The organism is Citrobacter sp. R4, assembly GCF_026719175.1.
Lineage (GTDB): Bacteria > Pseudomonadota > Gammaproteobacteria > Enterobacterales > Enterobacteriaceae > Citrobacter_A > Citrobacter_A sedlakii.
Genome location: NZ_JAPPSU010000020.1, coordinates 1 through 40475 on the forward strand (window position 1 = coordinate 1; position 40475 = coordinate 40475).

Here is a 40475-nt window from a genome sequence, read left to right on the forward strand (position 1 = left end):
AAATGGCGAAGAAACGGTCTAAATAGGCTGATTCAAGGCATTTACGGGAGAAAAAATCGGCTCAAACATGAAGAAATGAAATGACTGAGTCAGCCGAGAAGAATTTCCCCGCTTATTCGCACCTTCCCTAGCGAAGGTGTTATCAGAAGCATATCGAGCTTGATAAACGTCATTGATGCTATTTCTTTTAAGCTCACGATAGATCGTACTAGGATGTCTTTTAATGAGTTCAGCAAATTTTCTGGCTGAAAAGCCTTCTTTTCTTGACTCAAGCATTAATGCAGTACGATCTTCAAAGTTAAGATGATGGTATGACAATTTTATATACTCCATAAACCCTTTAAATTAATTAGGTGGTTTATGTCGCACTTCAAGTTTTACTCTGCCAACTTTAAATCAGTGGCTCCACTAACACTCTTCACTTATTTATTTAAAATTTAGCGACGTTAAAAGACAATTAAGTATTTTTAGATAATGGGGTTCTAGGGATTTTCCGTCCAAAAACGACAAAGTGCTCTGGAGGCCGCGCCGTCCGTGGCCTCCAGAGGGGTATTACTTTTCGCTGACGGGTAAATATCCCTCGATTGAGCGCATAAGCTCCTCCAGATCTGGCAATTTTTCGCTCAATTCGAAGTGGTAAGTCCCCTTGAGGTTAATGTTGTGCCAGGCCACAGGGGATGCCTGTTTGACGATATCTATTCTCTTGGTATCTCCTTGGTATTCGAAGCTGGTCAACAGCTGGCTGAGTATCCTGGAGTTGAAGTAAACGATGGCATTGGTGACCAGGCGAGCGCACTCATTCCATAGCTGGATTTCTTCGTCTGAACTGCCCCGGAACTGATCCCCATTGACGCTGCTCACGGCCCGACGCAGTTGGTGATAGGCCTCTCCCCGGTTCAGCGCGCGCTGAACATAGTTTCTTAAACTGGCATCATCGATGTAGCACAGTAGATAATTCGCTTTCACCAGGCGATTGTATTCCGTCAGGGCTTCCAGCAGCGGGTGATTGCGCTTGTACTCCGAGAGCTTTCTCACCAAGGTGGCTTGCGTTGTTTTCCGCTGCTTAAGTGATACTGCAATCCGTTGGATGGTATCCCAGTGCTGCGCAATACGATGGGTATTGATTGGCTTTTTTAAGCACAGCTGAATTCGGTGTTCTTTGTCTTCCTTGACATCAAACATGTCATTGATCACTTTGCCAACCTGGGCATAGCGTGGGGCAAACTGGTATCCGAACAGATCCAGTAACGCGAAGTTCACATGGTTCACCCCATGGGTATCGGTTGAGAGCACATCCGGAATGATGTCTGACGTATTGCTCATCAACAAATCAAAGATGTAGTGCGATTCATGTTCGTTGGCGCCGATCACTCTGGCGTTGATCGCAGCGTGATTGGCGATCAAGGTCATGGCAGAAACACCTTTTTGAGTGCCAAAGTACTTCGACGAATAACGGGTTTTGAAGGTCTCGCGCCGGGCTTCGAACTTTTGACCATCGGCACTGGCGTGGATCACATCTTCCTGGATGTTGTAGTACCGGAAGATGGGTAGCTTGGCTGTCGCGTTATTGATGTTGTCGTTAGCAGCATTCAATGTTTCCAGGCGAAGATAGTTCGCCTGGATAGTGCTGAGCTGATCATAGGTACGATCAGAGATCTGTGCCATGCCGTAAATGCCTTGATTGGTTGCATTGCCGACCAGAATTGCCAACAGGTCATATTCATGGGAACGGCTTCTGGATTGGGAACCCAGCACATGAGCGAAGCAGTCAATGAAACCGGTGTCACGATCAACCATGCGCAGTACATCCGCAATCCCCGTTGTGGGAATTTGCTGGAAGAAGGGATTGTTGACCAGATGATGTTTGCTGGCCGAAGGCAGGCGCCAGAAGCGTTTACCCTGCGGATTACGCAAGATGATATTCCGGTTGTCTTCCTGTTCAAGATATTCGCCGACTTCGTACAAACGGGTATCCAATTCCATGGCCATCTGTTTGATCAGCTTTTCAGGCTCCTCCGCTAATTTTGTAAAATGGCTCTGTTGAAGCAGCGTATATTTGTTTTTTCGCCAATGTTCCCCGTCGATCAGGTCGGCGTCGAGTGCCCGGTATTTAGTGATATCAGGCAGCGTCAGCTGGCCATTCAGGCGATCAGGAATCTGTTGATAGAGGAACCACTCATAACGATCGATCAGGATATTCCCTTCACCATCCAGCAGGAATTCACGTGATTTTTTGGAAAGGAGTCTGGTGTCGGCAGTTTGCAACTGAGCGTCCTGGCCGTTGAGTTCGTTTTGTGTTTTCGCCAAGGCGGCCGCTAAGTGCTGGGTGCCGTCGCAGCCTTCGAAGCGCAGACATAGGAACAACTCTCGCAGCAAACCTTTCCGCAGACTTTCTTTCTCGTCGCAGTACTGCCACATGGCTTCATCGACCGATCGTCGCTGCTCGTTCAGGAAGAGACATACAGATTCCAGATCCCTTTTGGTCAGCAGGCTCAGTGCTTGCTGTCTTACTGTTGCAAACGGTAGTTGCAGATCAATGCTGTCATCAATGAACAGGTGCAGTACTTCAGCTGCCTTGCTGACATTTTTAGCTGCTTTTTGCCAATCCTTAAACACCGCTTCCTGCGCATAATCCTTTGCCTTCTGTTTGGTCTGTCTGACATGATGCACAAAGCCATCGGCAATACGTTCCAGCGCTTGCTGCCATCGCGTTTGAAGATAGCACAATAAATACAGCCATTGGCTGCCTACGGTTTGACGTTTCAGTTTGGCACCGTAGTAGTCGACTTTCTCTGCCAGGTGTTGCAGATTTTTCTGCGACAGTGATAGCGTGCTCAACAGCAGATCCACTTCCGGCATCCAATGCTGGATATGGCGATAGACAATCAGTTCTTTCTCCAACTCGGTTCCGGTGAAGTTACGAGCCGATTGTCGCAACTGTCGGAACGGCAGTGGACCTGTGCCGTTCACGAGCTCCGCCAGTGCTTGCTTAAGACCGCGTGACATTGCACGCTCAAGGTGCGCGGCCATGTGTTCCTGTTCGTCTCCCACCACCTGACTGATGATCTTTTGCAGCGTGCTGTAGGCAGGGATTGCGATCTTCTGCCCCGAACAATATTCATTGGCCGCATCGAAGAGGTGCCTAGGCGCTGTCCAGGCTCTGGCTTGCTGGGATAAGTAATCTCTCAACGCCGCTCCATGGTCTTTGACATTCCAGCGCTGGTAGTTGCAGAGCTGGAAAACACGTTGGTAAATCCGTTCGTTCTCTTTTGGCGTGAGATTAAAGGGTCTACAGCCTGGGCCTGGTAGAACGGTTTGATAAACGTATTTGAGGTCCTGCTTGATCTGATGAAAGCCGGGATTCAGCACCACCGGCTTGGCTTTGAAATAGCCCAGCAGTACCACCAGCATGTAACGCTGGCCCCGATGACGGAGGCTTTTAGCGATCGCCAGTTCCTTATCGTTCAGCGAGAAAAAGAAGCGTTGGTCGGCGGAGGTGAAAGCGGGGGGTCCATATAACTCATCTTGTTCTGCCTCGGACAAGATTTGGACACGTTCTTCGAATGCCATGGATTTAGCCCAAAAAGACTAAATCTTACTCAAACAGAGCCCAAATAGGGATCTCGAAAAAAGTAATACCCCTCTGGAGGCCACAGACGGCGGGGCCTCCAGAGCACTTTGTCGTTTTTGGACGGAAAATCCCTAGAACCCCTCAGTGGGACGAAATGATCCGGACCGCTGGCTCCCTGAAGCTGGGCAAAGTACAGGTTTCAGTGCTGGTCCGTTCATTGCTGAAAAGTGAACGTCCTTCCGGACTGACTCAGGCAATCATTGAAGTGGGGCGCATCAACAAAACGCTGTATCTGCTTAATTATATTGATGATGAAGATTACCGCCGGCGCATTCTGACCCAGCTTAATCGGGGAGAAAGTCGCCATGCCGTTGCCAGAGCCATCTGTCACGGTCAAAAAGGTGAGATAAGAAAACGATATACCGACGGTCAGGAAGATCAACTGGGCACACTGGGGCTGGTCACTAACGCCGTCGTGTTATGGAACACTATTTATATGCAGGCAGCCCTGGATCATCTCCGGGCGCAGGGTGAAACACTGAATGATGAAGATATCGCACGCCTCTCCCCGCTTTGCCACGGACATATCAATATGCTCGGCCATTATTCCTTCACGCTGGCAGAACTGGTGACCAAAGGACATCTGAGACCATTAAAAGAGGCGTCAGAGGCAGAAAACGTTGCTTAACGTGAGTTTTCGTTCCACTGAGCGTCAGACCCCTGTTACCGATGCAAGAACAGGGGAGTTTCATGAAATGCCTGTTTAGGAGTGATTAAAGGTAACTTGTGCGCAGAAGGTCAGGTGTGTGGTGGTTAGTACAGACTAGTGAATGTTGTAACTAAACTATATTTTTATTAAAGGCCGGAGGTGGTGTTCCTCCGGCCTTAATTACGTTTCCGTGTTCATTAGTCGATGAACTGGCGGATCAGTTCCAGAATGGCAATCAGCGCGTTTGCAAGCGCCGCTACCGCCCTCAGAACGATGATTAACAGGTTAATCATCCGTTTTCTCCATAAATGGAGTAAAGACACCGTGGCTTGCTCTTACACTGCCTGTCACCACGGCTTCTCTTCGTCTTGTCAGTTGTAGAGAGTCTCACTCCTGCCAGAGCACAGATAACCAGCACCACCTGTATTACCTGTCAGGACTTTGAACCTGTTCATGCCGCATTTAGCGGAATGCAGGGAGAGACTCACCACAGAGCTAACCCTCTGATTATACGTTTATCTAACGTTCAGGCAAACCGTTAACGCACAGTCACTGCCCGTCATATTGCATAATCAGGCTTCACGGATTATCATACTATTGTCAGTTGTAGAGAGTTTCCCTTCCGGGCTGAGTTACCAGCTCGCACCGGAACCGTAAAAAAGCCGACCTCACCAGTCGGTTTTTTTACGTCTGCGGTTTCCCGCTTCGTTTAAATCTATTTTAAATGAATAAATTGTTCTGCGGCAAACCCAACAACATAAGGACGTTAGGGTTGATGGTTGCCGAAATCGCGGTGCGTTACGTGAATTCTGAGGTTTTGCGAGGGGGATTGGGCGCGAGAATTTACGAGAGAGCGCCGGAACAATGCCGGGATCACAAACCATCACCCGTGAAAGAAATCTTCCGGCATTGCCCGGTCAGGTAGTATGACATTCATTGTCAACGGCCATCAATTTATAAGCTGCTTTGCACTTCATAAAAGATCACCACCAGGGCTGCTAAAACAGTACCGATAGCCAGCACGTTAAAAAGTACGTCCTTCATCTTTACGAACGACATACTGATTTGCGTCCTTTCCCTTTTGTCAGCCTTCTCTATCATCCAGCGTTGGTATGAATCACTGTTACTTTTTCTGTCCATGTTCCCCCCAATTCATCAATGAGCACCAGGCGGCCACCAGGCTTCTTGCCAACAAAGTAACGGCCTCGCGGCAGACGTTCGCCAGTCTTCAGCCGTTCGATCCAGTCCTGAAATGCAGGGCGCGGTTTATAGCTGTAGCGGCCAAAATCAGCTAAAGACTGCGTGACCATGACTGTTTGGCAGCCATGCTTTCTCATATCACGAAACGTATTTTCCAGTGCAGCCAGTGTATTCATTTGCACGTTCTCTCTGCTTTTCCCATGAAGATATTAACGACACTCAAAACTAACACCGTTGGCATGATCACGGCAGCATAGCCGACAGCAACGGCCTGATATATGGTCAATGAGTAGTCGGGCTGTTTATACAATACGACTGAAAAAATGCTCCCCAAACAAGCAAGCAGAGTTAAAAACAAGTAATCGACAAATCTGTTTTTATAGATAACCCATGCAACGATGCAGGGATATGACACCAGGCACAGGATAATCGCATTTGTGGTATGCACGTTTCGCTCCTTGTTATTTAAGGGTTGTCAGCCAGATCAAACAGATTGTTCAGGCTGGAACGGAATTGTTTTACCGATGATACCAGCTCCTGACTCCGCGCTTTTTCCTGCGCCAGTTCACGCCGTAGCTGCGCCATCTCGTCTCTGTTACGCTGAAGCTCAAGGATAGCCGTCATAAAGGTTTTGCTGGCTGATGCCTGTCCGGTCGCTTCCTGCGCCTTTTTAATGGCCTGATCTTCGTCGTCATTCGTTCTGATTGTGTAATGCCCCATGATACCCCTCTTTTGCTGTCATTTTTGCGCTGCCGGCGCGAACCCGGGAAGAAACTTTGCTGGCAAAAAACACTGGCCAACAGATGTGACCGGGAAAATTTGCTGGCAATTAATTTTCGATGAAAGCCAGCTCGCAATCGCCGCATTCAATATTCAGTCCGGCTTTGCCCCACACGGCAGCGCCACACCCGCGACACTGATATTTAACTTTATTTCGTTTTGGCTTGTCCTCAAATGCTGCAACTGACAAATCATTGTCATTGCTCCCGGCCATATCATCTGAATGGCTCCCGTTCTGCGGTGACACTGACGGCAGCAGAGCCATAGAAAGCACCGCTTCTATATCAATCCCGGCCTCAGCATTTTGATGCGCCAGAGCAAGCGTTTCGCGCCATTGCTCTATTACGGCGGTCATATCTTTTTGTTGTTCGACCTGGACAGGGAAGCGATCAAACCAGCTCAAAGCAAATTGCCCCTGGAACAGTTCCAGTGTGACGCGCTGGAAGCGGCCACCAGGGATCGGATAGTCATTAATCTTCTGGCCGACTTTCGCACCACCAGGTCTCCCGGTGGAGGAGGGCATAAGTCCGATACTTTCCATTTTTGCCGCCCACTGCGCATTGTGGTACGTCTTACGCGACGGGTTGCCGTAGTGGTACTGCCACATATGGCACTGCTCATGAACCAGCGTTTGCATGACTTCAATAAGCGGGTACACCGGGAAGTATTCAGGATTGAGGGCGATTTCATCAATCATCCTGCCGCTGCCGTCAGCAGCAACAAAGCGCCTGTAACTGAAATAGCCCATTGTGTTCTTGCCGCGCTGGAACGTAATCAGACAGTCAGGGAGTTCGCCGTCAAAAAGGCGCTGGTTATAGAAATCAAACGCCTGTTGTAGCTCGCTGTAAGCGCGTTCCGTGGCTCTTGTCATGCTGAAGTTCGCTTAGCGGCGTTCCGATATTCCTGTAACTCTGCAACAATAGCAGGGAACACATCAGCGCAACGCTGTGCCAGCTTAACCGCCTTTGAACAAACGCCCATACCATGTGCTCTTTTGAGCGCCTCCAACAAATCTACCAGTTCCTCGTCAGTGATTTTTTCAGTCATCTATTAAGCTTCTCCATTATCTGTATCGTACGATACAGATAATATAAACCACACCTTTGATAGCGGCAATCTTTTTTGCTGGCAATTTCACGCCCAGGGCGGGCATCGAGCGGGTAATATTGCTGGCAAAAATCAACGGCCAAACCGGCTGCAGGAAACTGGTTTGCTGGCAAGCGTGATTTACTGCTGGGCTTGACACCTTGCCATTGTATGACGCTTGTTTTAGTGTCAAATGAACAACCAGCGCGAGAAGAATATAGGAAGCAAAAGCAATGGATATCAAACCTAACTCAGTGATCCACCTGGAGCCAGGCGAAACATTACCCGGCTATACCAATCTGAAACCCGTACCTGATAAGTATTTCGATGAGTTAAAGGCACTCATAAATAAACTCAATACTCAATCCGGTAATATTTACCTCAAGTTAAAACAGATGTACGCCTTTTTGGATCGTTTTAACAAAGAATTTGTGAGCACGTTTACCTCCTGTCAAAAGGGGTGCTCTTCGTGCTGTAAAATGGATGTTCATTTAACCGCGCTTGAGGCAACACATATTGCACAAGCAAGTAAACTTACTGCCAGAGACAACCCGCTTACGACCGGGCATGAGTCAAAATGTCCGTTTTTGTCTGAGAAGGGAACATGCTCAATCTACAATTACCGCCCGCTGTTATGCAGGACATATCATGTACTCACTCCGCCGGAGATGTGTAATGACCTGGATGCACAAGTCATGCAGTATGGTTCTCAAAGCGCGAACATGGGAAATCACATCTACAAAACAATAGCAGAGTGGATCTATTTTCAGACGTATCACTGCACTGGTAAGTTAGAAACCAAAGATATCAGAGACTACTTCCCTTATCCCCGCGAAGATATCCAAAGATTTCTTCACCATAACCCCCCGCGCCCTTTTTGCTAAAAAAAAGCCTCTGACGCAGTGTCAGAGGCTTGTTAGATTACTGTTCGTCACCAGCAGTGCTGGAAGCATCTTTTTTGATGAGAAACTCATCAAGAGAACGGCCAGCTTTTAACGCTTCGTCGATTGGTTTTGGTGTCCGGCCACGACCAGACCAGTATTTCGTTTCGCCGTTTTCATCAAACTGATATTTAGGCGGCGCTTTTGGCAACGTCTTTTTGCGTGTTTTTTGCGCATCTTCGGACAGGCCAAGCAGTTCTTCCGGTGAAAAACCTTCTCCGGCAATCAACTGGAGCAGTTCCTGGCGCTTTCTTTCGCGCTCTGCGCGTTCTGCTGCCTCACGCTCTGCTTCTTCACGACGTTCTTCGATCACGGCGTTAAGCTTTTCCTGCATTTCCAGCAGTTGTTCAAAGCTGGTTTCTCGCGCAAAAACACGAACAGAGCGAATATTCAGGAGTAGCTTTTTTGTTGCGTCAAACGTTTCATTTTCACTCATCGAGTTAATCCTTATTTTTTACTGAACTGAAACCCAAGTTTACCCGTAGTTTTATCCTGCAAAACAATTGCAGCGTCAAACTTTTTCCCGGTTTTATTACTGGTAAAGCCTTTAATCTCTCCGGTTTTACCTTTTTTGATTAATGTCTCAACCTGATTTTGTGTCAGTTTTTTTCCTGACACTTCAGACCAGATTTTAAACTCGCACCCGGAACAGAAAAAGCCTTTAGGCCGGATAATAATTTCTTTACTGCATGAAGGGCAGGGGGCTTCGAGCCGGGACATGGAACCTTCTGATCTGGATTTTGCTTCCATATCCGGTTTGCCGTCTTTGTCCGGGAATGTTGTCTTGCATTCAGGGTAGCAGGAGCATCCCCAGAAAAAGCCATTTTGCCCCTTACGCTTACGCAGGAAACCGTTGTTACAAACCGGGCAGGGCGTGGCATTTGAAGAAATCGAAATTCCGTTCCTGTCCAGCTCGTCGATTAACCCCTGGACGTACTCATCATTTTCCTTAATAAACTCCTCAACTGTCAGCTCTCCGGCTTTGATCTGAGACTGCTTTTCAGCCCACAGAGCGGAGATATCCGGTTTAGTGATTTCAGGAGGCAGTGCAGCGCAAAACTCCTGGCCTTGTTTTGTGGTTTTCCATACCAGCTCCGAATACCCCTTTTCTTTTTCGATGGAGATAAGCCCGGTATTTGCCGCCAGTTTCTCAAGAATACCCGCGCGGGTGGCTTCCGTTCCGATACTGCCACGATCACTGCTGCCCTCGTCTTTCGCTTCCAGCGCCTTTCTGAGAGCCGGATCATCAATGAATTTTGCCGCACTCGTCATGGCGGCCAGTAACGTTGACTCTGTGAAATAGCGAGGTGGTGTAGTCTTTTTCTTGTCCACGTCTGCCGATTCACACAGGCCGCTGTCATTAAATTTCAGCAATGAAAGGTCAAAACCGTCCGTTCCGGCATCTTCGGTTTCGTCCTCGTCATCACTATCCTTACCCAGCGCTTCCCAGCCCTTTTGTACCAGAACGCTCTGTGTGGCCGTAAAGGTATCCCCCTTAATATCAAAGTGGATTTTCGTCTTGTTGCGGATCGCATCCGGGTAGAACAGCCCGATAAAGTAGACGGACACCAGGTTATAAACGTTCCGCTCTTTTTCATTAAGCTGAATACCGGCTCCGCTTTTTGTCGTCGGGATGATGGCGTGGTGCGCCTCAATCTTACTGGCATTAAAGGCTTTGTGTTTCTGGCCTTTATCCATATCTACGATCGCAGACGCCAGTTCGGGTACGGTGGCCGCTATAGCAGTGGCAATATCTCCGGCCTGGTAATAATGCTCATCTGAAAGATAGCGATTGTCAGAACGTGGATAGGTCAGAAGCTTGTGAGTTTCATACAGCCCCTGCATCACATCGAGCGTATCTTTTGCAGAATAACCAAATCGCTTTGCGCAGAGCTGCTGAAGCGTGGAAAGGTTAAGCGGAAGCGGAGGCTTGCTATTTTCCGGCTTTGTCGTCGCGATAGTAACAATAGCATCCTTACCCGTAACACGTCCGGCAATATGCGCGGCCTGAGCTTCGGAGATCAGGCGTTTTTTCTCGTCTATCTGATCGTCGTCTGTTGTCTGATATTTCGCCTTAATCTGATGCCCGTTCATCGACAGACTGGCGAATACATCGTAATAAAAGCTTTCTGTGTGATTCTGGTTCGCCAGCGTGCGCATGTTCACCAGACCAAGAACGGCACTTTGTACCCGGCCAACGTTCAGAACGCCGTCATAGCCCTTCTCACGGCCTTTTAATGTACATCCCCGCGTCATGTTATAGCCAAAACCCTGATCGCACAGGGAACGCGCCAGGGCGCTTAACGTCATACCGCGAAATTTATCGTTAGGTTGTAAATTCGACAGTGATTTTTGCACTGGCGCAAGGTTGAGGTCGGCAACAAGCAGTCGCTGGACGGGTTTCTTGTTTCCGGCATAACCCAGAATCTCATCAACCAGCAAACATCCTTCATCATCGGGGTCGCCTGAATGAACGATGCTGTCGGCTTTATCGATAAGAGACAAAATAATGCGGGTCTGTGCTTCTGATTCAGGCTTGATTTTATATTTTGGCGGATAAACCGCTTTAATGGGTAAATCACTATAACGCCAGTTGGAATATTTGTCGTCATAATCCTGTGGGTCGTAAAGCTCCAGCATATGACCATAACACCAGGTAACGACATCAGAACCGTGTTCAAAATAGCCGTTTTTCTTTTCTGTATTGGGATTTCCGCCCAGTCCTTCAAAAATAGCCTTTGCTAAAGACGGTTTTTCTGCAATAAAAAGTCTCATTAATCAATCCTCAAGGTAACTTGAATAGTCAGGCTGCGCACCATTCTTTTTAAAGATTTCTTCCCTTTCCTCTATGTCTTCTTCTGCCTCCTGCACACTAAGGTCAAGGGTTCCTTTCAAAAAGGCACGCGCATTCTTGATTACATCTACTGTTAATTCGTTTTTTGTTCCGCGAATCATGCCAATAGCAATATTTATTATCTCCTTTATTTCAGCAGGAGTCGTTCTGTCCAGCACCGCGCCAAGTTCTTTAAGGTCAATATTTATATCGTCTGGTAAGTACATTTTGGCACAAGCGGCAGCGGCTTTAGTCCGAAAAGCACCTACAGATATGATTCTGTCAATTCTGCCAGGGCGTTTTCTGATGCGCGGATCAATCCGGTTAGGATAGTTCGTTGAAAAAATAACATATGTCCCGGCAAGATTTCGCGGTGTATCAGCCCCATCAAGAAAACTTAACGTTCCGGCATCAGCCCGATAAAGTTCATCAACCTCTTCAGCTATTATGATAACGGGTATTTTCTTTTGAGCTGCGGCATAGCAAACATCTTTAAAGTAATCATCAGCATAAACAAATACATATTTATCCTGATATTTTGCCCCCAAAGCTTTTGCGATAGTCGTTTTCCCTGTGCCCGGAGGACCAGTAAAAAGCACTTTTCGCATTCCTGACTGACCATAACGGGTGTAGAAATCAATATCCGAAAAGAACTGATTAAAGTCATTCTCCAGCTCATTAAACTTTGGATGAACAGAAAAACGTAAAGCGTTTTCTATTTCTTCCTTCCTTGCCTTACCGTGATAATAAACGCCGTCGTAACACCCGATTTTCCAGATACCTTTACGGGGTAAAGAGCGGTTTAATTTAGCGCGTCCAGCTTCGCAAAGATTATGAAGCATCGACATACTTTTGGTTGTGCCAACTGCGTACTCCATTCTGACTTTAGAGTTAAGAATGAAGCGAATAATATGAACCACTTCATTTTGACCAAGATGAATCCGGTATGCTCCCGAACCATCTTTAAACATAAGCTTTTTAATCCTCCCGGCTTTAGCCATAACAGGGCTACTTCCCGTATGAACGACGGTTGAAGCAACGGGTTCGATATCAAGATTCGAATAAATTTTACGATTCTTTCTGTTTATAAAAATCTCTGCCACTTTAGGATAGTAATCACAATCCTTTACGACAGTACCAAAATTATCTTCACCGTAATATTCTTTATGGAGCCGTAAAGCCTGCTCTACCAGAGTTAATTTACCCATATGCGCACCATGTATATTAAAAACCGTGACGTTGCCTGAAGATTTTCTTCAGGCAGAGGAGGGGTTGGACAAGCGAAGCGCGTCAGTTTTGTTTATGACGCCACTCCCACGGAGGAACGGGATTACTGTCAGCCCACAGGCCGCGCTTCTGTGTCTGAGCTTCCCGTTGCAGAGCCGGTAATGAGTTATCGGTGTTGTACCTGTCATAAACCCATGCAGCCCCTTTTAGCACTTGCTGGCGGTTAGCCTCAGTGCCGTTCGCTGTCACCACTCGTCCCAGGACTCGCCCGTAGCGATCTGTTTGCGTATAAGAGACGGTAACTGATTGCCCTGCCAGCAGGGCTTTAAGTTGATTGGTTGACCAGCGACCAAAGGGTTGTTTTTTTTCCGGTGCATCGATATTTATCAATCGGACTCGAATCGGAACTTCATACACAACAATTTTCGCGGGTAGTGTTTTAACTTCGATGGTATCTCCATCGAGAACGCGAATAACTTTCCCCTGAATCTGAGCAGCACACAATGTAGCTGGCAACAGGGCAACAGCAAAGGAAAGAACATTAAAAAAATGTCTCATTGCTTTCTTCCCTCCCATATTGCTGAGAGTCTTTTAAAAATGGATAAAACGACGACTAAAGCCACTGCGATAACAGCCAACGAAGGAAGTACATAGCTGTATAACTCAACCATGAAATTAATAAACTCAATGAGCGATTGCGGCTTTAAGGAAGCATCCCACAAAACGATAACAAAACGATAAAGCCCATAGACAATTGCCGGAAACCAGACCATAAACAACAAAATTTCAGTAAAAACAGAAGCGACCGATTTGACACTATCGATAATTTCAATTCCGGCAATTCTCACACTTCTTGCATCAGGTACGTTAATAATTTTCATCCTCCCACCCCTGTAAAAAATGTTCGCAAGTTCCAGTCTCAAACCTGAAACTTGCGTATTCACATCAGAATTAAATCAAACAGAATTAAAAGTTTTTCAATCGGCCAAAGCTTGAAATAATTTTACTTACTGTACCTGCATCAGCCGCAGGACATTCATTTAGTTTTTTCTTTCTGGCATCTGCCGTGTGATCGGGTAAAAAACCATGTTTATTCTTTTTCCTGATTGACATAAAACTTTTATACATCGGGTCACATTCTGCCGGACTACTTCCGTCAAGTTTTCCGGCAAGGCATAACACCATTGCACATGGATCGTTCGGGTCGGCCTTTTCCTCAGCATGAGCAGTTCCGGCAGCGAACGCACAAAGCAGCACTGCCGTGGTTACGGTCTTTTTCATATACACCTCATGGATAACGGGCAACTAACGCCCTGCGGTTGTTCAACCCCGGCTCAATAAAATTACAAGAATTTTATTAATCCGGCGTTATCGTGATAAATAAACACTGGTAGTCCGGCAAGAAAAACAGTTCATTTTATAACGATACTGTATGACACCGTTTGCACCGTTCGCCCTCAACCAGTTTTTAGCTGTGAAAAAGTCTGTTCCGTTACTGGTTTCAACAATCACTGAATCAGAATGTGCAACAGAATAAAAAACAGCATCATCGTAAAGGCGGTTTTCAGGCCTGAAATTATGGATAACCTTAACCCACGATGAATTAACCTTGTCTGATTTAATAACTGAGTATGTCGGTTGCCAGTCCATTAATTGTGTATTCACCGTTTCAGGATTCTGTTCCCAGTCAACCTGTGGTGGTTCAGGCGGAGAGGAACAGGCAGAGAGAAAAAGGACACTGACCATTAACATTTTTTTCATAGTAAAACCTCTGACTCCAGCTCACCGACGGAGAGCATTTTTTCTTTAGAAGGATATTTAAGCCCTTTAACACCCAATACTTTTTTAGTCTTATTCAGAGAGGCGGTTAACTCGGTAAGTTTGGGGCTTACCATCATCAGCCTGTCCATAAAATACGGGTCGAGGAAGTAGAGGGCTTTCTCAGCTTTAACCGGGTTTTCACCTTTAAGAATGATAAATTCTTCTTTAAAATCCAGCGTTCCCAGCTCCTGCGGGAGCACAAGGGCGCGCTGCGCCTCACTTTCTGAACTGCTTTTCGACGTTGAGCGTCCGCTTGTCTTGCTTGAACCTGTCGATTTGGTGGTGATATAGCCCAGCTTTTCCGAAATCTTTTTAGCGTCATCTTCTTCACTGACAGCGTAGATAATCCGGCAGGGATGCGCACTCATCAGCGTTTTGGCACCTTCAACACCATAGATTTCATTAAGCTGACTGATATTCTGGTAAATCGTCAGAAGTTTGAGTTTAAACCCGGCAATATAACCCGAACCTTTTTTAATGATTGGCATGTAACCAATAGACGGAAACTCATCCAGGAACATCAGACAGTCATGTTTCAGTGTCGGGTCAAAGTCAGGGTTTTCTCGTAACGTGACTTCCACAACGAAGTTAAAGAACAGGTTGAGGAAGTCATAGGCCAGGGACATATCTTCAGCATTAACGCCAACATAAACAGTGATATCTTCCCGGCGCAACTGGCGAAGGTCGAAATCATTGCCGTCTGTACATTTGCGAACAGTCGGAAGATAAAACAGACTCATTTTCTTACGAAACGAACCATCAATACTCGAACGTTGTTCGTCTTCGGTTTCGTGATACTCCCTGATTTTGGTCAGGGCATCGCGCAGATGATACAGCGCGTTTTCATCAAGTCCTTTTGTTCCCTCCAGGTCTTCTCGCTTACTGAGTATCAGCTCCCGGTCGATGTTGCTGTACAAATCGACTACAGAACCAATTGAGAAAACAGGTTTAAGCCCGAACTCACCAAGCCAGGAGGGGTCGTAGTTAATAAAGAAATGAAGCAATTTTGCCAGCCCCGTCCAGTACTGCCCCGCGAGGTTATTAAAGTGTGCTTCCGCTCCGGTCAGACCGTAAGACGGGAACAGGATCTCAATCAGCTTCAGCAGGTCTTTAGCCCCGCTCTCTTCTTTTAAATCAATATAGAAAAGCGGGTTAAACTGATGCGTTTTACTGTTGAAAGGGTCAAGAAGATAGACCTTATTACCCAGCAGTTTTTCACGTACCTTACTGGTGATTTTCCACAGTTCCTGTTTTGGATCTAATGCAATCAGGGAATGTTTCCTGACCAGCAGGTTTGGAATACCTATTGCAGCCCCTTTACCTGCGCGGGTTCCTGCGCCAAGTGATACAAAATCTGGTGCGGTATACCACAGGTATTTACCTTTATATGCACCTACAAGAATATCAGTATCGTTTTCTTTCTCCCATTTCAGAAGTTTCGATTTTCTTAAATCATTATCACTGGCAAACTTCGCGTCACCATAAAGAGCAACATCCGTTTTATTCAGTTGCCAGATAATAAAAACAGGCACAATGAGAGACGAAACCATACCTGATAAAAGAGAGGGGATTGCGGTTAACCTGATATCTGTCCGTATATTACTCTCTGTTATTATCCGCCACAGCAGCATGGAATCAAAATTCTTCCATATATAAAGCGGCGTTTTTCCGTTCAGGAAGTAAACAGCAACTGAGCCAGTATAATACGTCACAAGACACATAACCAGACCGATAAAAGCCCACTGGCCTTTATCGGGTAGTTTCAGAGACATAATCACTCCTTCAGCTTTTCAAAGTATTCCTGAAAATGAATATCACGATAGTAAATACCCGATGCAAATCGGTTATCTTCCTCATCGATGTACTTAATACTCATAATCACATCGACGTTGCTTAACACCCTCCGCAATATAATGTTATAAGGCAAATTCTGACATTCAGGGTTCATATAGCACCGTTGAACCAGTCCAAGCACAGCATCTTCAGGGGTGCTCTCATGGACGGTTGTAAGGTTCCCTGCATGGCCGGAACTTGAGCCTTTGAGAAAATCCCAGGCTTCCGCGCCGCGAACCTCAGTCATGAGGATTCTGTCCGGGTTCATACGAAAACCAGAACGTAAAAGAGAAGCGGAACTGACAGTGCTACTTTCCCCTTCTGACGGGTAATACAATTTCACATGATTTTTGTGGAACCTGAACTTTGCTTCATCTGTATCTTCAATTGAAATACATCGTAAATGATGGGGTATGTACTGAAGACAGGCATTTGCAAAGGTGGTTTTACCCGCCCCCGTTCCGGCACAAAATACCATCGTTTTACCCTTAACCAGGCATTCAGGGACAAATTGTTCAAAACAATTATCTTTAAACATTGAAGATAATTCATCTTCTTTATCCCTGAATTTCCCCCCTTGATTTAGCCTTGAGTAAAACCCTTGTTTAACAAAGGTATCATGGTCGATAAACACACTGGACGGCTTACGGATTGTAATAGACACCGTTTCCCGTTCCGTTGCCGGGGGAATAACTATTTGTACACGCTCCCCTCCGGGGAGCGTAACAGAACGTAAGGGATATTCTGGCGTAACCGACCCACCATCATGATAATCAGAAATTGCCCCTGCAAATGACATACAATCTTTAAAATCCATTTTTAATTCATGCTGCTGCCATTTCCCACTCACTTTAACAAACAGTTCATCAGGCCGATTTACCGCGATTTCAGTTAAACCATCGACTTCATTAAGCCAGTGGTGGAAGTATTCATCTATTATTTCATAAACAATATGTCTGTTCTCTGCATCCTTCATAATTCACCTTTTCCTTTAAGATCTTCAATAAAACGCATGACTTCTTCGTAATTAAATCGATGCGTTTTGATTTGTTTCAGTGGTTTGGGGAAAGGAACGCCATTTATTGGTATGCCCTTACGAATATGATGGTATATTTCGCTTTCCCTTATTCCTAACAGCATTGAAAACTCTTTGATATCCAGCGTTATCAAATTACCTCCGGGTACCCACCATTTTTAATTTGTAGATGCTGGAGAAATCCAAATCCTGACCAACGATCAGAGTAATGATTTCCCCCTGGTTTTTATAAAGCGTTGGAGGGATATTTACGCTGTTTGCAAACGCTTCGCGTGCTATATCAGCAAAAGCCTGGCGACTGTTAGCTGTATAGTCGGTCTGATTGTCTTTATTACTTTTAGCCGCTCCACTTGCGGCCTGTGCCACATCGGGGATCATGCCAACCATCATCGCGCCCATAAAGCGATCTGCAAAATGTGTGTCAATCCAGCCTGAAGCCCCGGCCTCACCCAGCGCTCCCGCCGCCTGTGTATCAATCAGCGGAATATCAATGAAAGGTTCCTTACGTGTTCTAAGCTTCGTAGCAGCGATAAACACGGCTCCCTGACCATGATTGAACGTGCCCGTTTTATACATCAGATATGCGGCTGTTCCCTTTTCAATTAGCTTTACATTCCTGTTTGCACTGTATACGTCCTCATTAATCGTACAGACCAGCTTGCCAGCCAGATCAGAAATAAATCGTCTGTCCAGCGAGCACTTAATCGCGGTATTTTCAGGAATGAAAAGGTTAGGGTCATAAGGAACGCGCGTAATTTTAGAAAGCTGCGCGGGTTGCCCTGCATTAACAGGCTGAACCTCTGCCTGTTTGTCACTGCCGTCCCCCTCGTTCCTGGTATTGCTGGCCGTTGATGAGCTACCACCGGAATTTGAGGAAGCAGAGCTGCTCCCCCCATAGGCCACATCCAGCGCACGACTGAAGTTTTGTTGTACTTTTTCCGGTGGCGTTTCCGCTTTGCCGCTGCTTTCCTTCCGTTCTTCCGTCTTAGCCGGTTCTTCCCTGGTGTTGAATGGATCAACATCATCGCTGAGTCCTGTCGCGCGTTTTACTGAACCAGTAGATACCGCATTACTGGCAGGCTTATCATCACCGCTGGACATTGCACGAATAATCGACGGGATATAGTAGACAGACACCCCGGCGGCCAGCAGAAGGAAAGCGGCCACAATAATCACCAGCCCCTTACGCGATTTTTTAAGCTTCTCGATACCCAGGCGTTTTACTGATTTACCGTCATCTTCATCTCCCTTATCCGTTTTATCGTTTTGCTCAATTTCTTTCTGATGCCGTTCCCGTAGTGCCTGTTCAATTTCTACAGCGGTCGGGATTTTATTTTCCTGTTCGCTCACTGGATCACCTCTTTCTCAACGTTCGGGGAAACGGTATCTCCTGCCGGAAGACGGACTTTGCCAAAGCCCCGGTTTTCAACCCCAACAACCTGATTTCCCATACGCAAAACAAAGCGCTGGTCTACAGGAACACCAACAACGGTGAAACTACCGCTGTTTTTGACTACCGGGTTAGTCAGCGTTTCCTGTTCGCCGCTCATAACAAAGACGCTGGGGATTTTCTTCAGGGGGCTGAAGCCAAACCAGGTATAGCGGCCATCGTCATACGCATAATCCGGGCTGATTGACTGGCTGCCGTCAGCTACCCGCTTCCAGTAATCCCAGTTCTTGGGCGACTTCGCATTTTCAAGAGAACGGTTGATTGCCTGCTCCTCCTGCCGCTTGTTAAGAGCCTCAATCCGTTTCTTCTCGATTTCGGCTTGCTCCTTCCGGCGTTCCTGCGGGTACTGGTAATTAACAACAAACGCGATCTTATCCGGCTGCCGGAACGTTCGGGCGTTCAGCTCCATGCTGTAATTACGTTTTGTTGTGCGAACAAACAGGTTTGTTCGCCAGCGTTCCAGGTCGTTTTCAGGATCAAGGGCTACACTGACCACCTCTGAAGACTGGTTGCCATTGTCATCGGTACTGTTCTTCTGTACGGTCTGTTTGACGGGCTTCACTTCGAGATACACCAGGTTATCTTCTTTGTTCACTTCCCAGCCCTGGGGAAAGCCGGTTCTGGCACTGATGACCGTTTCATCCTCGTCAAATACCAGTGTGGTTGTATAGCCAACCGCACTGTTTATGACTGTCGTGTTTTGCGGGTTATAACTGACAATCTGATTACGGGGATCAAAACGGCTGGCTGCTGGCGTAACGGCTGCATGGCAGACGTGCGACACCAACAGAAGCGCCACAATTAGCGCTCCTTTATTCATTTTCATAGTTTTCACCCTTTCACTTCTTTATCGCGTACATAGCTCGTTACAACGAATTTAAGCGGGTTATTGTTTCGGTCACCCGATGCCATTTCGACCTGTGGTTCAATACGGTAGGTCAACCGGACGTTCCAGTATTCATAATCATCCTGGCCTGTCGCGACATTTCGAATGGTTAATTTAAACCGGATATATGCTCCCATATCCTTATCATCGCGCCGGGATGACGGACTGATAATCACGGACGGATTATCCTGAACAGATGCGGTTTTTTCCGCTTTATTATAAATAACCTTTGGTGACTGGTTGCCGTTGATTAAAGCGTTGTAATCCGTCGCCACATTCTCAGCGCTGTATAACAGAACATAATCATAATCATGCTGGAGACTGAAATAGTTATACCCTTCACGACGCTTCACATACTGAGTAATGAAGTATTTCGCCAGCGCTTCATTTTCAGAGAGGTTTTCTTTTTTAACAGAAGTCAGTCTTTCAGCAACGCCAGTGACACCATTAATAAGATAAGCTTCGACAACCGTACTCTTTAACGGTAGCGCTCCATTCAGTGCCAGCAGAGACAACACACCTACGGCAATTCCTGCAATACCACCGAATTTATAAATGCGGTTCATTTTCTCCTGCATCAATACATTTTTCTCTTCAAAAGTAGTTGAAGAGTCTGTTACTTCTTTTTTCTTGTTAAAACCGGGAAGTTTTAATCCTGAGAGTTTAAACCCCATTGCGCATTACCTCTGCTGAATTAACAGGTTCGCTTTTTCCGGATACCGGAGGTTGTTTATGTGACGCCTGGCATCCGACAAGGCAAAGCGTCACGATAGCCGTGATAAGTAGTTTCATAATGTGAGAACCTAAATAGAGGAGTGAATATTTACTGCGGAATACTCAGAGTTGACAGATTTAAATAATAAATCGGTTAACCTCCATATTTCTTTTTCGCCGCATCTATCGCAGCCTGGCGAAGCCTCTTAGCGCCAATATTAACGCCCTGCCCGGTCAGATTCCCCAACTTACCGGATACACCAGGAGACTGGTTGAACCCTCCATCCTGACGGCGAACGCCTTTCCATGCGCCAATCCCTGCATTTTTACCCATACCAAGCAGATTACGCCCCATACGGGAAGCGCCGAACACGCCAGCACCAATCCCCATTGCGGCTGCCCCTTGCATCGCGCCTTCAACACCTACCCCTGCGAGCTGGGAAGCATAGGTTTTGGCTTGCCAGATAATCCAGGCCATAAATGCACCTGCAACCCCGGCCTGAGCACCTGTTGATATCAGATTTAATTCATCTGCGTTAGCTATCGAGATTGTCAGAATGCCATTAAGGAACGTCATTCCCGCTTTAATTGCCAGTCCACAAAACAAGAATATGAAGCATGAGCTAAATATTAACTGAAGCCAGCTATTAAACATCTGCCTTAAAAAACCAAATGAAAGACAAATAATAAACAACGGCGCGGTAATAGTAAGTATCTTAATAGTAACTTCGGCGGCGAGATAAACTATTGAAGTTAGCAATAATGCAATTATCCCTCCAGCATATGTTAATAAAGATGCGATTGCCCCATCTGTTTTCACATACTTCGAAGTATCTTTGGACATAAGATATGCAGCTACCTGCTGAACTTTCTCCCAAAGCTCGTCAACCCATTTCCAAGGATCACCTCCTGCAAATGTTTCCTTCAGCCCATCAATGGCCTGAGTTGCACTATCTAACCACCCCCCCATATTTTTGACAAAAACAAGAATTAACCAGAATCGACATAGATTCCATAAAAAATCCTGCACTGCGGTTTTTTGCTTCCCAACTATTGTGGTATAAGCATACCACAATATATAAATGGAAATACCATACTTACCCAACTGAGACGCTATTGAAGAAAAGTTATCTAACTGACCAGTCAAAGACTGGTCAAGAGTTTTAACAATAACGTCATGAGCGGCCTGGAAATACCTAGAAGTTGCCATAGTGGCTCCTTTTAACTTCCATCTTTACCCAATACATTTTTGAATGCATCTTTATAGTCAACATGCTTAGGATGTAATTGCTTATACCTAAACAAACCTTCCTTAGCGTTTTTACAATTTTCGCTATCACTCCCAGACTTTTTGCATTCAGCTACTTTTTTCGTTGCATCGTCTACGTGAGACTGCCACCAGTCTACAGATTTAACCTCTTCACACCCGGTAAGAAAGAATGTAAGCCCCAACGCCGCAACTAATCCATATTTTTTCAAAATGCCCCCTCAGTTCATTTCATAACTCTGCTGCTCAAATGCTGCCTTATAATCAACAACTGGAGTTTCTTTATTAACAGCCCCTAATTGTTTCTCCTGGAAAGCAGCCTGTAACATTTTCTCCTTGTATTCTGCAAGATCGCGCTGCTTATCGCGATACATTTCATACTGAAATTTGAGCTTGTTAAATTTCAGGCTTGCCAGAGATACAGCGTTTGTCGCGTCCTGCGTGGCTTTCGTGTCCTGGGCGTTCTTCACCTGGTCGATAAGGTCGGCCATTTCCTGATTATCTTCACGCAGTTTACTTTCCAGCTTATTGCCGTACTCGATCCCCGCCAGTTGGGACAGGAACGAGGCTTCACAGCCCCGCACCAGGTCGCCCGTATATCCCAGCCCCTTACAGGTGTTTGTCACCTTATAATCGGCCAGTAGTGATCTGGCTTGCTCAGACAGGGTGGCTTCCGGGTTCTTAATGTAATCATCAATGAAGGAGTTCCCCTGGTCGTAAATATTCTCCAGCTCCTTACTGACAGATTGCGCAGACTGCACCAGTCCCTGAACATCACGAATGCCCGTTTTGGTCAGCAGCTCCTGCTTATAGGCATTAATCTGTTTCTGGTAGTGGTTCACGGTGTCCTGCCACTGTTTGAGGCGTTCTGTCCAGCGCTGCGCTTCGACAGCCCATTCAGGGTTTGCATCAATGGCAACGGGAACACCAGCCTGAGCACCAGAAATAACCGTAACAGAGGCGATAAGTGCCGCAACGATATGCTTTTTCATAGGGATTCCTTAAATCAGGTTTGCACGTTCCAGATAGGTATCAAGCCACTCTTCCGGCTTCATACCCTCTTTCCAGATTTCATCGAACAGTTCAAGCTGGGGTTTCGATGCGCTGAGAACCGGTAGGTAATACGCCGCTTTTCCCAAATCCAGTCTTGCGAAAGCCGCAAAATCATCACTTTCCCCCTTCCTCTGTGGGTTTTTGACGACCAGGAACTGACGAGATAACGGGTCAATGGCTTTAATTTTGTCAAAATAAAGTTCTCTCACTTCCAACTCGTCTACGTACTCACTACGTTTCGCTTTGGGGTTCGCCAGATAAATATGTGTTGCGCACTGCTCACGAACGGCAGCCGCGATAGGTGATTTAATTAGTTCATCCGGCGATTGTGTCGCTACGACAAGCACCATATCCAGCTTACGCGCGGTTTTGAGTTTGTTATAAACAAAATCTCTGAACGCTTCGTTGTTAATCCATTGCCAGAACTCATCCATGTAGATAAGGAGTCGGCGGCCATCAGCCAGCATGGTGACACGGTAGATGAGATAGAATGAAGCGGCGCTGGAAAGTACTTTGTTATCCAGAAACTCCGTTCCGTCTATACCGAAAACGTCCAGGTTGTCCACATCAAACGTATCGTCCGGGTTATCAAACACCCAGCCAAATTCCCCTCCCTGCACCCAGGCATTCAGGCGTGCTTTAAGCCCATGCCGCCGGGTTTCAGTATCATCAGGCTCCAGAATGAGTGGTCGCAACTTACTGATCGGATAAGAGCGGTTTGACCTCTGCATCAGGCGCTCAACGGCATCAGAAATCAGGCGGTTCTGGTAATCATCAAGCGGCTCACTGTTAAGCGTACAAAGTAGCCTCACCAGGTCTTTCATAAAGGAAATATTTCGTTTGGTTGGTGGCAAAGCCGCAGGGTTCCAGCCAGTCGGCTCTCCTTCTTTCACCCGAAAGTAAGCACCTCCCATTGAACGTATACCGGGTTCCGCTGCCCGATCTTTGTCGAAAAATACTGTAGTTAACTTCTTTAATTTCCTCTCAGGTGGAAAAGACTCCGGCGTTCCGAACTGCTGGGCGGCGAAAGCCTTAGTCATCATCACTACCGTTTTACCCACGTTTGACGTACCAAGAATTTCGGTATGCCCCAGCGTGGGGTTTTTACCGAAGTAATTTTGATGCTCGGTAGTCATGTGATAGTTCAGGTTATAAATATCATTTCCTGAGCCGCCCAGGGTGATAAGGTTGTTACCCCAGGTATTTCCTTTCTCCTTGCCCGTAAAGAAATTATGGAAGCTTTCCATTTCGGCAAAGTTCAGACTGCTGATAGAACTCAGGCGTGGCCGTAACGTGTAGTTACCAGGTAACTGAGCAAAATACGCTGCGCCAAGACTCAAGGTTGAATAGGTTACGATCAGCCCTAAATCCTCCAGGGTCGTCGTTACAATATTGGTGTCCTTCACCAGACGCTCCGGCGAATCTGCGTAAACAATCAGTGTCTGGTGACTTTTCCCGAAAGAAATATAGCCGCTGGAGACCATATCGAGACCAACTTTCAAATCAGCGAGCAAGGATTTAGCGGCATCATCGGTCATTTCGAGTTTGTCGATCTGATCATCCAGCGCCTTGATTGCAGACTGCTTGTCTATCGGAGTTAAAGAGGAAGTCTGTACATACTCAACCGGGAGATACATCAGTGCATCAAAAATTCCGGCATCCGTTTCCTGAAAGTAGTCCTTGATCTCGATGCAACGAAAGTACCGGGCATGGTCAGAGGCAGTGATTTGTCCAGCATCGTTACCAAAGAACAGGTCTTTACCACCCAGGTATGTATAAAACGGACTATTGGTGACTCTGACTTTCTGCCAGCGCCCGGATAGCAGTTTCTGGAACAGCGTAAGCTGTTCTGAATAAACTATATTATTTTCTTCATATAACCCAAGACGACGGGAATGAAACCGGGAGAGATAGGTGCTCAATCTGCCACATATTTCATTCATATCATTAATGGGTTCTTCGAAGATATTTTTATTACCCTTTTTCCTTGAAAGAAAATGCGTCACTTTATCTTCAGCGCTGAACGGTTTATAGCATACGGTTAAGTATAATTTGTTTTCAAAATACTCAGCCGCCGAAAGCGATTCGTAATAATCGTTCATCACTCTGTTGACGAATGGGATCTTGCTGTCAAATACAGGTCGCACTTCTTTTCTAACCCGAATACGATGCGTATAAAAGGTAACGGGTTTCCCATCAAAACTACGTATCAGCGTATTGAGCTGGTCAGTAAGCAAGGCTAGATCCGCTTCATCTACACATTCAAAATAAGCTCCGTCAATCTGCCAGGTCGCCAGTAGATCATGGTTTCTGGTAACAATGAGGTTATCAGTGATGTGTGATGAATACGGGATTAACTCTTCAAGAGAAGACTGGTCTTTAAGCTTCATAAAATTGTCCACTTTCGATATATCGACTGCGTCGTACGAACTCCCCGCATAATGGACGGCATTGAAGCGCTTGTTTGCCAGAGGATTACCTTTGATTTGCATTCGCAGATAAAGCAGGTCAAAAAAGCGTTCATCTATCTTCGTAACTCGCTTGATGGCATACCAGCCAGGGAGGATGAGGGCATACATAGCCTCATGAATCCAGACACCAAGCAAAACGCAGATAACGCACATTCCAAGAAAGGGGTAGAGCGGAACGCCCAGCCCCCTAATCAAAGCGGGGCGTGTCAGCCCTTTAAAAACGGTACTCATTTTTACGCCCCCTTTTATTACATATTACGCTAACCAGTCAGGCAGATATGGCGCAACAATAAAGATGATAATCCCGATAATTAAAGGCGTAATCCACGCTGCATGCTGGCGTGAGAAGATAGCGATATAACCAATTACCAGCGCAATGATGGTGATTGCTGGCTTACGGATATCCGTCAGAAAATCGATAATCTTCTGCAAGAAGCCAGTTGTTTTAGTGGATACATCATCAGCAAAGGCGGGTTCTGCTACACAAAGCATCAATGCAGCCATAAATACAGAAAGAGTTAAATAACGTTTATTGAGTTTTAACATCGTTTGTTTCCTTTTCATCTAAAACAGTGCCACGCATGGCATATTGGGGATATACGGTAACTTCTTTAGGTTTGATACTCTGTGTTACATTCTCCTTTCTGATTGCATCTTTAACTGAAGGAACCACCCAGTTTTTTTTGTTATCAGGCGGATTAAACCCTATGCGCTGTATATAACTGGTGTTATTAAAATCTGATTCAGGTTTAGTTCCTGTTTCTGGATTGCCGGAATAATAGCAACTCAGGCCACGTAAAATATCGCCACCACGTTTATAACAATCCACCAAAATTTGCTCTGAAACCTTGAGATTTTCGCAGGGGTCAAACATTTTCTCAGCGGTTGTATTGAAGTTTGCAAAATTCGTACTCGTTATTTGCATAAGACCGACTGAGTAACGATGATTTCGTGATTCAATTTGATTTACGATCTGGAGTGCAGCCTCCTTAGTTTTGGGAAAGTAGGACACTACGCCTTTGTCACCGGGCTTACGTTCAACCTTCGGTATTATCTCGGCAATAGCATATGGGTTAAAACCAGATTCAACCCTTGCAACTTCATGCGCAGTATCGGGATGAACGCTGGCCGCGCATTGCAAAGCAAGCGCCGCAAAAGCAGTAGTAGATAACATGATTTTCTCCCGGCCAGAACAGCGCGGAAAGTTTAGACTGAATGGTTAGTCATCGAAGTCGTCATCGTCTTCATCGTCTTCGTTTATCAGCTCCTCAATAGCCTGGCTGGAATATTTTTTTATGAGGTACTGGACAACACCAGAGCTTGAAATACGTCGCCCCCTGCGATAGCCAATCTCCAGAGCAATTTTATCCAGTTCCTCACGAGAAGCTGAGGGCAGGTAGAGTGTATTACGTTGGGGCTTGCGTCTCGTTGCGGTTTTTTTTCGGGTAGCAGTCATTTTTCTTCCGTTTCATTTTGTGGGTTAAGCTTCTCTCTGTGATGTAGTGGATGAAAGCCATACTTCTTTGCTGCGGATTATCCATGAGTAGAATTTCAGCAAAATCGTGTGGAATTGATTTCCTTAAAAGATTTGCCTGAGCTGTTGTATGTGATTGTCTGTACAAAAGCTCCGCCATCACATCTTCTGGTACAGGTAAAGGCTCACCGCCAAATGAGATAAAGCGTTGTACGTAAGGGATAGCAGTTATTGTAGTGGAATGAACCTCTTCAAAATCTGCCTGGATAAAAAGATAACCGGGAAAAAGCGGCAAACGTCTTTCTCGATATGAAATTATCTTATCCGGGCGACGATACCTTTCAGTCTCCATAGGACAGAAGTAAGAGAAGTTCAGGCGTTCGAGATGAGCAAAAACTGCTGCAAATCTCGTAGTGGTGAATTGCAAAACATACCATTCCATAGTTTTTCCTTTCAGGCGCTCTCTCGACTCGGATGACCCCGAATCAGAGAAAAAAAACAAAAGGACAAATTTACATCTCATAAAAACTTTATCAGCTACATGTGCTGCGTTCAACCACACAAGCAGATCTTTAGATCGCATTTACGACACATTTCATTTTGTTTGTGCTTGTATTTTATTTATATCTAGATACATATGCTATTTGATAACAAAAAAGCAGATCGATTGATCACCATGCGCTTATTTTATAGTCAAGTTAACTAAATTTTTTACCGCTAGTTACTTTTTACAAAAACTCTGCTAACAAGATAAATAAATCGATCTTAATCAATAAGTTACCGGAGAGTATGAATTATCCTAAACGAATTCCGATTTTCACTTTCTGTTCGCTTTGAATCATCGACTGTTTTATTTGCGAGAAATTTCTCATCTGGAGTTGCTGTTTCTTAATCATCTCCGCGCTGTTCAGCACCAGCTCTTTACTGGATGAAGAGATTCTGTCTATGCCCTTAACCCCCAGGTTCTCTAGCTGCCACTCATTCCTGTGTGCAGTCTTCCAGCCATGCTGTACACCGTTCTTATCAAGTGCAGGGATTTTCACCTCCTTTTGTCCTAACTTCTTCAGCTTAACAAGATCACCTTTCTTAACGTTCTCGCGAGTGGTTAACTCACCAAAATCAGCCCCCCAATATGTTTTCTCCACGCCCTTGTTCAGTGTCTTAAGCTTTATGAAATGCTGCTTTGGTTTGGTTTTATCGTTCTGATAATGGTCGTAGCCAACATCAACAACCTCATAAACGCCCTTCTGTCGTTTTGGCGCTGTTTTGTGCGCATCTTTAATAGACTGGTTAAGTCCATGCTGCTGCTTATGAGTGGCTTTAACGTCATAGCCCTTCATCTTCAGCTCTTCACAAAAACCTGTACGAATTTCCCGTAAATCTTTTTTCCTGATATCAGCTCGTTTACCGTCATTATCACGAATACGAAAAACGACATGCACGTGTGGATGTTCTTTTTTGTCGTTATGATAGCCAAGCACAAAACGATGATTTGGGTACTTCTTGTTCATCGTTTTCCTGACAGACTCAAGCAGATCTTCAGGTTTTACCTTTGCTGATACAGGCGGTGAAAACACAATATTTTGGGTTACTTTTTTATTTTCCTTACCTTTATCATCGAAAACATTTTGAGGGTCATTAGCACGATCTATCATGTGCTCTTTAGCCTCCTGAATCTCATCACCTTTCCATACCTGACCGCTTTCACTCATCACTGGCAGCTCTGACTCCCGGCTCATATAGTCAATACTGTTTCGAACTCCCTGCCGGGTAATCGCACCTCCTGAGATTTTGACAACAACCTCCTTACTGGCACCCTTGCGGTTGATACGTTCCTGAACGTTGCGTTGATAGTTTTTACCACCATTTTTAACTTTATGGGCGAAAGCAGACTTGCGGCCAGCTTCAGAGGACTTACGCTTAACCCTGAATTCCTTGTCAACATAAACGCCCATGATTACACCTCAACCTTGTTAGAAACAGTTCGCCCTTTGCATAACATAATGTAGTTTTCAAACTCACTTTTGAGACTCATTATCTCTGAACTCAACCGCTCAGCGTCCTGATAGAACCCATCTTTATCAAGTACTCTGGCATTATCATTAACGATAATATAATGAAAGTTTCGCCCTATTTTATCTATTGCATTACGGCAACGATTCATCACCAGAAGTTCCTGATCGAAAAAATCAAGTTCATTTTCAAGTGTCGTCTGGATTCGATAACGACATTCTCTGGATAAATTCCAGCCATGACGATGAGCCGCTTTCTCTATTAAAGTTCTTTGTTTCCCTGTCAAATACATTGTGGTTTTGATAAAATCATCATTGTCTTTTGACACATTAACATCTTCATTTTTAACCTTGCTTTTCAGTAAAGCATTGGCAAGCAGCTTCATTCCTTTTGCCACGGTTAAACCCGGTTCATCTGGATAAAGTGTTTTAAGACAATCAAGTAGATCATCATGTTGGCTTTCTTCAATCCTGAATTGAACTTTTTTCATAAAACTCTCCAACAAGAACCGACTGTAGGTCACCGGGCAAACGTTGCGGAATGGCGTCAGAGACGTCATTTTGCGGCGTTTGCCCTATCCTGCATCGCAGTGAACTACCTCCACACATAAATTGTGCTTCAGCGTCCATCGAAATGCAAAAAATGAAAGGCTATCGTGGCTGTGATCTGGTGCGTCTGCGACCGGAGACAACGGATTCGCGGCTAACTTGGGCGGAAATAAATTCGCTACGCGAATGGCCTGGCAGGGGGCGCGAGCGCTGTTTTACGGAATATACAAAAAAAGCACCTCCCGTAAACGGGAGGGCTTCGGCGATTCAGGAACGGGAATTTTATTCTGCCTCTGGTGTGTCGCCTTCCATGCCCTGCCGGGCATCATGGAGCCAGCGGCGGAGGTTACTCATTCTTTCCCGGTTTGCCCGGCTGGGACTTTTTCCCCTGTTACCGCTTAGTATACTCCAGACTCTTAACCCGGCCTCGTTAGTCCAGTGCAATACAATTTCCCCTTTGCTGTTAAATCCCAGCGAAAACCGGACAGCTCCCCGCCTCTGTTCTGCACTGATAAAATCTAAAAACTCCTGTTTTTTCATAGCACCTCCTGTTTTTCTATCAGTGCTTTTGTTTCTTTCTTTTCCAGGGCTTTTCTGAGTAATGCCATGTACTCAGGAAAAGCAGAGAATGGCATCAAGGGAAAAACCGGACGCCCACCCTTTTCAACAGTCTGTATTGCTGATAACATGCGTTCCGACATTTTATATTCCTCGCGAGGGAATTGAGTGTCACGGTATCAGGTTGCCTCCACAACCTGATACCACCCCTAATTGATTAACTCCGCAGTTCTCTTATCGCTTCATTTTTGGCTTCCTCCAGTTCTTTAAGGGTATATGCGAAATTCTTCCAGTTAATTACTTCGTTTATAACCTCAGATTTACTTAAACCACACTCATTAAACCAAAAGTTAATATTTTTCTTGAGGGAATTTTTCGCCGTCAGTTCCTCGGACAACAATTCACTAACAGACGTGATAACATAACCACGACCGCGATTTTTATCTTCGAAAGAATGAACGGCAAGGAAGAGAGTTTCTGAATGGACAAAAGCAGAGCAGGTGATTTTTTCTTTCTTAGTGTTTAAAGCCTGGAAAGTGATAACATACGTGTTCATTTTAGTCTCCCGCCCGTTTGGGCTACTGGATCATGGTAAGGAACTATTCCCGACCTACAAATAAATTATACCATCATATGATGGTAATGCAATTTATTTAGTCACTTTATCCTGATTTTTTTCTCTCTTAACGAGCTGGTAATCTGGATGTTCATCAGCCAGGAGCAAAAGTAATTCATACGTACCAGCGGCTAAACCACGAGACGTTTTACCGGATGTTTCTTTGGCTTGCCAGGCTGATAACGTAAAACCAAACCGTTCAGCGGCTTCCTGCTGCGTAAAGCCAGCTTTAATACGTGCTTGTTTCACCTCTTCAGGTGTTGGCTTAAAACTCATGATTTTGTACCTTCACAATAGTATCTGTATAGAATTTCAATAAAATTGGATCATCAATTTCATCTTTAACGTTCGAGAATTCTTCGTAATAAAATGATTTTTGGAAAACAATCTTTTTAGTTGTTTTTTTATCCGCTTCTTTAGAGCGTACCTTCATCAGTTTTTCAAGTTCAATAAACAAACGTGTTGCATCTTCAGACACAACAATCCTGTATGTTACATTACCTTTGTTTTTCCTGTCGCTCAGGACTTCATTCATTTTTTGCCTCATAGCTGTTTAATAAACCCCGCTACCTTTATGAGCTGATCTACACTCAGGCCACGAATTACCATTTCATATCCGTCGCCCCGTTCTGATACGTTACCATCTAACCCATTCTCAACTTTAAACCCGGTCAATGTCCCATGCCAGCTTTCAAGATGCACTAAACGAGATAGCATTCCTTTCAGGATCAGTTTTTTCTCGCGTTTTTGCTGTAACTGTTGTTCATACTCTCGCGCCATATCTACATTATCTAAAGCATCCGACAGGATTTTCTTTTCAATATCGGCGGCGATTTCTACAGGGTTACGCTCTGGCGATACTGTGCAAGTATGGTAAGGACTTCTCCAGCTGCGACTATCTACGCTTCCAATGATAACTAACCTTCCTTTCTCCATTCGAATATGTATAGAGTAATTTTTAAAATCAGGTGAGGTTAGCTTAATCCTGTACTGGCAATCATCGAGCAGATTTACACGCCAGCCGTTCCCCAGGATTCGACAAACGATTTCAAACACCGGTTTATACCGTTCAAAGAAATTTTTCTGTTCTTTCATCGATTCAGCCTTTTGAACTCAATAAAAAAGCCGTAAATCGAATTACGGCAGTTTTAAGACTATTCATCAAAGTGTCCATCATCACTTGCAGCTTCCTGGGCTTCGCATTCCTGCTGATATGCTTCTTCCTTCGCAAAAAGATGCGCCCATCCTTCTGCGTTTAAGCCACGGTGCAAGACTGAACCATTTTCATTGCATTCTTTGGCTGTAACTTCGATCTCATCCGGGCAAATGTAGGCTCCGTAACTTTCAAAAATGTTTATCAGCTCCGCTTCCGTTATGGTCTTGTTTTTCATCAACGTGTCTCCGAATCAATCTTTGCCATGTTCTAGGGGGCTTTCGCCCCCATTCCGGTTATGCGCTTGCTTCTACACGTGTCCAGCCTGACGCCTTACGTTTACCCGCTGTACCATACATTTCACGAATTTCTTCAATGCTGTGTTCTTTACGGTTCCAGCGGCTTTTGTGTTCTTCAGGACGGTAAAACCATTGTTTTTTCTTAGATGCCCACTTACAGCCCATTTCCTTTAAAATGTCTTTGTGTTCTTTAGTTTCTCCGCTAATCCAGACCCAATTACCAATAACTTCATAGACAATCCCTGTAAGGCCGGAAAGCGTATTCAGAACTTTTTCCAGATCTTCACCGTAGTTGTAACGTGCGTTTTCATCAGTGCTTTGAAACTGATTGATTTTATCAATGTTAGCCATGAGAAAATCAAACGCAGCATTTACTGCTTTCATCAGCTCGGCACCCAATGGATTGCGGTCTGGATGATATTTTAAAGCCGCTTTTTTGTATGCCGCCTTGATGTCCTTTTCAGTCAGATCACCGGATAAACCAAAAACGTTTAATGCTTCCTGAATATTCATTTTTCGCTCCCGCCCGTGTGGGCTTCTGGAATCTGGCAGGGAACCATTCCCAACCAACAAATTCATTATACCATCAAATGATGGTTATGGAATCATTTTTAATGCTTTACATTGTAAAGATTACATAAAGATGTATATTGCTTTACCGCGCATGAAGGGATTTCCGAAAGAGGCGCGAACTGTAGTTACATAATGCGCTGTCGTAACATCGCGCCGGAGACGTTCGCCAGGACTGGCGAACCAACAAGCCCGAATGAGAGCGATAACCCCCCTCACCCCTGCCAGGCCAATTTCTGACTATCAGACGATGTTTAGCCTGTCGCAGTTAGCGCGTGAGCTTGCGAACGGTACGCCGGGTCAGTGTGAAACACTGGCGCGGGGCGCTGTATCTGCGCGTTATGAGATGCGTTAGCAGCGAATTACGGGGCGGGTTGCTGAAACCGATTGATGCCTGACAGCAAAAAATGAATCCGGGCGCCAGCTGCTGCACGAAAATTGCCAGCAAAAAACACTTGGCCATCCTCGCCGGTCGTGAAATTTTGCTGGCGTAAGAAATAATCCCCCCGGTATGAGGGGCTTGTCTGAAAGGTTAGTGGTTGGGCTTACTGAGAGTGAACTGTAACCCGGCTACTGCTGCAAGCTGTGCAAGTGTTGTGATGGTCGGGTTTCCGTTCGGGGATAATGCGCGGTAGATACTCTGACGAGCAAGGCCGGATTTTTTGGCCGCCTCTGTTATACCCCCTGATTAGGGATCAGGTTAAAAACGAGCTGTATGACGTTCTAAGCGCATTTTACCCGCTCCGTTGAACCATGACCGGGTTAAAGCGGTTAAAACGCCTCTGAGGGCTTTTGAGAGCATTTAAGAATTGGATCGGAAAAGGATCCCGTCTGGATCTTTTAGAGAGATTACACCGCTCGCCGCAGCCGAACGACAGGGCGAAGCCCGCGAGTGAGCGAGGAAGCGGAATTTCCACGGGGTTTCAATAGAGCACTTACGCGCTAAGGTTAATATTTGCTCAATTTTTGGTGGTGCAGTGCTCAGGGAGGCCAGACGGATCTATCCTCTGGATTTATGCTGAGTTATCCACAGACGCTGTGCATTAAAAGCCTTATATTTTCTTCTTGATCTTAAAAACTTAAAAACTTAGCTCGCTTCAATTACCTGAAAATTATGGAAAAAAATTGCTAAAGGTGAGAGGATTTTTCACGTAAGGTGAGAGGATTTTTCACGTAAGGTGAGAAGATTTTTAAGTTAAGGTAGTTAGATTTTTCACTAAAGATGAGAGGATTTTTCACGTAAGGTGAGAAGATTTTTAACGGTTTCCACAGTTTGACTGAACATCAAGTGAAACATGCGGTTGTTGCTATCTTTAGATATGAAGATCCTCAGATCTTCATATCTAAAGGTGAGAGGTTTTTTAATTAAAGGTTGTATTGTTGTCTTGAATTACAACCTTTGTGGGGTTATGATTTGCCTACATAGGAAAGGTTATATGAGGCTTATCGTGAAGACAGTAACGGGATTAACGAAAGTTAGACATAGAAATGAAGTTGGGGTAACTCTTGCATCCCTTTCCCTTTCAGCAAAAAGAGTGCTTTTTCTGGCTCTTTGCCAGATTGATACAAAGGAAATGTTAGATGATGATATTTTGGAGGTTGATGCTGACTTTTTTTCAAAAGCTACTTCTTTAGATAAATATGCCTCTTATGCAGCTCTGAAAGAGGGAGCTAAAGTTCTTTCTTCAACTACGTTAGTTTTAAACAGAGATGATTTAAAAAATTTGGCTGATGAACTTGGGATACTATCATCTAAGAATAAAATACCTGATCGCTTGGATTTAAACTTAACAGAATTCTGTGCCTATTACGATCATCTTGCAACTGTACGGATAAAATTCACAAATACAGCTAAGCGATATTTTTCTAAGTTGATTGGTTCTGAAAATAGATATACCACTCAGGTATTGAAATCAGTTGTGTTGTTGAACAGTGTAAACTCAACAAACCTTTATCAAGTCATTAGGAAATATTACAGTCAGAATAGTTCAAAAAAATCTTTTGATATATCCGTGGATGATTTAAAAGAGGAAATGGGACTTTATACTATTGAGGAAGGGGAGAAGAAATATAAGTATCCTAAATACTCATTTTTTGTTCGTGATGTTATCAATAAAAGCATTAATGAGATAATTGAGAAAACGGAAATAAATCAGTTATCTTTCTCTGTTGTTGGGAAAAAAGGGAGAATGGCTCACATGCTTAGATTTGAGTTTAGTATAAATGAAAAATCCTCATCCTTTTCGGAAGATGATATGGCATTTTTAGAGGAGTTTGACAAAGTCGTTCCACCAAAAAAGAATAAGTGAGGCAAAACATGGCTAAAATATATGAGTTTCCGCAGGGAGCCGAACGAAGTAAGCTGAAAAAAGAAATCATCCGGGAACGTAAAAAACGATTGCGAGAAACGAACGGTAACCCGGTTATCCGGCACGCTAAATGGTTCTGGTTTTATCTACGTCTTGCTACGGCTGGCGCACTGCATTTAGTCTCTGTTATTTCTCTGGCAGTCCTGGGGGCTTTCAGTAAAGCTATTTTCTGGATTGGTGGAATGCTCTGTGTTGTTACATGGTTCCACCTTGAGCGCCAGTTCTGGACGCCGCAAAATTTCACGATTCCAGTAATCGTAACGCTGTGGGGATTGAGTTTGTTTGCCACTCCCCTGATGGAGCTGCTTAACAAAAAAATGCCGTGGTATCGTCTTCTGGTTCCTGATGCAAAGCACACTAGCACTGAGGCAACCAATGATGATCAGCCGTGAAGCAACAATGTTATCCAGTCGGCTTGCAGTGCTTCTTTCAGCCTTTTATCATCGGTTAATCATAGCGCACGAGGCGAGTTCTTTTCACTGCGATGCAGGATAGGGCAAACGCCGCAAAATGACGTCTCTGACGCCATTCCGCAACGTTTGCCCGGTGACCTACAGTCGGTTCTTGTTGGAGAGAGTTATGAAATATCAGGTTAAAGAGTTTATTAACGAAAAATATTCTAAGGCTGTTAATATTTTAAAGGATAACCTTAAAGAACACTACCATATTTTTTATGGTTTGAGATTAAGTGAGATTCTTTTTCCTGCCAGCGAATACGGCTCTGAAATGTTTTTTCAGGAGTTTGAAGCGATTAACAGTGTAATATTGCCTTTGGTGATTTTTGATTTGATAGACCGAAAGCCGATTATGGTTATCGGCTTCGGTGAAGTATGTGGAGTTGATTCACTTGTTGATTCTGGTATAGAAGTTGTTTCTTTAGACGGTTTAAGCGATCTGCTACTGGTTGAAAAACTGACGCCATTATTTAACTAAACCTCTGGATAACTATCTTTTCAGTTTTCCAGTAAGATTTTTTCTATATCTGAAAGCACTATTTTTTCAATGCTTTCTATATAGTAATGCTCATTAAAACCTGTCATTTCTGTAAATTTTAGCTCTGCATCATCTTTCGAATAAGCAATAACAACTCTGAAATCATTTTCCCACAAATCCCACCTGTATTTGTCTTTTATACGAACCCTGTACAATCCTTTTTGGATAGTGCCATCTTTTTTCTCTTCCTGTACTTTTTTTAATTTTTCATTTTGCACCTGTTGTTCAAGCCATGATTTATTCATAAATCCCCCACGGTTAACGTCTTTAGGCTCGGTTTTTACTTAACGAAATCTTCCGGTTTTACACCTGTTTTTACCTTCATATACTTGCCCTCCCCCCTTAGCTTCGGCTGAAGTTCGGTAAAGTACCATCCGGCAACGGTAATAATGCCTAAAAATACAAAAATAGCAGGCTTCAGAACATCAATAGCTGATACAGCGCATAACTCAATATTGAGATTAGTACAAGTTCCCTCATCAGGTGCATAGAACCCCCATAAGCCTATACCTATAAGGAACATCCCCAATATCGGTTGGATGTATAACAAGTAGATATTAATAAGAGTTTTAATATATCTGAATATGAACATTTTTCTTTCCTTAGGTTTCTTTCTATTTTGGATTTCCAATTCTTAACCAATGTGATGGTTCGACAATCCATTCTCCGCAGTCATAGGCAACGGCCTTATTATGCCTGTTAGCGAACCATACTAACCAGGCTAATAATCGCTGATTGCCGCTGTATTTGGTTTATCTCTAACCATCACAACATATCTCTTTTTCTTAGCCATAACGCTACCCTAATTTTGCAGATTCAAGCAGCCAGTGGTTTTTCAGGTTCTCGTCCAGGTTATCGAATGCGGCCAGCGCTGCCTTTAGAACGGTTGTCTTGCTCTGGCCTGTTCTCTGCGCCTCCGCTTCCAGGATCTCCTCAAAGTACGCTGGCAGTCTGAAGTTCATCAACTTTGGTTTACCCGCTACAGGCGCTCTGGTAGCGCCGGAGATAAAACGCGCGGTTTCTGCGTTTGTTGCTGGTTGCTGAGATTCATCGATGTTCGGGCGGTTTAGTTTTAAAGCCATGAAAATTTCCCCTTGTACGGTATGCATTAATTGTAAATATCATAGTATCTTTATGGTGTATTTACAATGTAAAGATTTCGATGAATATTGTTGATATTTCTATAAAATGCCAATTTCCTGTGCCACAAGTTCAATCTGTGCTTTCGCTGTTGAAAGGCTCGATGCCCGGCTAACGTCATGTACCCCTGCCCCTTCATTACAGGCGCTTTCATACACATCCAGCTCGGATATCCGGGTTTTCAGAGGTTGAATCCAGATGTTGTCCGAACGCAGTAATTTATCCAGATCAATGGCCGCTTTTCTGTGGCGGGGTTTCGCTGAGTTGATTCTGGTGAACAGCACCCACGGTTCCAGAGCTGCGTTAGCTTTCTGAGCGGTGCGGATTTTCTCTGTAACACTGGTCAGTGTTTCGCTTTCGAAATCAGAGGACGGCTTAACCAGTGTCACCACGATATCTGATACTGTCAGGGCGCTACGGAACTCCTGGCTGTCGTGGCCGGGGCAATCGACAATGAGAACTTCACACAGCTTACTAAGGCGCTTAATTTCGTTGCTGACGTTTCCGTAAGCTGCGTGAACCGGGATAGTGAGTAAGCCGTTATCTGTCCGCTTTTCGTTCCAGCTCAACAGATCGTGGTTTTTATCTGTCTTCAGGATAATTACCGACTTACCTTTGTTGACCAGCATTGAGCCTGTGTTAGCCACGTAGGTGCTTTTGCCTACCCCACCTTTATCTGATACGACAAGCAAGATTTTACCCATTTCAGAATCCCTCTCTTTATGTTGTAAAGCTCATGTAAAGATATGAATGTCTTTACATGGTGTGTTTTTCGTAAAGATACTTTTGTCTTTACAGTGTCTTTATAATGCAATGGCTTTACCATGTAAAGCACAAATAAAGATATATTTATCTTTATGGTGTCTTTACATGGTAAATGTTGCTGTGTCTTTATGTGCGCTTTATGGTGTAAATCTTGGTGTGTCTTTACATCATCTTTATGTTGTAAATTTTTAGTGTGACGTTGTCACTATAGGGCTGGGGTCTGTTTGCTGGTTCTTTTTGAGTGTGCCTTCCCTGAACCAACTGAAATGGGTACTGTATGGGTGTGTCTGGTTAACTCAAAATGAACTGGTTCCCTATAATGACTCAAACAGTACCGAAAGGCTTTGTCAGAGCTTACTTACGCGCATCCACGACTGAACAGGATGCAACACGCGCCCTGGACACGATAAATACCTTCGCCATCGAGCGCGGCCTGAGCATCTGTAACTACTACATTGAAAATGAATCAGGTTCTAAGCTTGAACGCCCTGAGTTGTTCCGGCTCCTGAAAGATTGTCAGCAAAACGATATCTTGCTGGTAGAGGATGTGGACAGGCTTTCACGCCTGGTAGGGGAGGACTGGAACACACTGAAGAAAATGATCCGGCAGAAAGATATCCGGGTTGTGGCCGTCAACGTTCCGACAACCTGGCTCGCATCGGGTCACAATGATTTTGACAGCCGAATGTTTTCGGCCATAAACGATATGTTGCTGGATATGCTGGCCGCCGTCGCCAGGCGAGACTATGAACAGCGCCGGGAACGGCAGCAGCAGGGGATCGCCAGGGCGAAAAGGGAAGGGAAGTATAAAGGCCGCCAGGTTAATCAGTCTCGCTATGACGCCATAAACAGGCTGATTGCGAGCGGCAGCTCCTGGAGCCAGATTCAAAAAGTGCTGGGTTGTAGCCGGGCGACTATCAGCAAAGCTGTGAAGCAACAGACCGTTAACAAAATGAACCATGAACCTGAAGGTAGGGAGTAGTTACAACATAATAAACAGTGTGTTGAAGAATAAAACTGATTCTTTATACTGTATATGCATGGGTCTTCCCCGATCATGGTGGGAAGGCTCAGAACGCCATATTCAGCTTTCCGTAGTGGAACATCACCCCCAGTTTAAAGCGCTCCCGGTTTCGGTATCCCCTGGCTTTTATCCTCAGCAGCCTGATCTTGCTGTTAAGTGCCTCCGCATTTCCGTTTGAGACACTGTGTCGCATCGCATTCAGGATCCCGTACAGCCTTTTTCCTATCGTTTTCGCGGCATTTTTCATCATGGGAACGTCACTGTTAGCCGCCAGCGCCAACCATCTCTGCCAGTCACTCCGTCTTTCCTCGCTCCATGGCCTGTTCCAGATATCCTTTGCCAGCTCTTTCAGCGCCCAGCACTGGCTCGTCAGCTTCATCTGTGCACGCAGCCACATCAGCTTTTCCTGCCGGGATTCGGTCATCCACTTATCGCTGTACTGCCACAGGAAGCGGGTTCCTTTTGCCTGGTGTCGGCTTTCAACAGGGAGGTGCGGATGTTCATTCTGACGGGTTTTATCAACTACCTCGCCCAGTTGCTTCGCCACATGGAAGCGGTCAAAGGCGATTTTCTCAACCGCACTGGGTAAGTGGATACGCGCTGCTCTTATATAGCCCGCGTTCATGTCCATTGAGAGCGTTTTGATAGCCAGCAACTGCCCATCAGTGAGCGTGCGAAGATAGCCGGCAAGACTCTCTGTGCCGCGATCATCCGTTAAGGCCAGCGCCCGACCATCGCGATCGGAGATCACCGTTATGTAACGATGTCCTTTTTTAAAGGCGACCTCATCCACATTCATATGACGGGCGGATAATGGCTTTTTTATCCGGGCAAGACCTCGCTTAACTGCCCGGGTCATAATGCCGTCAACCGCATTCCAACTGAGCTTAAGTTGCTTCCTGACAGCATCAACGGTGCTGATTTTCAGCCATGAGAGAACGAACGATTCGAATAGCAACGTATACCGGCTTCCGGGGCCAGCCCACGGAACAGGCAACGTCAGGCAGCCATGCTCCGGACACATAATTCGTGGAACATCGGCTTCAACAATAGTGGTGAACTGGCAGGTATCAAGATGGCGCCATTTACGATGACGGTGATCGTGAACAGAACAGGATTTACCGCAGGTCGGACAGGCTAGCCGGGTGTTTTCAGCGATCTCAATAGTGACAGTAACAGAACCGGCATTTTCATCGAGAGAAAGGGACTTTACCTGCCACGGATCGGACAGGTTGAGAATATGAGCGTAGAGGGACTTTTCGTCCATGGCGGTGACCTCTGGCGATTAAATACACCATTATCATGCCTTCAGCCACCACAACAAGGGAAGACCCATATGCATACAGCTATATTGATCGGAGGTTTTTCATGCCTAGACACTATGAAATTGACTCAGCCTGGCGTGCGAGCATTAAGCGTGAGCCGAACGGTCGTCAGACAGTTACGACAGAAGCCTTTGTCAGCCAGCTTGCGCTGATTAATTTTCACTGGAGTTGTCGCCAAGCAAATCAGTGGATTGAAACCTACGTGACCGTTTTTAAAGACATTTCCACTCAGGAAGGAGAGAACCGGACATTCATGCTTTTTAACCCCAACGGAGGCCGTTAAAAATGGGTTTTCCATCGCCAGCAACCGACTACCAGGAAAACAGGCTGTCACTCGATCAGCACTGTAATACAGGAGCGCCGGGAGTATTCTTTTTTCGAAGTGATACCTACTCTTTCCGGGAAGGGATAAAGCCTGGTGCGCTGCTCATAGTAGATTTTGGGGGCACGCCCGTTGACGGGTCTTTGGTGCTCTGTGTCCTGGAACAAGAATTCAGGATCATGCGATTGCGACTACACCCCAAGCGGTGTCTCCAGGAACTCGATAAGCTGGATAACTTCAGGGCTATACCTGATGACGATGAGGACGGGTTGGAGGTCAGGGGGGTCATTACGCACATTGTGGCACTGTTGCAAAGTTAGCGATGAGGCAGCCTTTTGTCTTATTCAAAGGCCTTACATTTCAAAAACTCTGCTTACCAGGCGCATTTCGCCCAGGGGATCACCATAATAAAATGCTGAGGCCTGGCC

At 45.3% G+C, this 40475-nt stretch carries 51 protein-coding genes and 4 pseudogenes; 8 read left to right on the plus strand and 47 right to left on the minus strand.

The genetic code is table 11. The features are described 5' to 3' along the window. Positions 1-108: 108 nt before the first annotated feature. A pseudogene (locus tag OOJ60_RS23055) lies at positions 109-333 on the minus strand (helix-turn-helix domain-containing protein); the annotation flags it as partial. 219 nt (positions 334-552) lie between these two features. Continuing rightward, positions 553-3570 carry a Tn3-like element IS3000 family transposase gene (locus OOJ60_RS23060; protein WP_004199413.1) on the minus strand — a complete coding sequence of 1006 codons (3018 nt, stop codon included), beginning with the start codon at positions 3568-3570 and terminating at the stop codon, positions 553-555. A gap of 143 nt (positions 3571-3713) precedes the next feature. Here OOJ60_RS23060 and OOJ60_RS23065 point away from each other — a divergent pair. After that, positions 3714-4226: pseudogene (locus OOJ60_RS23065) on the plus strand (Tn3 family transposase); the annotation flags it as partial. A gap of 251 nt (positions 4227-4477) precedes the next feature. On the opposite strand, the gene dqlB reads toward OOJ60_RS23065, so the two are convergent. The 7 genes from dqlB to OOJ60_RS23095 form a co-directional block, all read right to left on the minus strand. Continuing rightward, complete coding sequence (gene dqlB / locus OOJ60_RS24780) at positions 4478-4573, minus strand: DinQ-like type I toxin DqlB (RefSeq protein WP_000609145.1); 96 nt, start codon at positions 4571-4573, stop codon at positions 4478-4480. An 804-nt stretch (positions 4574-5377) separates the two neighbouring features. Beyond that, a complete protein-coding gene (locus tag OOJ60_RS23070) occupies positions 5378-5656 on the minus strand; it encodes a hypothetical protein (protein ID WP_001093608.1) in 279 nt (92 codons plus the stop codon). After that, on the minus strand, positions 5653-5928 hold the full coding sequence (locus OOJ60_RS23075) for a hypothetical protein (RefSeq protein WP_000557557.1): 276 nt from the start codon (positions 5926-5928) through the stop codon (positions 5653-5655). Before OOJ60_RS23075 ends, OOJ60_RS23070 begins: the two co-directional genes overlap by 4 nt. Before the next feature lie 17 nt (positions 5929-5945). Next, entirely contained in the window at positions 5946-6200 is a 255-nt protein-coding gene (locus tag OOJ60_RS23080) for a hypothetical protein (protein WP_000510385.1), read from the minus strand. 109 nt (positions 6201-6309) lie between these two features. After that, on the minus strand, positions 6310-7131 hold the full coding sequence (locus OOJ60_RS23085; RefSeq protein WP_000196235.1) for a SprT-like domain-containing protein: 822 nt from the start codon (positions 7129-7131) through the stop codon (positions 6310-6312). Beyond that, on the minus strand, positions 7128-7307 hold the full coding sequence (locus OOJ60_RS23090) for a hypothetical protein (protein WP_023408316.1): 180 nt from the start codon (positions 7305-7307) through the stop codon (positions 7128-7130). The genes OOJ60_RS23085 and OOJ60_RS23090 overlap by 4 nt, the downstream gene beginning before the upstream one ends. Positions 7308-7323: 16 nt before the next feature. Next, entirely contained in the window at positions 7324-7590 is a 267-nt protein-coding gene (locus OOJ60_RS23095; protein WP_032072053.1) for a hypothetical protein, read from the minus strand. On the opposite strand from OOJ60_RS23095, the gene OOJ60_RS23100 reads away from it, so the two are divergent. Next, positions 7580-8230: a YkgJ family cysteine cluster protein gene (locus tag OOJ60_RS23100; protein ID WP_000351937.1), complete on the plus strand. Its 651-nt coding sequence runs from the start codon at positions 7580-7582 to the stop codon at positions 8228-8230. The two genes, OOJ60_RS23095 and OOJ60_RS23100, sit on opposite strands and share 11 nt — an antisense overlap. 37 nt (positions 8231-8267) lie before the next feature. Here the strand turns inward: OOJ60_RS23100 and OOJ60_RS23105 are convergent, their stop codons facing one another. The 32 genes and pseudogenes from OOJ60_RS23105 to OOJ60_RS23260 form a co-directional block, all read right to left on the minus strand. Next, complete coding sequence (locus tag OOJ60_RS23105) at positions 8268-8723, minus strand: H-NS histone family protein (protein WP_001293458.1); 456 nt, start codon at positions 8721-8723, stop codon at positions 8268-8270. A gap of 11 nt (positions 8724-8734) precedes the next feature. Next, a complete protein-coding gene (gene topB / locus OOJ60_RS23110; protein WP_004199098.1) occupies positions 8735-11062 on the minus strand; it encodes a type IA DNA topoisomerase in 2328 nt (775 codons plus the stop codon). Positions 11063-11065: 3 nt separating this feature from the next. Further along, a complete protein-coding gene (locus tag OOJ60_RS23115; protein WP_000517490.1) occupies positions 11066-12328 on the minus strand; it encodes an AAA family ATPase in 1263 nt (420 codons plus the stop codon). A gap of 82 nt (positions 12329-12410) precedes the next feature. Continuing rightward, positions 12411-12905 (minus strand): thermonuclease family protein, encoded by a 495-nt coding sequence (locus OOJ60_RS23120; protein WP_001215543.1) that lies wholly within the window; start codon positions 12903-12905, stop codon positions 12411-12413. Further along, entirely contained in the window at positions 12902-13228 is a 327-nt protein-coding gene (locus OOJ60_RS23125) for a hypothetical protein (RefSeq protein ID WP_004208538.1), read from the minus strand. The genes OOJ60_RS23120 and OOJ60_RS23125 overlap by 4 nt, the downstream gene beginning before the upstream one ends. Positions 13229-13313: 85 nt before the next feature. Beyond that, on the minus strand, positions 13314-13628 hold the full coding sequence (locus OOJ60_RS23130; protein WP_000754496.1) for a TrbM/KikA/MpfK family conjugal transfer protein: 315 nt from the start codon (positions 13626-13628) through the stop codon (positions 13314-13316). An 87-nt stretch (positions 13629-13715) separates the two neighbouring features. Beyond that, positions 13716-14108: a cag pathogenicity island Cag12 family protein gene (locus OOJ60_RS23135; protein WP_000738524.1), complete on the minus strand. Its 393-nt coding sequence runs from the start codon at positions 14106-14108 to the stop codon at positions 13716-13718. Next, entirely contained in the window at positions 14105-15940 is a 1836-nt protein-coding gene (locus OOJ60_RS23140; RefSeq protein WP_000053822.1) for a type IV secretory system conjugative DNA transfer family protein, read from the minus strand. The genes OOJ60_RS23135 and OOJ60_RS23140 overlap by 4 nt, the downstream gene beginning before the upstream one ends. A 2-nt stretch (positions 15941-15942) precedes the next feature. After that, positions 15943-16977: a P-type DNA transfer ATPase VirB11 gene (gene virB11, locus OOJ60_RS23145; RefSeq protein ID WP_000650512.1), complete on the minus strand. Its 1035-nt coding sequence runs from the start codon at positions 16975-16977 to the stop codon at positions 15943-15945. Next, positions 16974-17171 (minus strand): DNA-binding protein, encoded by a 198-nt coding sequence (locus OOJ60_RS23150; RefSeq protein ID WP_000629109.1) that lies wholly within the window; start codon positions 17169-17171, stop codon positions 16974-16976. Before OOJ60_RS23150 ends, virB11 begins: the two co-directional genes overlap by 4 nt. 1 nt (position 17172) lies before the next feature. After that, the gene (virB10, locus tag OOJ60_RS23155) at positions 17173-18387 is read right to left on the minus strand and encodes a VirB10/TraB/TrbI family type IV secretion system protein (protein ID WP_001295060.1); all 1215 of its coding nucleotides are present in this window, start codon (positions 18385-18387) and stop codon (positions 17173-17175) included. Next, positions 18384-19313: a TrbG/VirB9 family P-type conjugative transfer protein gene (locus OOJ60_RS23160; protein ID WP_000783386.1), complete on the minus strand. Its 930-nt coding sequence runs from the start codon at positions 19311-19313 to the stop codon at positions 18384-18386. Before OOJ60_RS23160 ends, virB10 begins: the two co-directional genes overlap by 4 nt. Before the next feature lie 5 nt (positions 19314-19318). Next, complete coding sequence (locus OOJ60_RS23165) at positions 19319-20047, minus strand: virB8 family protein (protein WP_004199085.1); 729 nt, start codon at positions 20045-20047, stop codon at positions 19319-19321. 194 nt (positions 20048-20241) lie between these two features. Further along, complete coding sequence (locus OOJ60_RS23170; RefSeq protein WP_000235886.1) at positions 20242-21297, minus strand: type IV secretion system protein; 1056 nt, start codon at positions 21295-21297, stop codon at positions 20242-20244. An 11-nt stretch (positions 21298-21308) separates the two neighbouring features. Next, the gene (locus OOJ60_RS23175; protein ID WP_000759841.1) at positions 21309-21566 is read right to left on the minus strand and encodes an EexN family lipoprotein; all 258 of its coding nucleotides are present in this window, start codon (positions 21564-21566) and stop codon (positions 21309-21311) included. Positions 21567-21575: 9 nt separating this feature from the next. Beyond that, on the minus strand, positions 21576-22346 hold the full coding sequence (locus OOJ60_RS23180; protein ID WP_000716326.1) for a type IV secretion system protein: 771 nt from the start codon (positions 22344-22346) through the stop codon (positions 21576-21578). Positions 22347-22355: 9 nt separating this feature from the next. Next, entirely contained in the window at positions 22356-25109 is a 2754-nt protein-coding gene (locus OOJ60_RS23185; protein ID WP_015060057.1) for a VirB3 family type IV secretion system protein, read from the minus strand. 24 nt (positions 25110-25133) lie between these two features. Further along, entirely contained in the window at positions 25134-25424 is a 291-nt protein-coding gene (locus OOJ60_RS23190) for a TrbC/VirB2 family protein (RefSeq protein ID WP_000916156.1), read from the minus strand. Continuing rightward, positions 25408-26052, minus strand: a complete 645-nt coding sequence (locus tag OOJ60_RS23195; RefSeq protein WP_000953538.1) for a lytic transglycosylase domain-containing protein — start codon at positions 26050-26052, stop codon at positions 25408-25410. The genes OOJ60_RS23190 and OOJ60_RS23195 overlap by 17 nt, the downstream gene beginning before the upstream one ends. Positions 26053-26097: 45 nt before the next feature. Further along, positions 26098-26334 carry a hypothetical protein gene (locus OOJ60_RS23200; protein WP_001348696.1) on the minus strand — a complete coding sequence of 79 codons (237 nt, stop codon included), beginning with the start codon at positions 26332-26334 and terminating at the stop codon, positions 26098-26100. Further along, positions 26285-26794: a transcription termination/antitermination NusG family protein gene (locus tag OOJ60_RS23205; RefSeq protein WP_000455437.1), complete on the minus strand. Its 510-nt coding sequence runs from the start codon at positions 26792-26794 to the stop codon at positions 26285-26287. The genes OOJ60_RS23200 and OOJ60_RS23205 overlap by 50 nt, the downstream gene beginning before the upstream one ends. 352 nt (positions 26795-27146) lie before the next feature. Further along, positions 27147-28307 carry a MobP1 family relaxase gene (gene mobP1 / locus OOJ60_RS23210; protein WP_004199101.1) on the minus strand — a complete coding sequence of 387 codons (1161 nt, stop codon included), beginning with the start codon at positions 28305-28307 and terminating at the stop codon, positions 27147-27149. Positions 28308-28309: 2 nt separating this feature from the next. Then, on the minus strand, positions 28310-28855 hold the full coding sequence (gene ddp1, locus OOJ60_RS23215; protein ID WP_001348698.1) for a DNA distortion polypeptide 1: 546 nt from the start codon (positions 28853-28855) through the stop codon (positions 28310-28312). A 340-nt stretch (positions 28856-29195) separates the two neighbouring features. Next, positions 29196-29453: a hypothetical protein gene (locus OOJ60_RS23220; RefSeq protein WP_004199355.1), complete on the minus strand. Its 258-nt coding sequence runs from the start codon at positions 29451-29453 to the stop codon at positions 29196-29198. Continuing rightward, entirely contained in the window at positions 29450-29614 is a 165-nt protein-coding gene (locus OOJ60_RS23225) for a hypothetical protein (RefSeq protein WP_000004083.1), read from the minus strand. The genes OOJ60_RS23220 and OOJ60_RS23225 overlap by 4 nt, the downstream gene beginning before the upstream one ends. 74 nt (positions 29615-29688) lie before the next feature. After that, on the minus strand, positions 29689-30027 hold the full coding sequence (locus OOJ60_RS23230; RefSeq protein ID WP_001099725.1) for a hypothetical protein: 339 nt from the start codon (positions 30025-30027) through the stop codon (positions 29689-29691). Positions 30028-30120: 93 nt separating this feature from the next. After that, positions 30121-30363: a hypothetical protein gene (locus tag OOJ60_RS23235; protein WP_000008707.1), complete on the minus strand. Its 243-nt coding sequence runs from the start codon at positions 30361-30363 to the stop codon at positions 30121-30123. Further along, positions 30353-30622, minus strand: coding sequence for a hypothetical protein (locus tag OOJ60_RS23240; protein WP_001006717.1), 270 nt, complete (start codon positions 30620-30622; stop codon positions 30353-30355). The genes OOJ60_RS23235 and OOJ60_RS23240 overlap by 11 nt, the downstream gene beginning before the upstream one ends. An 8-nt stretch (positions 30623-30630) precedes the next feature. Then, complete coding sequence (locus tag OOJ60_RS23245) at positions 30631-31182, minus strand: hypothetical protein (protein WP_000662998.1); 552 nt, start codon at positions 31180-31182, stop codon at positions 30631-30633. A 59-nt stretch (positions 31183-31241) separates the two neighbouring features. Then, positions 31242-31478 carry a hypothetical protein gene (locus tag OOJ60_RS23250; protein ID WP_000792381.1) on the minus strand — a complete coding sequence of 79 codons (237 nt, stop codon included), beginning with the start codon at positions 31476-31478 and terminating at the stop codon, positions 31242-31244. Positions 31479-31536: 58 nt separating this feature from the next. Then, positions 31537-32052, minus strand: a complete 516-nt coding sequence (locus OOJ60_RS23255) for a DnaJ domain-containing protein (protein ID WP_001025390.1) — start codon at positions 32050-32052, stop codon at positions 31537-31539. 589 nt (positions 32053-32641) lie between these two features. Then, positions 32642-32794 (minus strand): annotated as a pseudogene (locus OOJ60_RS23260) (helix-turn-helix domain-containing transcriptional regulator); the annotation flags it as partial. Positions 32795-33404: 610 nt separating this feature from the next. Between OOJ60_RS23260 and OOJ60_RS23265 the strand changes: the two are divergent. From OOJ60_RS23265 to ddp1 (OOJ60_RS23275), 3 genes are all read left to right on the plus strand, one after another. Continuing rightward, entirely contained in the window at positions 33405-34418 is a 1014-nt protein-coding gene (locus OOJ60_RS23265; protein WP_001348704.1) for a replication initiation protein, read from the plus strand. Positions 34419-34426: 8 nt separating this feature from the next. Then, positions 34427-34870 (plus strand): hypothetical protein, encoded by a 444-nt coding sequence (locus OOJ60_RS23270; protein ID WP_001074369.1) that lies wholly within the window; start codon positions 34427-34429, stop codon positions 34868-34870. A 187-nt stretch (positions 34871-35057) separates the two neighbouring features. Continuing rightward, a complete protein-coding gene (gene ddp1, locus OOJ60_RS23275) occupies positions 35058-35411 on the plus strand; it encodes a DNA distortion polypeptide 3 (protein ID WP_000877224.1) in 354 nt (117 codons plus the stop codon). A 20-nt stretch (positions 35412-35431) separates the two neighbouring features. On the opposite strand, the gene OOJ60_RS23280 is transcribed toward ddp1 (OOJ60_RS23275), so the two are convergent. The 4 genes from OOJ60_RS23280 to OOJ60_RS23295 all read right to left on the minus strand — a co-directional run bounded on the left by OOJ60_RS23280 (position 35432) and on the right by OOJ60_RS23295 (position 37315). After that, positions 35432-35716 carry a hypothetical protein gene (locus OOJ60_RS23280; RefSeq protein ID WP_001043731.1) on the minus strand — a complete coding sequence of 95 codons (285 nt, stop codon included), beginning with the start codon at positions 35714-35716 and terminating at the stop codon, positions 35432-35434. A 35-nt stretch (positions 35717-35751) separates the two neighbouring features. Beyond that, positions 35752-36063, minus strand: coding sequence for a hypothetical protein (locus OOJ60_RS23285; RefSeq protein WP_000469598.1), 312 nt, complete (start codon positions 36061-36063; stop codon positions 35752-35754). 205 nt (positions 36064-36268) lie between these two features. After that, positions 36269-36553 (minus strand): hypothetical protein, encoded by a 285-nt coding sequence (locus OOJ60_RS23290; RefSeq protein ID WP_001185481.1) that lies wholly within the window; start codon positions 36551-36553, stop codon positions 36269-36271. Positions 36554-36652: 99 nt separating this feature from the next. Then, on the minus strand, positions 36653-37315 hold the full coding sequence (locus OOJ60_RS23295; RefSeq protein WP_000516402.1) for a nucleotide-binding protein: 663 nt from the start codon (positions 37313-37315) through the stop codon (positions 36653-36655). A 380-nt stretch (positions 37316-37695) separates the two neighbouring features. On the opposite strand from OOJ60_RS23295, the gene OOJ60_RS23300 reads away from it, so the two are divergent. Continuing rightward, positions 37696-38358, plus strand: a complete 663-nt coding sequence (locus tag OOJ60_RS23300; RefSeq protein ID WP_001549893.1) for a recombinase family protein — start codon at positions 37696-37698, stop codon at positions 38356-38358. Positions 38359-38446: 88 nt separating this feature from the next. Here OOJ60_RS23300 and OOJ60_RS23305 read toward each other — a convergent pair whose 3' ends face one another. Further along, the gene (locus tag OOJ60_RS23305; protein ID WP_000343760.1) at positions 38447-39667 is read right to left on the minus strand and encodes an ISL3-like element ISKox3 family transposase; all 1221 of its coding nucleotides are present in this window, start codon (positions 39665-39667) and stop codon (positions 38447-38449) included. 101 nt (positions 39668-39768) lie between these two features. Here OOJ60_RS23305 and OOJ60_RS23310 point away from each other — a divergent pair, with 101 nt between their 5' ends. Then, on the plus strand, positions 39769-40008 hold the full coding sequence (locus tag OOJ60_RS23310; protein ID WP_001549892.1) for a hypothetical protein: 240 nt from the start codon (positions 39769-39771) through the stop codon (positions 40006-40008). A gap of 2 nt (positions 40009-40010) precedes the next feature. Next, positions 40011-40367 (plus strand): HumD family translesion DNA polymerase, encoded by a 357-nt coding sequence (locus tag OOJ60_RS23315; RefSeq protein WP_004199403.1) that lies wholly within the window; start codon positions 40011-40013, stop codon positions 40365-40367. 33 nt (positions 40368-40400) lie between these two features. Here OOJ60_RS23315 and OOJ60_RS23320 read toward each other — a convergent pair. Then, positions 40401-40475 (minus strand): annotated as a pseudogene (locus OOJ60_RS23320) (IS6 family transposase); the annotation flags it as partial.

Bases quoted from the DNA above. Each gene is read 5' to 3' on its own strand.
- OOJ60_RS23185 (WP_015060057.1), bottom strand. From the start codon at position 25,109: ATGAGTACCGTTTTTAAAGGGCTGACACGCCCCGCTTTGATTAGGGGG.
- OOJ60_RS23305 (WP_000343760.1), bottom strand. From the start codon at position 39,667: ATGGACGAAAAGTCCCTCTACGCTCATATTCTCAACCTGTCCGATCCG.
- OOJ60_RS23120 (WP_001215543.1), bottom strand. From the start codon at position 12,905: ATGAGACATTTTTTTAATGTTCTTTCCTTTGCTGTTGCCCTGTTGCCA.
- OOJ60_RS23105 (WP_001293458.1), bottom strand. From the start codon at position 8,723: ATGAGTGAAAATGAAACGTTTGACGCAACAAAAAAGCTACTCCTGAAT.
- OOJ60_RS23240 (WP_001006717.1), bottom strand. From the start codon at position 30,622: ATGAATGAAGTCCTGAGCGACAGGAAAAACAAAGGTAATGTAACATAC.
- topB (WP_004199098.1), bottom strand. From the start codon at position 11,062: ATGAGACTTTTTATTGCAGAAAAACCGTCTTTAGCAAAGGCTATTTTT.
- ddp1 (WP_001348698.1), bottom strand. From the start codon at position 28,855: ATGAAAAAAGTTCAATTCAGGATTGAAGAAAGCCAACATGATGATCTA.
- OOJ60_RS23200 (WP_001348696.1), bottom strand. From the start codon at position 26,334: ATGACTGCTACCCGAAAAAAAACCGCAACGAGACGCAAGCCCCAACGT.
- OOJ60_RS23130 (WP_000754496.1), bottom strand. From the start codon at position 13,628: ATGAAAAAGACCGTAACCACGGCAGTGCTGCTTTGTGCGTTCGCTGCC.
- OOJ60_RS23090 (WP_023408316.1), bottom strand. From the start codon at position 7,307: ATGACTGAAAAAATCACTGACGAGGAACTGGTAGATTTGTTGGAGGCG.
- OOJ60_RS23115 (WP_000517490.1), bottom strand. From the start codon at position 12,328: ATGGGTAAATTAACTCTGGTAGAGCAGGCTTTACGGCTCCATAAAGAA.
- virB11 (WP_000650512.1), bottom strand. From the start codon at position 16,977: ATGAAGGATGCAGAGAACAGACATATTGTTTATGAAATAATAGATGAA.
- OOJ60_RS23250 (WP_000792381.1), bottom strand. From the start codon at position 31,478: ATGAAAAACAAGACCATAACGGAAGCGGAGCTGATAAACATTTTTGAA.
- OOJ60_RS23225 (WP_000004083.1), bottom strand. From the start codon at position 29,614: ATGTCGGAACGCATGTTATCAGCAATACAGACTGTTGAAAAGGGTGGG.
- OOJ60_RS23165 (WP_004199085.1), bottom strand. From the start codon at position 20,047: ATGGGGTTTAAACTCTCAGGATTAAAACTTCCCGGTTTTAACAAGAAA.
- OOJ60_RS23310 (WP_001549892.1), top strand. From the start codon at position 39,769: ATGCCTAGACACTATGAAATTGACTCAGCCTGGCGTGCGAGCATTAAG.
- OOJ60_RS23280 (WP_001043731.1), bottom strand. From the start codon at position 35,716: ATGAATAAATCATGGCTTGAACAACAGGTGCAAAATGAAAAATTAAAA.
- OOJ60_RS23180 (WP_000716326.1), bottom strand. From the start codon at position 22,346: ATGAAAAAGCATATCGTTGCGGCACTTATCGCCTCTGTTACGGTTATT.
- OOJ60_RS23080 (WP_000510385.1), bottom strand. From the start codon at position 6,200: ATGGGGCATTACACAATCAGAACGAATGACGACGAAGATCAGGCCATT.
- OOJ60_RS23100 (WP_000351937.1), top strand. From the start codon at position 7,580: ATGGATATCAAACCTAACTCAGTGATCCACCTGGAGCCAGGCGAAACA.
- OOJ60_RS23140 (WP_000053822.1), bottom strand. From the start codon at position 15,940: ATGTCTCTGAAACTACCCGATAAAGGCCAGTGGGCTTTTATCGGTCTG.
- OOJ60_RS23270 (WP_001074369.1), top strand. From the start codon at position 34,427: ATGGCTAAAATATATGAGTTTCCGCAGGGAGCCGAACGAAGTAAGCTG.
- OOJ60_RS23195 (WP_000953538.1), bottom strand. From the start codon at position 26,052: ATGTTATCTACTACTGCTTTTGCGGCGCTTGCTTTGCAATGCGCGGCC.
- OOJ60_RS23235 (WP_000008707.1), bottom strand. From the start codon at position 30,363: ATGAGTTTTAAGCCAACACCTGAAGAGGTGAAACAAGCACGTATTAAA.
- OOJ60_RS23160 (WP_000783386.1), bottom strand. From the start codon at position 19,313: ATGAAAATGAATAAAGGAGCGCTAATTGTGGCGCTTCTGTTGGTGTCG.
- OOJ60_RS23300 (WP_001549893.1), top strand. From the start codon at position 37,696: ATGACTCAAACAGTACCGAAAGGCTTTGTCAGAGCTTACTTACGCGCA.
- OOJ60_RS23190 (WP_000916156.1), bottom strand. From the start codon at position 25,424: ATGTTAAAACTCAATAAACGTTATTTAACTCTTTCTGTATTTATGGCT.
- dqlB (WP_000609145.1), bottom strand. From the start codon at position 4,573: ATGATTAACCTGTTAATCATCGTTCTGAGGGCGGTAGCGGCGCTTGCA.
- OOJ60_RS23125 (WP_004208538.1), bottom strand. From the start codon at position 13,228: ATGAAAATTATTAACGTACCTGATGCAAGAAGTGTGAGAATTGCCGGA.
- ddp1 (WP_000877224.1), top strand. From the start codon at position 35,058: ATGAAATATCAGGTTAAAGAGTTTATTAACGAAAAATATTCTAAGGCT.
- OOJ60_RS23290 (WP_001185481.1), bottom strand. From the start codon at position 36,553: ATGGCTTTAAAACTAAACCGCCCGAACATCGATGAATCTCAGCAACCA.
- OOJ60_RS23230 (WP_001099725.1), bottom strand. From the start codon at position 30,027: ATGAACACGTATGTTATCACTTTCCAGGCTTTAAACACTAAGAAAGAA.
- OOJ60_RS23170 (WP_000235886.1), bottom strand. From the start codon at position 21,297: ATGGCAACTTCTAGGTATTTCCAGGCCGCTCATGACGTTATTGTTAAA.
- OOJ60_RS23085 (WP_000196235.1), bottom strand. From the start codon at position 7,131: ATGACAAGAGCCACGGAACGCGCTTACAGCGAGCTACAACAGGCGTTT.
- OOJ60_RS23265 (WP_001348704.1), top strand. From the start codon at position 33,405: ATGCGGTTGTTGCTATCTTTAGATATGAAGATCCTCAGATCTTCATAT.
- OOJ60_RS23060 (WP_004199413.1), bottom strand. From the start codon at position 3,570: ATGGCATTCGAAGAACGTGTCCAAATCTTGTCCGAGGCAGAACAAGAT.
- OOJ60_RS23255 (WP_001025390.1), bottom strand. From the start codon at position 32,052: ATGAATATTCAGGAAGCATTAAACGTTTTTGGTTTATCCGGTGATCTG.
- OOJ60_RS23315 (WP_004199403.1), top strand. From the start codon at position 40,011: ATGGGTTTTCCATCGCCAGCAACCGACTACCAGGAAAACAGGCTGTCA.
- mobP1 (WP_004199101.1), bottom strand. From the start codon at position 28,307: ATGGGCGTTTATGTTGACAAGGAATTCAGGGTTAAGCGTAAGTCCTCT.
- OOJ60_RS23295 (WP_000516402.1), bottom strand. From the start codon at position 37,315: ATGGGTAAAATCTTGCTTGTCGTATCAGATAAAGGTGGGGTAGGCAAA.
- OOJ60_RS23245 (WP_000662998.1), bottom strand. From the start codon at position 31,182: ATGAAAGAACAGAAAAATTTCTTTGAACGGTATAAACCGGTGTTTGAA.
- OOJ60_RS23135 (WP_000738524.1), bottom strand. From the start codon at position 14,108: ATGAAAAAAATGTTAATGGTCAGTGTCCTTTTTCTCTCTGCCTGTTCC.
- OOJ60_RS23205 (WP_000455437.1), bottom strand. From the start codon at position 26,794: ATGGAATGGTATGTTTTGCAATTCACCACTACGAGATTTGCAGCAGTT.
- OOJ60_RS23285 (WP_000469598.1), bottom strand. From the start codon at position 36,063: ATGTTCATATTCAGATATATTAAAACTCTTATTAATATCTACTTGTTA.
- OOJ60_RS23220 (WP_004199355.1), bottom strand. From the start codon at position 29,453: ATGAAAAAACAGGAGTTTTTAGATTTTATCAGTGCAGAACAGAGGCGG.
- OOJ60_RS23070 (WP_001093608.1), bottom strand. From the start codon at position 5,656: ATGAATACACTGGCTGCACTGGAAAATACGTTTCGTGATATGAGAAAG.